We start from the raw sequence: 54355 nt of genomic DNA, 5'->3' as shown, positions 1-54355 counted from the left end.
TCGCTGACCAGTGCGAAGCGGAAGCCCTGCTTGGCGCAGAAGTTGTCGTGCGACTTCACCGAGTCGCGCGACACGCCGAGCACAGTGGCGCCGGCCTGTTCGAACTGCGGCAGCAGTGCGTTGAACTCGACGCCTTCGGTGGTGCAGCCGGGCGTGCTGTCCTTCGGGTAGAAATACAGCACCAGCCAGCGGCCGGCGTAATCGCCGAGCGTGGCGCTGGCGCCGCCGGACAGCGCCAGCGGCAAGGCCAGCGTGCTGCGGTCCAGGGTGTCGCCGTCCTTCATGGGGTGTCCTCCGCGTGCATCGCCATCATCTGCGTTCGATTGCGTCGGTGTCCAGCGCGGCGCACTCAGAACTTCATCGGGTCCATGATCGCGTCCAGGTTGAGGTGGTCGCAGAATTCGAGGAAGTCGTCGCGCAGGGCGGCGATGTGCATGTTCGCCGGCACCCCGATCGTCACCTGCGCCGAGAACATCTCCGCGCCGGTCTGCATGGCGCGGTAGCGCGTGCTCTGCAGGTTCTCGATGGTGATGCCCTGGCGGTCGAAGAAGTCGGCCAACTGGAACAGGATGCCGGGTTTGTCGGCGGCGATGACTTCGACGATGTACGGCAGCAGGTTGGACTGCGCCTGCTTGGCGCCGGTGCGGTACCACACCAGCTTCATGCCTTCCTCGCGGTCGAGGCGGGTGAGCATGGCTTCGAGCTTGGCCACCGAGTCCCACGAGCCGGTCGCCAGTGCGGTCACCGACACGTCGCGGCCGACTGTGGCCAGGCGCGCATCGACGAGATTGCAGCCGCTGTCGGCGATGCGACGCGTCACCGGCAACAAGGGCGACTCCGGATGCGTCGTGTAGGCGTTGATCAGGAGGTGGTTTTCGGTCGGCGCGGGCCGGGGCGTGGTGTCGGTCAAAGGGGCTTCCGGCATTGCGTAAGGCTGAACGGCATCCGGGCGGTCGCCCGGCATGGTGTGCAGCATACTTGCCCGCGCTTTCGGGCCGCAAGTAACATGCGGGGCGACCCTGCCCCGCGTGCGGGGCCGACCCGTCCGCGCAGCCTGCGCGGCCCTCTTCTCCCAGCGAGCACCCGGCATCTTGTCCCTCTCCGGCATCATCACCGCCCTGGCCACGCCCTTCCAGGGCAATGGCGACCTCGACCTCGACGCCTGGCAGCGGCTGCTCAAACGCCAGCTCGACGGCGGCGTGCAGGGGCTGGTGGTGGCGGGATCGACCGGCGAGGCGGCCACGCTGCTGGACGAGGAGTACGACCGGATCCTGCGCGAGGCGGTGCAGTCGATCGGCGGGCGCGTACCGGTGCTGGCCGGGACCGGCCTGTCCGGCACCGCCAAGACCGTGGCGCTGACCCAGCGCGCCGCCGCCGGTGGCGCGCAGTACGCGCTGGTGGTGACGCCGCCGTACGTGCGCCCGACCCAGGCCGGGCTGGTCGCGCATTACACCGCGGTCGCCGAGCAGGGCGGCCTGCCGGTGGTGCTGTACAACGTGCCCGGCCGCACCGGTTGCGACCTGCTGCCGGAGACCGTGGCGCACCTGGCGCAGCACCCGAACATCGTCGGCATCAAGGATGCCAGCAGCGACCCGCAGCGCATCGCCGCGCTCGCCGCCCTGCGCAGCGATCGCTTTGCCGTGTTCAGCGGCGACGACGGCAGCGCCGCGCAGGCGATGCTGGCCGGCTATGACGGGCTGATCTCGGTCGCCTCCAATGCCTTGCCGCGCGCTTACCGGCGCCTTTGCGACCTGGCGCGTGCGCGCCAGGCCGAGCCGGCGCAGGCCTGGGACGCGCGGTTGCAGCCGTTCCATGCGTTCTGCGGCATCGAATCCAACCCGATTCCGGTCAAAGCGCTGCTGCAGCGCGCCGGGATCGGCCACGGCCTGCGGCTGCCGCTGCTGCCGCTGTCCGCGGCGCACCATGCCACGGCCGACCGACTTGCCGCCGACGCTGCCGCGTTGGAAGACCTATCCAGCCGCGAAACGCTCGCGGCCTGACTCCAGGAGATTGATTGATGCGTGCTTCCGTTCCCTACGTCCGCGTGCTGTCGGCCGCCGTGCTGGCGACCACCCTGGTCGCGGCCACCAGCGGTTGCAGCTGGTTCCACAAGGGCAAGCCGCGCGGCGACTACGCGCTGGCGCCCGACATGCGTCCGCTGGAAGTGCCGCCGGATCTGACCTCGCCCGATACCTCGGCGGCGATGAAGGTGCCGGCGCTGGCTTCGGCGCAGCGTCCTGCGGCCCCGGCCGGCCAGGCCCCGGCGGCGTCGAACAGCGGCTTCGTGGTGCCGGGGACGCGCGACCAGGTGTTCGGCCAGGTCGGCGACGCGCTGGGCGGCATCGAAGGCGTCACCATCGCCAGCCGCGCGCAGCTGCTGGGCTCCTACGACGTGGCCTACGAAGGCAGCAACTTCCTGGTGCGCGTGGTGGCGGTGGATGCCGGCGTGTACGTCTCGGCGGTGGATCCGCGCGGCCTGCCGGCCACCGGCGAGGCGCCGGTCAAGCTGATCGCCGCGCTGAAGGCCAAGCTGGGTCACTGAGCCGACGGCGGGTCCGGCGTATGCGCCGGGCTGCCATGCGGTTAGCATGCGAAACGGGCGCCTTGTGCGCCCGTTTTGTTTTCCGTAGGAGCCAACTGCCACGCGGCCGAGATACATGACGCCCGCTAGGTATCCAACCTCAAGGCGTCGGGACTGAAGTCCCTCCCACAGTGCACCCAGCCAACGTGTCGCAAGTCCCGTGCGGGGCCGTTTCGCCGTGTGTGAGCTGCGCCTGCAGCAGCTGCTGCGGAAACCAGTCTTCTTGCGTGCCCTCGACGAACAACAGGCGACGTAGGTGATCACGAGTAGTGTGCTCATTGGCAGCCATTGCAATGACGCAGGCGTGCGCTGCTGTCGCAGTCGCTTTTGATGTGGCTTTGGCTTTTGACTTACCGGGTTCCCTTCCGCAGCGGCGGCCGTCGCGGGGAAACACCCGGAGGGCGGCGTACATGGATGTACGCCGTCCGCGGCAGGGGCAGGATGCCCCTTCCGCGGATCCCCGGGATGGACGCGGACCCGGAGCGCGCAGCGCGGAGGGCGCGAGGCAGGGCGCGCTTTCTTTTGGTTACTTTTCTTTGCGCGAGCAAAGAAAAGTAACTCGCCCGTAAGGGCGAAAGCCTTTGCTTTCGCTTGAGATTTGCGTGTCGGACGAAAAAGAACCGTAGGAGCGGCTGTCGCAGCGCCCATCTGCTTCATGACGCGGGACGATCGCCTGGCGCCTGGCGCCCTCGACCACACCCCAGCATCGACGCCCGCGAGTACAGCCACTACCATCGGACGCATCGCCGCCGCCGCCGCTTCCATGTCCGAGTCCCCGCGTCCCCCTCGCGCACGCCGCACCGCGCGCGCCGCCACCGCCCCCACCCCGCCCGAGCGCGGCCTGGCCGCGGAACTGATGCGGCGCATCGGCGAGTGCGAAGGCGACCCGAACTTCATGACCTCGCTGGCACGCGGTTTGGCCGTGCTCAGCGCCTTCGGCCAGCACAGCCGCGACGTCAGCATGGCCCAGCTCAGCGCCGACACCGGCATCCCGCGCGCGGCGGTGCGGCGCGTGCTGTACACGCTGGAGAAGCTGGGCTACGCCGGCACCCACGGCCGCGGCTACGTGCTGTTGCCGCGCGCGCTGGGCATCGGCAGCGGCTACCTGTCCACCGCCGCGCTGTCGGTGGCGGCGCAGCCGGTGCTGGATGCGCTGCGCGACGACCTGCACGAGTCCTGCTCGCTGGGCGTGCTCGACGGCGACGACCTGCTGTACGTGGCGCGTGCGGAAACCGTGCGGATCATGTCGATCGGCCTGCGCGCCGGCAGCCGCCTGCCGGCGTACTGTACCTCGATGGGCCGGGTGCTGCTGGCGGCGCAGCCGGGCGACACCTTGAACAGCTACCTGGAGCGCAATCCGCTGCGCCCGCGCACCGAACGCACCGTCACCGACCGCGCGCAGTTCCAGGCCCTGCTCGAGCGCGTGCAGCGCGACGGCTATGCGGTGGTGGACCAGGAACTGGAAATCGGCCTGCGCTCGGTGGCGGTGCCGGTGCGCAACCGCCAGGACCGCGTGGTCGCCGCGCTCAACGTCGGCAGCTCGGTGGCGCGGATGACCCTGGGCAGCCTGCAGAGCACGGTGTTGCCGGCACTTCGGCAGGCGGCGCAGCGCCTGAGCCGGGTGCTGGACTGAGCGCCGCGGGCGCCGCGCCGAGCCGCCGCGTCGCCCACCAGAACAGCAGCGCCAGCAGGCTGACCGCCGCCCCCAGGCGGCACACGCCCACCCAGCCGGCCTGCGCGTAAGTCGCGGTCGTGCCGATCGCGCCCAGTCCGCTGCCCACCGCGTAGAACAGCATGTACAGGCCGATCAGCCGGCCGTGCGCGTGCGGCCGGCCGCGCAGGATCATGCTCTGGCTGGTGACGTGCAAGGCCTGCCCGGCCAGGTCGAGCAGGACGATGCCAAGCAGCAGCGCGGCCAGCGAGTGCGGCAGCCACGACAGCGGCCACCAGGCCAGCACCAACACCACCAGCGCCGCGGCGCTGGTGCGCTGGGCATGGCCGCGGTCGGCCCAGTGCCCGGCCCGCGCGGCCGCCAGCGCACCGACCGCGCCGACCAGACCGAAGGCGCCGATGGCGGTGTGCGAGAACGCGTACGGCGGTGCGCGCAATGGCAGCACCAACGCGCTCCAGAAGATGTTGAACGCCGCGAACATCAACAGCGCCAGCACACCGCGCACCTGCAACACACGCTCCTGCCGCAGCAGCGTCAGCATGGACGCGATCAGGCGCAGATAGCGCAGTGGCTGCGGCGGCACCGAGAGCGCCGGCAACCAGCGCCACAGCGGCAGCGCGAGCGCCAGCATCAGCGCCGCGGCCCCGCCATAGACCGCGCGCCAGCCGGCCAGGTCGCTGACGCCGCCGGCGAACACCCGCGCCAGCAACAGGCCGATGAACACACCGCCCTGCGCCGCACCGACCACCCGCCCCTGCTCCTGCGGCGCCGCGGCGCTGGCGGCATAGGCGATCAAGCCCTGGGTCATCGCCGTGCCCAGCATGCCGACGGCGAGCATGCCGGCCAGCAACACCGACGCCGACCGCGCCACGCTCACCGCGACCAGCGCCGCGACCAGTCCCAGCGCCTGCGCTGCCATCAGACGCCGACGCTCCACCAGGTCGCCCAGCGGCACCAGCAACAGCAGGGCCAGCGCGCAGCCGACCTGGGCGGCGCTGACCACGCCGCCCACCGCTGCCGGGCCGATGCGGAAATCCGCTGCAAGCGCATCCAGCAGCGGCTGCGCGTAATAGACGTTGGCCACGCTCAGGCCGCTGGCGATGGCGAACAGCCAGACCAGACGACGCGGCATGGAGGGGACCGCGGTGACGGAGTGCATGATCGAAGACTCGCCCATTGAAGTTTCAAAACGAAACTTGTTTCAGGCTAGGCCGATAGGTTTTAAAATGCAACCACTGCCGCCGAGCGCCGACCGGAAACGCCGATGCCGTCCCGCCCTGCCCTGCCCGCGTCGCCCTGCCCGGTGGCGCGCAGCGCCGACCTGATCGGCGACCGCTGGTCGCTGCTGATCGTGCGCGATGCCTTCGATGGGGTGCGCCGCTTCGGCGACTTCCAGCGCAGCCTGGGCATGGCCCGCAACATCCTGGCCGACCGGCTGCGCAAGCTGGTCGAGGCCGGCATCCTGGAGACGCGCGAGGCGTCCGACGGCAGCGCCTACCGCGAGTACGCGCTGAGCGCCAAGGGCGAGGATCTGTTCGCGGTGGTGCTGGCGCTGCGACAGTGGGGCGAACGGCATCTGTTCGACCACGGCGAGCGCCACTCGGTGCTGATCGACACGCGCACCGGCAAGCCGGTCGCGCGCATGCAGCCGCGCGCCGCCGATGGCACGCGGCTGAGCCCGGCGGTCACCGAAGTGCGCAAGGTGCGCTGAGCGCGCGCGGCGCGCGCTATGCGCCGCCTTCGGCGGCCTGCTCGGCCAGGATCGGCGCGGCCAGGGCGAAGGCGTGGTTGGCCGCGGGCACGCCGCAATAGATCGCCGCCTGCAGCAGCACTTCCTTGATTTCGTCGGCGCTGACACCGTTGTTGCGCGCGGCGCGCACGTGCAGCTTGAACTCTTCGTCGTGGCCGCGCGCCACCATCATCGCCAGGGTCAGCAGCGAGCGCGTGTGCCGCGGCAGGCCCTCGCGGGTCCACACCGTGCCCCAGGCGGTGCGGGTGATGAACTCCTGGAATTCCTCGGTGAACGGCGTGCGCGCGGCCAGCGAGCGGTCGACGTGGGCATCGCCGAGCACCGCGCAGCGCACCTGCAGGCCGGCGGCGTAGCGTTCGTTCTCGTCCATCGGGGCGACTCCTGAAACGTGGGGAAAAGCGGGCGTTGGCTACTGCAGCAGGAAGCGCAGCAGCGCGTCGTTGAAGGCGTGCGGTGACTCGACATTGCACAGGTGGCGACCATGCACCTCGGCGTCCTCGCCCTGCGCCACCTGCGCGGCGATGGCCTGCAGATCGGTCGGCGGACACACCGGATCGTCGTGCCCGGCCACGGCCAGCACCGGCACGCGGATCTCGCCCAGGCGCGCACGGAAGTCGGCCCCGGCCAGCGCCTGGCAGCAGCCGATGTAGGCCTGCGCATCGGTGGCGCGGAAACTCTCCAGGATCGCCTCCACGGTCGCCGGCTGCGCCTCGGCGAAGGCCGGGGTGAACCAGCGCGTGCGGGTGCCGTCGCACAGCGGCGCCAGGCCCTCGGCGCGCACTTGCTCGATGCGCGCCTGCCAGCTCTCGGCGCTGCCGATTTTGGCCGCGGTGGCGCACAGGGTGAGGCTGAGCAGGCGCTCGCCCGCGTGCAGGCCCAGCCACTGCCCGGTCAGCCCGCCGATCGACAGGCCGCAGAAATGACTGCGCTCGATCGACAGCGCATCCCAGAGCGCCACCACGTCGCCGCCGAGGTCGGCGATGGCATAGGGCGCCGGCGGGGTGGTGGACGCGCCATGGCCGCGACGGTCGTAGCGCAGCACGCGGAAGTGCGGCGCCAGCGCGGCAATCTGCGCGTCCCACATGTGCAGGTCGGTGCCGAGCGAGTTGCACAGGGTCAGCCACGGACGGCCTTCGCTGCCGTCGATGCGGTAATGCAGACGATGCGTGGGCAGGTCGAGGATCGGCATGGGCGGCGCTCGCAGGGAAAGTGGAAGGGGCCGTCGCGGCATGGAACCGCGCGGCACCGGCAAGTCTAGAACGTGGCGCCGACGCTGCGGCAGACAGGCACGGCGCGACGGCTCACGCGCGCGCCTGCGCGGCGAGCACGCGCTCGATCCACACCGTCGCCATGCCGCGCCAGCTGTCGCTGGCGAACAGCGCATCCAGATCCGCCGGCGCCAGCACCGCGGTCACCTGCGGTTCCTCGGCCAGCACCGCGCGCAGGTGCTGCTGCGTGGCCAGCGCGCGGCGCACCGCGGTTTCCACCAGCGCGTGCGCGGCAGCCTTGCCCAGATGCGCAGCCAGGGTCACCGCCACCGCCTCGGCGTAGAGCAGGCCGCCATGGCTGTCCAGATGCGCGGCCATGCGCGCGCGGTCCAGCTCCAGGCCCTCGGCCAGCACCCGCACCTGGGCCAGGCTGCCGGCGCTCAGGCGCACCAGTTCCGGCAAGGTTTCCCATTCGGCATGCCAGCCGCCGACCGCGCGCTCGTGTTCCTGCGGCAGCGCCGCGAACAAGGTCGCCAGCAGGCCGGGCGCGCGCGTGGCCGCGGCGATCGCGACCACGCAGCCGACCGGATTGCGCTTGTGCGGCATCGCCGAGGAGCCGCCCTTGCCCGCCGCCGCCGGTTCGAACGCCTCGGCCACTTCCGACTGCATCAGCAAGGCGACGTCGCGGCCAATCTTGCCGAGGCTGCCAGCCAGCAGCGCGAACGCCGCGCCGATCTCACCGATCCGGTCGCGCGCCGCGTGCCAGGGCAGCGCCGGCAACGGCAGGCGCAACTCCGCCGCCAGCACCTCGGCCACGGCCAGGCCCTGCGACTGCAGCGCGGCCAGGGTGCCGGCGGCGCCGCCGAACTGCAGCACCAGCGCATCTTCGCGCAGCGCCTGCAGGCGTCGGCGGCTGCGCTGCAGCGCGTCCAGCCAGCCTGCGGCCTTCAGCCCGAAGGTCACCGGCACCGCCTGCTGCAACAGGGTGCGCCCGGGCAGCCCGGTGTCGCGCTCGCGCTGCGCCAACGCCGCCAGCGCCGTGCACAGCGCGTCCAGTTGCGCTTCCACGTGGTCGAGCGCGGCGCGCAGTTGCAGCACCGCGCCGCTGTCGATGATGTCCTGGCTGGTCGCGCCCCAGTGCACCCAGCGCGCGGCGTCTTCATCGGCGGCGGCGACCTGCGCGGTGAGCGCCTTGACCAGCGGGATCGCTGGATTGCCGGCCAGCGCGGTGGCGACGGCCAGCGCGGCCATGTCGTAGCGCGCGGCATCGCAGGCGGCGGCGATCGGTGCCGCCGCGCTGGCCGGGATCACCCCGCAGCGTGCCTGCGTGCGCGCCAGCGCCGCTTCCACGTCGAGCATGGCCTGCAGGCGCGCGCGGTCGTCGAACAGCGCATCGACGGCCGGATCGCCGAACAGCGGACGCAACAGGGACTCGGAGACGCTCATCGGTTCGTAGGCGGTGGAGAGATCATGCAGCGTAACCGCTGCAGCCTGTGCGGGATGTCGCTGCGCTCAGTAGCGGAAGAACACGGTCTCGTGCTCGCCCTGCATGCGCACGTCCCACTGGTAGCGGTTGGGCGCCAGCGGTTGCGCGATCAGGGTCGAGCGGCGCTCGGCCGGCACCTGCGCCAGGATCGCGTCGCCCTCCAGGTCGTCGTCGCCGAAATACAGCCGGGTCGGTGCGGCGCGCAGCAGGCCACGCATGAACACCAACACCACCAGGTGCGGCGCCTGCAGGCCCTTGGGCCCGGCGACGCGCCCGGGCTTGACCGTGCGGAAGGCGAAGCGGCCCTGCGCGTCGGTCGGTACCCGGCCCCAGCCGTGGAAGGCGGGATCGTGTTCGCCGCGGCGCGGATCGGCGGCATGGTCGTAGATGCCGGCGGCATCGGCCTGCCAGATCTCCAGCAGCGCATCGCCGACCGGTGCGCCGTTGCCGTCGAATACGCTGCCGGCGATCTCCACGTGGGTGCCCTGCGCCTGCGCCGGCGCGATCTCGGTGCGGTACAGCGGCTCCAGCCCGATCCGGTAATAGGGGCCCACCGTCTGCGAAGGGGTTGCCTGGAAACTCATCGCCTCACTCCCAAGGGGTCTGCTTGCGTCCGCGCAGGACGATGTCGAAACGGTAGCCCAGCGCGAACTCGTTGGCGGTGGTCTCCCAGTCGAACGCGGAGACCATGCGCTCGCGCGCCTTGGGATCCTCCACGCAGTTGAAGATCGGGTCGAACGCCAGCAGCGGGTCGCCGGGGAAATACATCTGGGTGACCAGGCGCTGGCCGATGCCGTCGCCGTGCAGCGAGAAATGGATGTGCGCCGGGCGCCAGGCGTTGTAGTGGTTGCGCCACGGATACGCGCCGGGCTTGATGGTGGTGAAGCGGTAGCGGCCGTGGTCGTCGGTCAGCACCTGGCCGGTGCCGGTGAAGTTGGGATCCAGCGGCGCGTCGTGCTGGTCGCCCGCGTGCAGGTAGCGGCCGGCGGCGTTGCACTGCCACACCTCGACCACGCTGTTGCGCACCGGCTTGCCGTTCTCGTCGAGCAGGCGCCCGCTGACGATGATGCGCTCACCCAGCGGCGCGCCGGGGAAGCCGGCGGTGAGATCGGCGGCGTGTTCGCCCAGGGTGGTGCGGTCCAGGGTCGGGCCGGTCGCTTCGGACAGGGTCAGCGGGATCGCGATCGGATCGCGGCTCGGACCGCGCGCGCCGGTGGAGGCGTAGGGCGGGTGCAGGTAGGCCGGCTGCGTCCCGGGGTACGGGCGGCGATAGCCGAGCAGGGGATCGATGGGGGTGTCGTCGCGCATCGTGCGGTCTCGCTGGCTCCACGCGGAGCCGGTTGGCTGGAAGGATGATGCAGGCGTGCGGGGCACAGCGTCGATGGGGCGAGCGGCTACAGCCGCTCGATCGCCAGCGCCACGCCCTGGCCGACGCCGATGCACATGGTCGCCAGACCGCGGCGACCACCGCTGGCCTCGAGCTGGCGCAGCAGGGTCAGGGCGAGGCGCGCGCCGCTCATGCCCAGCGGATGACCGAGCGCGATCGCGCCGCCGTTGGCGTTGACGTGGGCGGCATCGTCGGCGACGCCGAGTTCGCGCAGGCAGGCCAGGCCCTGCGCGGCAAACGCCTCGTTGAGTTCGATCGCATCGAAGTCGCCGATGGACAGCCCCAGCCGCGCCAGCAGCTTGCGCGTGGCCGGCACCGGGCCGATGCCCATGTAGGCCGGCTCCACGCCGGCACTGGCGAAGCCCAGCACGCGTGCGCGCGGGGTCAGGCCCAGCGCCTGCACCTGCGCGGCGCTGGCCAGCAGCAGCGCGGCGGCGCCGTCGTTGATGCCCGAGGCGTTGCCGGCGGTGACCGTGCCGGGCTGGCGGAAGATCGGCTTGAGCCTGGCCAGCGCCTCGGGCGTGGTGTCGGCGCGCGGATGCTCGTCGACGCCGACCTCGATGGTCTCGCCGCGCTTCTTGCCCGGCGCGGTCACCGGCACGATCTCGCCGTCGAAGAAACCGGCGGCCTGCGCGGCCGCGGTGCGCTGCTGGCTGCGCAGGGCGAAGGCGTCCTGGTCCTCGCGCGAGATGCCGTAGCGTGCGGCCACGTTCTCGGCGGTCTCGCCCATCAGCTCCACGCCATACAGTTGCTGCAGCTTCGGATTGACGAAGCGCCAGCCCATGGTGGTGTCTTCGAGCTGCTGGTTGCGGGCGAAGGCGCTGTCGGCCTTGCCCATCACCCACGGCGCACGCGACATCGACTCGACGCCGCCGGCGATGGCCAGGCCCAGCTCGCCGGCGCGGATGCCGCGCGCGACGGTGCCGATGGCATCCAGGCCGGAACCGCACAGGCGGTTGACCGTGCTGCCCGGCACGCCGAACGGCAGGCCCGCCAGCAGCAGGCTCATGCGCGCGACGTTGCGGTTGTCCTCGCCGGCCTGGTTGGCACAGCCCAGGTAGACGTCGTCGAGTTGCGCCGGATCCAGCTGCGGCTGCCGCGCCAGCAGCGCCTGCAGCGGCACCGCACCGAGATCGTCCGCACGCACCCCGGCCAGGGCGCCGCCGTAGCGGCCGATCGGCGTGCGGATGCCGTCGATGATGTAGGCCTCGTTCATGCCGCCTCCGTGGAATCGGCCAGGGTCAGCGCCAGCCCGGTGGCCTGGCGCAGGTCGTCCAGGCTCACGCCTTCGACCAGTTCGAGCACGCGCGCGCCGTCCCGCCCCAGCGCGAACACGCCCAGGTCGGTGTATACCCGCGAGACGCAGCGCAGTCCGGTCAACGGATAGCTGCAGGCGTTCACCAGCTTGGGCTCGCCGCGCTTGGTCAGCAGCTCCATCATCACGTAGACCTGCTTGGCGCCGATCGCCAGATCCATCGCGCCGCCGACCGCGGGGATGGCATCGGCCGCGCCGGTGCTCCAGTTGGCCAGGTCGCCATGCACCGACACCTGGAACGCGCCGAGCACGCACACGTCCAAGCGCCCGCTGCGCATCATCGCGAACGAGTCGGCGTGGTGGAAATAGCAGCCGCCGGTCAGCAGCGTCACCGGCTGCTTGCCGGCGTTGATCAGGTCCAGGTCCTCCTGCCCCGGCGGCGGCGCCGGCCCCATGCCGAGCAGGCCGTTCTCGCTGTGCAGGAAGATCTCCTTGTCCGCCGGCAGGAAGTTGGCCACCGCGGTCGGCAGGCCGATGCCCAGGTTGACGTAGGCGCCCTCGGGGATGTCGCGCGCCACCCGCGCGGCCAGCGCGTTGCGGTCGATGCCGCGCCCGTTCAATGCGTGCATGCGCCCTCCTGTGCGGTGGCCACCGCCACCACGCGTTGCACGAAGATGCCCGGCGTCACCACCGCTTCCGGATCCAGCGCACCGAGTTCCACCACTTTCTCCACCTGCACGATCGCGCAGGTCGCGGCCATCGCCATCAGCGGGCCGAAGTTGCGCGCGGTCTTGCGGTACACCAGGTTGCCCCAGCGGTCGCCGTGGTGCGCCTTGATCAGCGCGAAATTGGCGCGGATCGGATACTCCAGCACGTAGTGGCGGCCGTCGATCTCGCGGGTCTCCTTGCCGGCGGCCAGCTCGGTGCCGTAGCCGGTCGGGGTGAAGATCGCACCCAGGCCGTTGCCGGCCGCGTGGATGCGCGCGGCCAGGTTGCCCTGCGGCACCAGCTCCAGTTCCAGCTCGCCGGCGCGGTAGGCCGCGTCGAAGTGCTGCGAGTCGCTCTGCCGCGGGAACGAGCACACGATCTTGCGCACGCGCTTGTGCTTGATCAGCGCGGCCAGCCCGGTCTCGCCGTTGCCGGCGTTGTTGTTGACGATGGTCAGCTCGCGCGCGCCCTGCGCGATCAACGCATCGATCAGCGCATCGGGCATGCCCGCAGTACCGAAGCCGCCGATCATCACCGTGGCGCCATCGTGGATGTCGGCCACTGCGTCGGCGCACGAAGCCAGGGTCTTGTCGATCATCGGCGCCGCTCCACCGTCGCCGGCCGCGGGCGCAGCGCGCGTGGGCGCAAGCGCATTACAAGGTCTGCCACGACATCCTCCTCCAGGTCGCTCCGGGAGGCCACGTTAGGCCGGCGCTGGCGGGCGGTCAATCCGATTATCGGATGCATAGTTCGATAAACGAACAATTTAACGCCATGGCAACGGCGTGCCGGTCCCGCCCTGTTGTATACATTCCGCCGTCGCCCCGCATCGGGCGACGGCGCGATGGCAGTGCGCATTCGCCATCGGCCCGCAACACGCAAGGATCTTCCCCAGCCTGTTGTATACACAATCGAGGTCGCCGCCATGCAGTCGTCCGCTCCGGCATTTCCGCTCAATGCCTGGTACGCCATCGCCTGGGATCACGAGGTCAAGCACGCGCTGCTGCCACGCAAGGTGTGCAACCTGGACATCGTGCTGTACCGCACCAGCAGCGGCCGCGTGGCCGCGCTCGAAGACGCCTGCTGGCATCGGCTGGTGCCGCTGTCGATGGGCCGGCTGCGCGGCGACGACGTGGTCTGCGGCTACCACGGCCTGGTCTACGACGCGAACGGGCGCTGCGTGCACATGCCTTCGCAAGACACGATCAATCCGTCCGCCTGCGTGCGCCGCTTTCCCACCGTGGAACGGCACCGCTACGTCTGGGTGTGGCCGGGCGACGCGGCGCTGGCCGACCCCGCACTGGTGCCGGACCTGCACTGGAACGACGACCCGGCCTGGGCCGGCGACGGCCGCACCATCCACGTCAAGTGCGACTACCGGCTGGTGCTGGACAACCTGATGGACCTGACCCACGAGACCTTCGTGCATGGCTCCAGCATCGGCCAGGACGAGGTCGCCGAGGCTCCGTTCGACGTGGTCCATGGCGAACGCAGCACGGTGGTCTCGCGCTGGATGCTGGACATCGACCCGCCGCCGTTCTGGGCCTGGCAGATCGAGCACGCGCGCGGCTACCGCGGCAAGGTCGACCGCTGGCAGATCATCCGCTTCGAGGCGCCCTGCACCATCGCCATCGATGTGGGCGTGGCGGTGGCCGGCAGCGGCGCGCCGCAGGGCGATCGCTCGCGCGGGGTCAACGGCTACGTGCTCAACACCATCACCCCGGAAACCGATCGCACGTGCCACTACTTCTGGGCATTCGCGCGCAACCATTCGTTGCACGAGCAGTCGATCACCACGCGCCTGCGCGACGGCGTCAGCGGTGTGTTCGGCGAGGACGAGCTGATCCTGGAAGCGCAGCAGCGCGCCATCGACGCGCATCCGGACCACGTGTTCTACAACCTCAACGTCGATGCCGGCGGCATGTGGGCGCGGCGGCTGATCGAGCGCATGGTCGCCGCCGAGCAGCGCAACCAGGACCTGCAGCTGCGCATGGTCGGATGAACCGCCGCCAGGATCCCGGAGCCACCGCCATGTCCGCCGCGCATCCGTTCCGCTCCAGTGCCGCGCAGACCACCCGCGCCCTGCTGGAAGTGCGCGAGCTGATCCTGGCCGGCGCCCTGCCCGCCGGCGAGCGCCTGTCCGAGGTCGCGCTGGTGGAGCGCCTGGGCGTCTCGCGCACGCCGGTGCGCGCCGCCCTGCAGCGACTGGCCGAGGAAGGCCTGGTGCAGCCGCTGCGTGGCGGCGGCTACGCGGTGCAGGCGTTCGACGAGGCCGATGTGGACGACGCCATCGAACTGCGCGGCACCCTGGAAGGGCTGGCCGCGCGCCGCGCGGCCGAGCGCGGTGCCGAGCCGGCCTTGCTGGCGCGGGCGCAGGCGTTGCTGGCGCAGATCGACGCCGTGCTGGCGGCGCGACCGCTGAGCGAGGAGGCCTTCGCCCGCTATGTCGATTGCAACGCGCAATGGCATGCCCTGTTGTTCGAGATGGCCGGCAGTGCGCTACTCTCACGCGAGTTCGCTCGCGTCGCGCAGTTGCCGTTCGCCTCGCCGAGCAGCTTCGTGCTCGAACGCGGCCAGGCCGCCACCGTGCTGTCGATCGCGCAGGACCAGCACCGTCAGGTGCTGGACGCGATCGTGCGCCGCGAAGGCGCGCGCGCCGAAGCGCTGATGCGCGAACACGCGCGGCTGGCGCAACGCAACGCCCACCACGCCCTGCACGACCAGAACGCGCTGGGCCAGATCCCCGGCAGCCGCCTGCTGCGGCGCCGCCCACCCACCTGATCGCGGCGCACAGACGCCCGTCTCCCCTTCCCGCCTGCCGGACCCCGCCATGCGCAAAGACACCCAGTGGACCACCGCCCGCGTCGTCGCCGTCGCCACGCCGTGCCAGGACGTGCGCGAGATCGTCCTCGATCCCGGTCGCGCCAGCCGCTCCTTTAGCGTGGGCAGCCACCTCGACGTGCGCGTGCGCATCGGCGAGGCCTGGCACGAGCGCTCCTACTCGCTGGTCGGCGAACCCGCCGCAGACGGCCACTACCGCATCGCGGTGCGCGCGGTGCCAGGCAGCCGCGGCGGGTCGCGCGCGATGTGGACGCTGGCGCCAGGCGACCAACTGGAGATTTCCTCTCCCAACAACCACTTCGCGCTGGACGAGACCGCCGAGCACATCGTGCTGGTCGCCGGCGGCATCGGCATCACCCCGATCCTGGGCATGGCGCAACGGCTGGCGCGCGGGCGCATCCCGTTCCAGGTGCTCTACGCCGGCCGCAGCCGCGCCAGCATGGCCTACCTGGAGCATCTGCAGGAGCTGCTTGGCGAGCGTTTGCAGTTGTTCTGCCCGGAGCACCTGGGTCAGCTCGAGCTGGCCGCGCAGATCGCGCAGTGGCCGCGCAACGCCGACGTCTACGCCTGCGGCCCGCTGCCACTGCTGGACGAACTGCGGCAACGCTGGCGCGACGACGGCCGCGCGCGTGCACGCCTGCATTTCGAGACCTTCGGCAACAGCGGCAACGCACCGGCGCAGCCGTTCGTGGTGCAGGTACCGGCGCTGGGCAAGACCGTGCAGGTCGCCGAGAACGAGTCGCTGCTGGATGCGCTGAGCGCGGCCGGCGTGGAAGTCATGGCCGACTGCCGCCGCGGCGAATGCGGCCTGTGCGTGGTCGAGGTGCTGGACGCGGCCGCGCCGCTGGACCACCGCGACGTGTTCCTCAGCGACGAACAGCGCCACAGCAACCGCAAGCTGTGCGCCTGCGTCTCGCGCGCGCTCGGCGGCAGCGTCAGCATCGACACCGGCTACCGCGCCGACGCGTTCTGACGCCTGCGCGCATTCCCCTCGCAGCGCGCAGGCGCCGTCCACGCGGGTGGACGGCGCCTGCCAGCGATCAACGCGCGCGACGCGACCTCACTTGGTCGCCGCGTCCCAATGCTCCTGGATCTTGCCGTTCTGGATGCGGAACATGTCGAACCAGGTGGTGGTGTAGGTCTTGCTGGCGTCCTTGGGATCGGGCAGCGTGCGCACCGACACCAGGGTCACGTAGTCGCCCTCGGCCAGGATCGCCACCAGCGGCAACTGCACGCGCGGCCGGATCGGCGTCGGCTTGACGAAGGAGGTCAGGAACGCCAGGAACGCATCGCGGCCGTTGGCCACGTTCGGGTTGTGCTGGATGTAATCCTTGGCCATGTACATCGGCGCATATTCGGCGTGCCCAGCTTCGAACACGATGCGCCAGAAGTCGTAGACCAGGCGCTTGTTGGAGGTGGTGCGCCAGTCCTCGCCGTGCAGCAGCTGCGCGTGGTTGGGATTGGCGGTGACCGCGGTCTGCGCGAACGCGGACGCGACCGGGAGCGCAAGCAGCAGCGCCAGCAGACAGGCCTGAAAACGGATCTTCATGGAAGACTCTCCGATGGGGGAACAGGGGGAATGCGCAGTGCCGCTGCGCTACCGCGATGCGCGGCAACGTCGGCACCGGCGCGGCTGCAGCGTAGCAACGCGCCGTGCCTGCGCGAGGCAGTAAATCGCGAAAAGCACGCGGATTTACCGGCTTTTTTTCCTGGTCTGGGAGAATCGCCACAGTTACCTCGATATCAGAAATGGCGCGGTAACACGCACCTGAAGGTGCGCATGCAGTGCATGGCGCCGCGATGTGTTGGCGCTCTGCACCCTCATCCATCGGCGCGCCTGATCGCCGTCATCGATCGCAATGACCGACGGCTCTTCTGTCGAGAGTGGGAATTCGGAATTCGGGATTGAAAGAAAGCGGAGAAAGGACACCATCGACGTGCGCAGGGGAACCGGGACGCGGCTTTACGAATCCCCAATCCCGACTCCCCAATCCCCCCGCTAAACCGCCAACGGCAATCCCGCGTAATTCTCGGCAATGGTCGCGCGTCCGGCGGCACTGCCGAGCAGGTAGTCCAGTTCTGCATCGTGCAGGCGCCGGCTGAACGCGTCCTCGTCTGGGAAGCGATGCAGCATCGTGGTCATCCACCAGGAAAAGCGCTCGGCCTTCCACACGCGCTGCAGGGCCAGTTCCGAGTAGCGCTGCAGCGGCGCGTCGCTGCGCTCCTGCTGCGCCTGCGCGAACAGGTGCGCGAGCAGGCCGACGTCGCCGGCAGCGAGGTTCAGGCCCTTTGCGCCGGTCGGCGGCACGATGTGCGCGGCATCCCCTGCCAGGAACAGGCGGCCGTACTGCATCGGTTCGGCGACGTAACTGCGCAGCGGCGCGATGCTCTTCTCCAGCGAGGGACCGGTGACCAGCGCCTGCGCCACGTCGTCGGGCAGACGCCGACGCAGTTCGTCCCAGAAGCGATCGTCCGACCAGTCCTCCACCCGCTCGTCCGCCGGCACCTGCACGTAGTAGCGGGTGCGGGTGGGAGAACGCATGCTGCACAGCGCGAAACCACGCGCATTGCGCGCATAGATCAGTTCGTCGGCCACCGGCGGAGTGTCGGCCAGCACGCCCAGCCAGCCGAACGGATAGACCCGTTCGTACACACGCAGCACCTCGGCCGGGATCGCGCGGCGGCTGACCCCGTGGAAGCCGTCGCAGCCGACCACGTAGTCGCAATCCAGGCGCTGCGTGACGCCATCCTGCAGGAAGCTCAGCCACGGCTGCAGCCCGGCGATGTCGTGCAACTGCACATCCTCGACGGAATAGAGGGTGGCGGCGCCGGCGGCGCGGCGTGCGTCCATCAGGTCGCGGGTCACTTCGGTCTGGCCGTAGACGGTGACCGCGCGGCCACCGGTCGCCGCACTCAGTTCGATGCGTTCGCGGCGCTGCTCCAGCGCCAGTTCGAAGCCGTGGTGGACGATGCCTTCGCGCCGCATGCGCGCGCCGGCACCGGCGGCGCACAGCAGGTCGGCGGTGCCCTGCTCCAGCACGCCGGCACGGATCCGCGACAGCACGTGTTCCGGCGTCTGCCGCTCGACGATGACGGTGTCGATGCCGTGGCCGTGCAGCAACTGCCCGAGCAGCAGCCCGGCCGGGCCGGCGCCGACGATGGCGACCTGGGTACGCATACGTCCTCCGAAGAATGGGACAGACCCACAGTGTTCCGGTTGCGGCGTGCCGAGGACATGGATCATCGCGACCGATTCCGGTACTTTTCGCCGATGCCCCGCACTGCCTCCGCCGCTGTCGCATCGCCCGCCGTGGTCCCGGCCTTCCGCCTGTACGGCGAGACCGGCGACAGAGGAACATCGGACCTGTTGCACTGGGAATCCATCGCCGCGCGCAGCCGCCTGCACGACTGGCACATCCGCCCGCACCGCCACGGCGATCTGCTGCAACTGCTGTATCTGCAACGCGGCAGTGCCGGCCTGCACTTGGACGGAACGCAGCAGCGCCTGCGCGGGCCATGCCTGCTGCTGTTGCCGGCGCTGTGCGTGCACGGCTTCCGTTTCCAGCGCAACGTGCGCGGCCATGTCGTGACCGTGTCGGCGCCGCTGCGGCAGCGCCTGGCGGCGCAATGGCCGAATCTGGACGAAGCGCTGGCGCGGCCGCTGTGCCTGCCTGCCGGCGATCAGCAAGCGATGCTGGACGCCTGCTTCGCCGCCATCGCCGCCGAACACACACAGCACCGCCCCGGCCGCGAGCCGATGCTGCAGGCGCTGGTCACGCAGGCCTTGCTGTGGGCGGCGCGCGGCGCGCTGGCGGATGCCCATCGCGATCCGCACGATGCCGACCGCGGCGCGCGCCACGTGCGCGCCTACACCGCGCTGATCGACGCGCATTACCGCGAGCATTGGCCGCTGGCCCGCTATGCCGACCGGCTCGGGCTGAGCCGCAGTCATCTCAACGCGCTGTGCCGGCGCCTGGCCGGCGCCTCGGCGCTGGAACTGTTGCAACGCCGGATCATGCTCGAGGCACGGCGCAGCCTGGTCTACACCACCTTGACCGTGCAGCAGCTGGCCGAAGTCCTGGGTTATGCCGATGCGGCGTACTTCAGTCGCTGCTTCCGGCGGCATGCGGGGTGTTCGCCGATCCAGTTCCGGCAGCGTGCGCAAGGGTGACACGACCCGCAGCCAGTACGGAGATCGCGGTGCGGTCGCTTTACTGTGGGAGGGACTTCAGTCCCGACGCGTGATCGATGATCGACCAGTCCCGCTTCGTTCGTCGCAGCTGAAATGGCGAGTCACCGCAGAAGCGTCGGGACTGAAGTCCCTCCCACAATGCAGTGTCGGCGCCGGTGCCGGTGTCAGGGCCCTATTGGCCGCGCGTAGCTCAACACGCACGCAACGGAACAATCATCTCTCCCGCAATCAATGCATCCACGCGCACAACCGGGCGCCACATCGACGCCCGGCGACTTGTCCTCAGAACGGATACTGCGGCGCGCTGTCCTGGATCGTCACCCACTGCCAGTGCGTGTACTGGCCCCAGTCGGCCGGGCCGCCCATGCTGGTGCCGTTGCCGGAGGCGCCGGTACCGCCGAACGGATTGGTGACTTCGTCGGCCACGGTCTGGTCGTTGATGTGCAGCAGGCCGGTGTGCAGGCGCTCGCCCAATGCCATCGCGCGACCGACCGACGCCGACAGGATGCCGGCGGACAGGCCGTACTCGGTCTGGTTGGCCAGCGCCACCGCCTCGTCGTCACTGTCGAAGGCGATGACGTTGGCGACCGGGCCGAACACTTCCTCCTCGAACGCCGGCATGCCCGGCTGCACGTTCGACAGAACCGTGGCCGCATAGAACAGGCCCTCGTGGGTGCCGCCGGCCTCGACCACGGCGCCCGCCGCCACCGAGGCATCGACCACGTCCTTGACGTGCTGCAGCTGGCGCTGGTCGATGATCGGACCGAGTGCCACGTGGGCGGTGGCCGGGTCGCCGACCGGCAGGTGCCGTGCCTTCTCGGCCAGGCGTCGGGTCAGTTCGGCGGCGATGCTGCGCTGGACCAGCACGCGACCGGTGGCCATGCAGATCTGGCCCTGGTGGAAGTACGCGCCGAAGGCGATCGCCGACACCGCCTTGTCCAGGTCGGCATCCTCGAGCACGATCAACGAGTTCTTGCCGCCCAGTTCCAGCGCGGTCTTCTTCAGGTGCTTGCCGGCCAGTTCGCCGATGCGGCGGCCGGCGGCGGTGGAACCGGTGAACGCGATCATCGGCACGCCCGGCGCTTCGACCAGCGCCTGGCCGGCATCCGCGCCGCCTGGCAGCACGTGCAGCAGGCCCTTCGGCAGGCCGGCCTGCTGCAGCACCTCGGCGATGACGAAACCGCCAGCGTACGGCGTGCGCGGATCGGGCTTGAGCACCACCGCATTGCCCACCGCCAGCGCCGGCGCCACCGAACGCAACGACAGCACCAGCGGGAAATTGAACGGCGAGATCACCCCGACCACGCCCAGCGGCAAGCGTCGCGCCAGGCTCAGCCGGCCCGGCGCGGTCGGCAGCACCTGGCCCTGCGCCTGCAGCGGCATCGCCGCGGCCTGCTGCAGCAGCACGATCGCCTCGCGCACCTCGTGCTCGCCCTTGGGCAGGATGCCGCCGGTCTCGCGGGCAATCAGCGCGGCGGCCGCGGCCGCATGCTGCTGCAATACCTGCGCGGCGCGATGGAACACGGCCGCGCGCTCGCGCGGCGGCGTGGCCGCCCAGGCGCGTTGCGCGTCGCGCGCCTGGGCTACCGCCGCGGCCACGTCGGCGGCATTGGCCTGGCCGACGCGGTGCAGCGGCGTGCCGCTGCCCGGTTCGATCACCTCGAGGACGCCGCCCTGGGCGGCGACCCACTCGCCGTTGAAGATGCGCTCGCTCCAGGTGGATGCGGCGGCCAGGGGTTCGGTGCTGTGCATGCTGTGTGCTCTCGTGGAAAAAAGAGGAAGAAAGAGTCGTTCAGAGGGCGGTGGCGGCCAGTCCGCCATCCACCGGCAGGTTGACGCCGTTGATCCAGCGCGCCGCATCGGAGGCGAGGAACACCACCGCTTCGGCGACCTCGTCGGCATAGGCAGGACGCTTCATCTTTCCGGCATCGGCCTGGACCCGCTCGGGCCCGAGCATGGTGACGAAATCGCCCAGGATCGGCGTGAACACCGGACCGGGCGCGACGCTGTTGACCCGCACCGAATGCGCGGCGAACCAGTCGCGCGAGCGCAGCAGCGTCCACACGATCAGCGCTTCCTTGAAGTACTGGTAGCAGGTCGCCTGCGGCACCGGATGCGCCGCCAGCCAGTCGCTGCCGGCGGCGTAGCTGTCGGCGGCGGCCAGCTGCTTGTGCAGATCCAGCCGCTGCGGCCACTCGGCGCCGAGGATGGAGGCGATGTTGATGATGCTGCCGCCGGGCACGATACGCGGCAGCAACGCCTGGCTGAGGTGGCGCAGGCCCAGATAGTTGACCTTCGCCACCACGTCCACCGGCGCGGTGCCGGGCACGCCGGCGATGTTGGCCAGCGCATCGATGCGCTCGGGCAGCTGCGCCACCAGCGCGTCGATCGAGGCCGGGTCGCCCAGATCGGCCTGGTGGAAGCCGTGCAGGGTCATGTTGACTGGCTGGCGGTCGATGCCGATCACGGTGGCGCCGTGGAAGCGCGCCAGGCGTGCGACCTCGGCGCCGATGCCGGAGGCCACGCCGGTAACGAGGATTGTCTTGTTGTGCAGGTTCATGGCAGCGCGTGTCCGTTGCGAAGTTGGTCAGAAGACGTGGATGTACTGGACGTTGACGTTGTGGCCGGAGGGCGCGTTCTTGACCTCCACCGGCATGTAGAAGTTGGCGTTGAAGATGTTCTTCTGGTCGATCCGCCAGGACAGGCCGGGGCCCAGGTAGAACTGGGTCTGCTTGCTGTCGGCGACGCGTTCGCCATTGGTGCGGTTGTCGCGCAACTGCTTGAGGTAGTAGCCGTTGATGCCCAGGTGCAGGTCCTTGACCACTTCCAGCGAACTGGCGAAGTTGAGCCAGGCGGCGTCGCCGGCCTGGCCGTTGTGGAACACGAAGCCGTCGCCCTGCGGCACGTTGGAGGCCTTGTCGGCGCGGAAGTTGTAAATGTAGTTAAGCCGTCCGCTGATTTCCCAGCGCGGCGTGGGCAGGATGCTGAAGGCCCAGCTCGGCAGCACCGACCAGTAGCCCGCGCCCTGGTTGACGTCGCGGTTGCGGTCGAACTTGCCGATCGGCGCCAGCACATCCAGTTCGAAGCGTTGCGAGAACACCGGGCGGCCATTGCGGATCACCGGTGCCATCTGCAGGTAGGGGCCGATGGTCAGGTCGCCCAGGCCGGCGCCGTTGTCGCGCAGCGCCACCGGGCTGTCGTACGCGAACGACGTATCCAGATCGACCAGCGCCGCCAGTGCGGTGATGCCGAGGGAGCCGCCGAACAGCTTGTAGTCGCTGAGGTAGGCGACCTGGGTGACCCACACCGAGGAGCCGATGTGCGGATCGCGGAACACCGGCACGTCGTCGCCGTGCGCGTCCTTGATCGCGTCGAAGTCGTAGCGCCTCAGGTACTGGATCGCCGTCCAGCCCGGGTTGGGCTTGCTGAAACCGTCGAAGAAACTGGTGCCGCCGGTATTGATACCGGTCGGCAGGGTGGCGCTCTGCGGCACCGATTGCGCGGCCGCAGGTGCGACCCAGGCGATGGCCAGCACGGCGAGCAGAGACAGGCGCGCACGGGTACGCGGCGACGAGGGGACACGGTAGCGGACACGCTTCACGGGCAGGCACTCCAAGCGAAAGGGGAACGGCGGGGTGCGTGGGGGCAGGAACGCGAACACGCAGCGCGCGCAGGGCGCGACCACGCGGCGACGCACGCCGTCAGCGGGACGCTGGCGGCGGGTCGGGAATCAGCGAGAAAGAAGGGCGGGAGGCAAGAACCAGCCGCGCCGCAGGGGGCCGCTACAGGCGGTCGAGCGCGTCCAGCCGGTCCAGCGCCTGCAGCAGCGCGCGTGCCGAGGTCGCGCCGAGCGCGGTGCCGAGCTGCTGCTCCATGCGCACCACTTCGGCTTCGGCCTGCGCCAGCAGCGCCGTGCCGGCGGTGGTCAGATGCAGATGCTGCATGCGCCGGTCCTGGCGCCCGCGCACCTGCCGCAGCAGTTTGCGCTTGACCAGGCGCGCGACCACGATCGCCAGGTTCGGCGGCGACACGCTCAACACCTCGCCCAGCTGCCGCTGGTTGATGCCGGGATTGGCGTCCACCAGCACCAGCAGCGAATACTCCACCGGCTTCAGCTCGAAGGCGCGCACGCAGTCCTGGAACAGCCGCCGCACCTGCAGTTCGGTGCGGGTGATGCGGTAGCCGATCAGGCTGGTCAGGCGCCGCTGGTCCACGCTGTCCGCCGTGTGCGGATCGGCGGGCAACGCGCTGTTGGACATCTCGGGACTCGGTTTCGAACTCACTGCGCTTCCTGCATGGGGCGTCCTGCGGCCAGGTCACGGCGGCTGCGCACGCATCCGTCGGCGCCGGCCGGCGGTGCCGTCGCCATTGCATTGTAGGGGCATGGCCGCGCATGGTCACAACGCCGCGTCCACGCGCCGCAGCAGCGCCCGGTAAGGCGCGGCGGCGGTCCACAGGCACAGCGCGCCGAGCAGCGCCGCACCCATGCACACCACGCCCAGCGACAGCCCGACCTGGCGCTCGTCGGCGAGTACGTGGTCGGTGCCCAGCGCCACCAGGTACGGCCCCAGGCCCAGCCCGATCAGGTTGACCAGCAGCAGGTAGATCGAGGTGACCTGGCCGCGCAGGCGATTGGGGGTGACCGCCTGCAGGATCGCCGGTGCCAGCGCCACCGGCATGCCCAGCACGAACGTGGTCAGCGCGATCGCCGCCAGCGCCGGCCACGGCCCTGGTGCCACCGCGAACAGCGCACTGCTGATCACCAGCAGCACGGCGCCGACCAGCGAGATCTTCAGTGCCGCGTCGCGGCTGCCGCGTGCGGCCAGGCGGTCGGCCAGAAAGCCGCTGAACAGCATGCCGGCGATGCCGAAGGTGAGGATGATGATGCCGTAGGCCGGGCCGATCTCGCCCGGGGTCCACTGCCAGCGGCGGATGAAGGTGGCCGGCAGCCAGGCGGTGATGCCGAAGGTGATCATCGCGATCACGCCGTTGGCCAGGAACAGCGCCACGTACACCCGCGCGTTGTCGCGCAGGTGGCTCAGGTCCGGGCGCACGCTCGGCACCGCCGCGGCCTGCTCGTGCCGCGCCGGCTCGCGCACCGTGGCCATCAGCGCGATCACCGCCAGGCCAGGCAGCGCGACCAGGATGAAGGCCGCCTGCCAGGGCCGGAAGCTGCCCAGTAGCGGCAGCATCACCGTGCTCTCCTTGCTGGTCGCCGCGATCACCAGGCCGCCGACGATGAAGGCCGCCGCCGAGCCGATGTAGACCCCGGAGGTGTACACGCTCATCGCCCGCGCGCGTTTTTCCGGCGGGAAGTAGTCGGCCAGCATCGAGTACGCCGCCGGCGACAGCGAGGCCTCGCCGACGCCGACGAACACCCGCGCCAGGAACAGGGTGAAGAAGCTGGTGACGTAGGCACCGGCGGCGGTCGCCGCGATCCACACCACCACGCCGAGCACGATCAGGTTGCGGCGGTTGCGGCGGTCGGCGACGCGGCCGAGCATCACCCCGATCAGCGTGTAGAACACTGCGAAGGCGAAGCCGTGGACCAGGCTGAAGGCCGAGTCGGACAGCTGCAGGTCGCGCTTGATCGGCTGCACCAGCAATCCGAGGATCTGCCGGTCGACGAAGGACAGCGTGTAGGCCAGCAACAGCACGATGGTGACGTACCACGCATACAGCGGGCGGTACGGCGCAGACGATGGCAGCGGATCGCGCATGGAAAGGCTCCGGCTCAGAAGCGCAGGGTCAGGAAGGGGGCGATGTAGAAGTAGTCGCGGCCGCGCACCGGTCCCTCGCGCAGGAACGGCCCGGCCTGGGTGTAGTGGGCGTACACGTCCAGGCTGGCGAAGGCGTTGAAGCGATACTTCACCCACAGCACCGAACGCGTGCCGATGTCGCGCGCATCGTTGGCGTCGCCCGGCTGCAGCACCCGCCAGCCGGCCGCGTACACGCCGTCGTGCAGGCTCTGCCGCTGCAGCTTGAGCACGTACATGTCGATCCACAGCCGCTCGCTGGGACGCAGCACCAGTTCCGGGCCGATGGCGCGCACGTTGCTGCTGATCATGCTGCCGTCGAACACCGAGGCGCGCGCGTACAGGCCGTTGAAGGTGTTCAGTTCGCCGTCGCGCGGATCGCGGTCGCCGGACGAGACCTCCATGCGCCAGCCCAGGCGCGGCGTCCATGTCGTCGTGGCGAAGGTGTAGCCGCCGAACAGCGTGCCCTGCCAGGCGCGCACGCGCTGGCCTGCGAAATGGCCGCGCTGGCCGATCAGCTCCAGGTCATAGTCCCAGCCCTGCACGGCGCCGCTCAGGCGCGTGGACAAGGTGTGCCGATGCTCCTCGCCGACCACCCCGCCATAGCGACGCCCGTCCTGCACGGTGTCCAGGTACAGCGTCTCCAGCAGCGCCGCCTTCGGCTGGCTGGGCGACAGCGGCACTTCGGCATGTGCGCCCCACAGGCGCTGGTCGCGGTTGGTGCGGTCGTCGAAACTGCCGGTACGGGTCAGCACCGGGCGCCCCCACAGCAGGCCGCCGCTCCAGCGCGGCTGCCGGGTCAGCAGGCGTACCGCGTCGAACGGCATGCGCGAATTGGCCGGGTCGCGCGGATCGAGCAGGCGCTGCCAGGCGTAGGCGATCTGCTGGCGGCCGGCGCGCAGGCGCCAGGCCGGCGCCTTCTGCCCGTCGGACAGTTCGACGAAACCCTGCGCCAGGTCCAGCGGGTTGCGGTCGGTGGCCTGCACCGGCCGTGTCTGCAGGCCGGCCACGCGGCTGTCGGCCAGTTCGCCGAACAAACGCACATACGCCGACGGCCGGTAGTCGGCCCACAAGCGCAGGCGCTGCTGCGCATAGCCGTGCGGATCGGTGGCGAAGCGGCCGAAGCCGGCGTGCTCGCGATAGTCGTACAGCGTGCGGCTCTCGCCGCCGAGGCTGAGCCAGCCATCGCCGACGGGGATGTATTTCCATTTCTCCCAGCCCTGGCGCGGACGCGCCGCCAGCGCCGAATAGTCTTCCTGATCGGCCAGCAGCTTGCCCTGCGGGCCGTTGTTTTCGGCATCGGCCTGGGCGCAGCCGACGCTGCACAACATTGCCAGGCACACGGTACGGGGCGCACGGCGTGCGCGCGCATGAGGCACAGTCATCGATTCCCTCCCAAGTCTCGAAGCCAGTGATGCGAAGGAGCGCGGTCCGCTATCCGGTCGCGCGGCCGAGTGGTGCGGTCATGACGGCGGCGCCGCCACCGCGCCCGGTGCCGTGCCGGCGTAGAGCTGTTCGACCAGCGCCGCCCGCGCGCGCAGCACGTTGCGCTGGTTGATCGAACCCTTGTCGGTGATTTCGCCGGCCTCCAGGTTCGGCGGCTGCTCCAGCCACGCCGCGCGCGCGACGTGGCTGGCGCTGCCGGTGGCGCTGCGGTTGAGCGTGTCGAGCAGGCGCTGCAGCCAGGCGCGCACCGGCGGCGCCTGCAGCACCTGCGCCGTCTCGGCCTGCGCCGGCAGCCCGGACAGCGCCTGCAGCGCGTCCAGCCGCGGGAACAGCAGCAGGCCGATGGCGTCGCGGTCGGCACCGGTGACCACCACGTCCTGCACGTACGCAGCACCTTCCATCAGCACCCGCGTGCGCAACGGGCCGACGCTGACGAACACGCCGGAAGACAGCTTGAAGTCCTCGGCCAGGCGGCCGTCGAACAACAGGCCGCGCTCGGGATGCTGCGGATCGATCGGCTTGAGCGCGTCGCCGGAGCGGTAGAAGCCTTCCTCGTCGAAGGCCTCGGCGGTCTGCTGCGGCGCGTTCCAGTAGCCGGGCATCACGTGCGGCCCGCGGAAGCGCGCTTCCAGCTTGTCGCCGACCGGCACCAGCTTGACCTCGCAGCCCGGTGCCGGCACGCCGACATCGCCGGGGGTATTGCTGGTGCCGTGGGTGAAGGTGCACGACGGCGCGCATTCGGTCATGCCCAGGCCGGCGAGCATGCGGATGCGTTCGCCGCAATGCGCCTCGGCGATGCGCTCCAGGCGGTCCCAGACTTCCTGCGACAGCGCCGCGGCGGCGAAGAAGAACATGCGCATGCGCGACAGGAACGTCTGGCGCAGCGCCGCATCCTGTTCCAGCGCCTGCGCCAGTTGTTCCCAGCCGCGCGGCACGCTCAGGTATACGGTGGGCGCGATCTCGCGCAGGTTGCGCAAGGTCTGCTCGAACAGCGCCGGGGTCGGCTTGCCGTCGTCGAGGTAGAAGCTGCCGCCGTTGTACAGGGCGATGCCGATGTTGTGGCTGCCGCCGAAGGTGTGGTTCCACGGCAGCCAGTCGACCAGCACCGGCGTCTGCCCGAGCACCGGGAAGGTCTGCAGCAGCATTTGTTGGTTCGCGCACAGCATGCGCTGGGTGGTGATCACCGCCTTGGGCAGCAGGGTGGAGCCGGAGGTGAACAGGAACTTGGCGATGCTGTCCGGGCCGCAGGCGGCGAAGGCGGCATCGGCGGCGTCCAGCGCACGTGGCGCCAGCAGATCCTCGAAACGCAGGCAGGCACGATCGCCCACGGCACCACGCACGCACACTGCCGGGACATCGGTGGGGAACACCGCCGCGATCGCCGGGGCGAACGCAGCGCCGTCGCTGGCGAACAGCAGGCCTGGACGCAGCACCTCGGCCACATGCCGCAGCTTGGCGAAATCGCGCGACAGCAACGCATAGCCCGGCGACACCGGGCAGTACGGGATGCCGGCGTACATCGCCGCGAACGCCAGTTGCAGGTGCTCCAGGTCGTTGCCGGACAGGATCGCCAGCGGCCGTTGTGCCGACAGGCCCATGTCCAGCAGATGCGCGGCGATGCGGCGGGTGCGCTCGAGCATCTGCGCGTAGCTCAGGCGCCGCCACTGCCCGGCGTCGTCGCGCTGCGCCACGAAGGTGGCATCGGGGGTGTGCAGCGCCCAGTGCTGCAGGCGCTGCAGCAGGTGCCTGGGCAGCGGCGCCAGCGGTTCGCGCGCGCGCAGGCGCAGCACGCCGTCGGTATCGCGGTGGACCTCGGTATCCGCGTGGCTCAGTCCGACAGGACGGTAGCGCGCGGCGGTGGCAACGGACTCAGCGGCATTCATCGGAACCATCCGGGGGAGAGAGACGGCACGGCGTGCGGCAACGCCGCCGCGGCCCCGCGGGGCCGCAGGCGACGCGACGGGTCAGCGCTTGTAGGTCTGCAGACCGGGCTTGATGGTTTTGTCGTCCAGGAATTGCTTCAGGCCCTGTTGCCGGCCCTTCTCGGGATCGCGGTGATTGGACTGGTCGACCTTGGCGTACAGGTAGTCCTCGTTCTGCTCCCAGGTCAGCTCGCGGCAGCGCTTGAAGCCGTGCTTGGCGAAGCGCAGCACCACCGGGTTCTTCTGCTGCAGTTCCTGCGCCAGCTTGGTCACTTCCTCACGCAGCTGCGCGCGCGGCACGCTGGCGTTGACAAGGCCCATCTGCGCCGCCTCGGTGCCGGTGAAGGTGCGTCCGGTCATGATGTAGAGCATGGCGTTGCGGTGGCCCATGGTGTCGGCGACGGCCTTGCTGACCAAGTTGCCCGGGGGAATGCCCCAGTTGATCTCCGACAACCCGAACACCGCTTCGTCCGCGGCGATGGCCAGGTCGCAGGCGACCAGCGGCGAGAACGCGCCACCGAAGCACCAACCGTTGACCGCGGCGATGGTCGGCTTGCTGTAGAAACGCAGCAGGCGCCACTGCCACTGCGAGCAGTCGCGACGCATGCGCTCCTGCACGATCTCTTCCTTGCCGTCGGTCTCGCGGAAGTATTCCTTCAGGTCCATGCCGGCCGACCAGGATTCGCCGGCGCCGGTCAGCACCAGCACCTCGGCGCTGCTGTCCAGCTCCAGCGTCTCCAGCACGTCGATCATTTCGCGATTGAGGGTGGGACTCATCGCGTTGCGCTTGTCCGGCCGGTTCAGGGTGACCCAGGCGATGCCTGCGTCGATCTCGACCTGGACGGTCTGCCAGCGGTCTTGGTAGCTGCTCATGGATAGGCCTGCATGGGGAGGGGGAGAGAGCGGATCACTTAGGACTGATAATAGTTATAGATCATCATTATTTCGGCGCAAGCTGCAGTGCAGCATGGCGGGCGGCGCTGTGGCGGGAGCATGGCGGCCCGCCCATGGGCGGGGTGACAGCAACCGCGATACGGATTCCTTGGACTCGCGAAGGGAGCGAGCCATCCCAGGACCTTGGATCCGCCACCGCATCACCGCGAGCCTTCACGCCCAGCGAACGCAATGCTCACAGGGGACGTTCAGTCCCGGGTTAGCATCCAGCCCACAGGGGTTCCGTCGACACCGGGGTGATGTGATGCACACCGTCTCCGCGCTTGACCAACCGACTCACGCTCGCGTCAGCATCGATCTGGACGCCGAGATGGCGTACTGGCAGCAGGCCCATGCCGAGGGCCGTCTCGGCCGCCAGGGCTTCGCCGACTACGCGCAGCTGCTGAAGATCGGCTATGACGTGTACCTGGCCTACCCGCGCGCCAACGAGGCGCAGCTGTACCGCGTGCTGCAGGACGCTTATCACCAGTGCGCGCCGATGCTGTCGGTGCCATGGGACGAGGCGCGCTGGCTGGTGCGGCATGCCTGGCAGCACCTGGCGCATTCGGGACGGCGGCACTGAACAGCGCCCAGCGCAGCCCGGCATATCGTCGTTGCCAGGGCAGGAGCGGCGTCAGCCGCGACGGGCGTTACCGAGAATGCCTGTCGCGGCCCACGCCGCTGCTACGCTGCGTCTTCGGTCGCGATGGAAGGCGCCCCCGAGGCGCCGTCTCCCGGCGCCGCGGCGACAACCGGATAGCAGCCCATCGCGCGCACGGCACACCGCGGCGTGCGCCGCGTGTTGCTGTTGCACGCATCCGGCACCGCATGCGCCTCAACGCGACGAAGCGGGTGGCGAGGCGCTGTGCTCCTTCGCTTCCAGGCGCCCATGGAACGCGTTCGATCCCTTACCGGGCGCCGTCGCCGCCTCGCCCTCGCTGCGCTTGAGGCGCTGCTTGCGCTGTTCGACCACGCGGCTGGCAAGGGCCACACGGCGCCCGATCACCATGTCGGTCAGCCAGTCGATCAGGTGGTGCGTGTAGGCGGCCTGGTGCGCTTTTTCGGTCAGCGCATGATCGGCGCCGGCGATCGTGCGCGTGGTCAGCGAACGCGCGTTGGAGAACGCTGCCGCGTAGTTGCGCAGCACCTGCCCGGGCACGATCACGTCGCGCTCGGCCTCCACCAGCAGCACATCGCCACGATAGCGCTGGCAGGCCGCCAGCGCGCGGTTGTCCGCCGGCGTCACCACGCGGTTGCGGTACGGCATCAGGTCCGGATCGCGGTTCAGCGCGACCTTCGGCCCGTCCCAGTGCGCGTCCTTGTACAGCGCCGGCGAGCGCAGGGCCAGCCACTCCACCGGCCGTTCCAGGGTCAGCAACGCGGCCAGGTAGCCGCCGTAGCTCAGCCCCACCACCGCGATCGCCTCCGGATCCACCTGCGGCGACGCCGCCAGGCAATCGTAGGCGGCCTTGATGTCGTCCAGGTTCTGCGCGCGCGTCACCGTCTCGCGCATCGCGGCCAGGCCTTCGTGGCCACGCAGGTCGAAGGTCAGGCACACGCAACCCAGCCCCGCCGCCTCGCGCGCGCGCACCAGATTGTGATGCTGATTGCCGCCCCAGCCGTGCACGAACAGCACGCCGGGCAGGCGGCTGGTCGGGGTCAGCAAGGTGCCGCTGAGCGCCGCGCCGTCGACCGGGATGTCGATGCTGGAAAGTTCGGCTTCCATGGTCAGGTCACGCTGCGCATGTAGCGGTACTTGGTCAGCAGACCGGTGCGCGGCTCTTCGCCCACGTAGTACACCTGCGCCCCGGCCGGCGGCGGCGGATGCGCGCCATAGCGCTCGACGGTGGCGGCGACCACGCGTTGCAGCGTCGGCGACTGCTGGAACGCAGCGACCGCGGCCAGTTCCGCCGGCGTGGCGCCGCCGACGCGCCAGGACTGCTCGAGGACGCCGCAGGCGATGCTGCCATCGGCAAGCAGCCCCTCGATCACGTCGTAGTTGCGCCGCGACGCATAGAAGCCCGGATAGGCCGCAGCCACCAGCCGATCGTAGTCGCGCGCCTTCAGCACCGCGGTGCGCTGACGTGGCGGCAACGGCTGCGCCAGCAGCGTGTCGAAGGTGCCACGGATCACGTGCAACTCCGAACCGCCGTACGCCTCACGGCCGCTGCAATCGCGGGTGACCGACTGCGTGCCGCAATAGGCGATGGTGATGCCGGCGCAGTGCGTTTCGCCGACGCTGAAAGTGGTCGGCTGCTGCAGGTGCCGTTCCAGCACCACGCCATGCCGGTGCAATTCATGGACGGACAAGGCCGACAGCGCCGCGTCCAGCGCCGCCGCATCGTGCGGCAGGACCTGCCCCAGCCCGCCCACGCCGTGGCACGGCTTCAGGCGCACCTGGCCGCCGTCGCACAGGCGCGCGAACGCGCGCCGGGCATCTGCGGCGCTGAAGGCGGTGTAGCCCGGCAGCGTCGCGGCCGCCAGGGCCACGCCGAGGTCCGGCTGCCATCCTTCCGGCGCCTGCGCATCGCCATCGACCAGCGGATGGCTGATCGCCTTGCTGGCGACGAAGGCATGTGGCACCACGCCGCCCAGCAGATCGGCCGCGCCATGCACGCCGAGTTGCGCGGCCTGCGCTTCCGTCAGGGTTTCATCGGGCACGTAGAACGCACCCGACTCGAACGCATCCGACCCGGCGGCAAGCCGTGCGTCGTGCAACGGCAGGCGCATCAATCGCGCGACCTCGGCGACCACCCAGGCATGCGTGGCGGCCTCGTGGCCCCCGGACGCCGTATCGCGTACGCGGTAGGCGCGGACATTGGCGTGCGCAGCGAACCGGGACATGTCGGGCGCTCCGTGCGAATGGAGAAGACGCGACGTCTCAGCCATGGCCGTACCCGCGCAGCAGCACGGCCACGGCAAGGGCGATCACCAGGAGCGACACGACCATGCGCAGCCAGCGGCTGGCGCACAGTTGCTTCCACCAGGCCGAGACCTCGGGCGTGCCGCTGGCATCCCGGGCGCGCTGTGGCGGCGGCGCGGACGCTGGAGGGGAAGCCGCAGAGTGGCGGTCGTCGTGGCGCATGGCCCAAGGCTGTCGCGCGGGCTGTCGCACGCGGGTGAACGCGATGTGGTGCGTGTGTCATCGCGCGAGTACACGCATCGGCTGCACCCGGGCAACCGCATCGCCACTCGGCGATGCGCCTGGCGTTTGCAACAAAGCAGACGCAGCGCGCGCAGCACGTCAGTGCAAACAGAAAACGGGCCGCGTCATCGGGATCGCCAGAACGCGCGGCAGCGCGTGCAGGCTGCGCCCGGCGCCGCGCTCAGGCGGCAGCCGTCGCCGCCGCGTGGTGCGCGGGCAACCGCGCATCGATCCGGTGCTTGCCGGCCAGCGCCTGCATGCCCTGCAAGGTGGCCTGCACCGCGCTGGCATAGCCGCTGCGCCACAAGTCGGCGCGCGACTGACGCGATGCCGCCGCATTCAGCGCCAGTGCGAAGGCCTGCACGCGCGGATCGGCCAGCGCGGCGCGCTCCAGGAAGGGCTGCTCCGGGGCGATGACGTCGACCGGGGCCAGCCAGGCGTCGGCGACCAGTTCGGCCACGCCGGCGCGGTGCGAGAGCTGGTGCATGGCAGTGAGCGTCTCGTGCAGCATTTCCAGGCACGCCCATTGCCACAGCGCGGCCTTGTACTGCGGGTCGGCCTGGTCCAGGGCGGACAAGGCGCCATCGACATGATCGATGCGAAGATCCTGCATGGCCGACTCCACGATACGGCATTGCGATCCGCACATTCTGCGCGGCGAAAGTGAGCGCAACGTGAGTCGTGCGGCGGCAGCGGCAGCGTACAGGCGGTCACAGCGGGCGCGGCGGCAGCCATCGCGTATACTGGCCGCGCGCCTGCTCGCGCCGCTCTCTCACTACGCGCTTCCCATGACGCCACCCTGACACCCGCAGCTTGCATCGGCCCGCCTCGACGGCAGGCCGCAGGTTGTTGGTTTTCCATTGCATACAGCGAGCGCTGCCCTGCGACAGGGCGGTGTCGGGAGCGTTTACCTTGAAGTTTTCCTCTTCCCTGCGCCAGTCCTGGTGCGGCAATCTCCGTGGCGACGTGCTCGCCGGCCTGGTCGTGGCATTGGCGCTGATTCCCGAGGCGATCGCGTTCTCGATCATCGCCGGCGTCGATCCCAAGATCGGCCTCTATGCCGCCTTCTGCATCTGCGTGACCATCGCCTTCGCCGGCGGGCGCCCCGGCATGATTTCCGCCGCCACCGGCGCGATGGCGCTGCTGATGATCGGCCTGGTCAAAGAGCACGGCGTGCCCTATCTGCTCGCGGCCACGCTGCTGACCGGCGTGCTGCAGATCCTGGCCGGGCTGTTCAAGCTCGGCGCGCTGATGCGCTTCGTCTCGCGCTCGGTGATCACCGGCTTCGTCAATGCGCTGGCGATCCTGATCTTCATGGCACAACTGCCCGAACTGATCGGCGTGCCCGTCCCGGTCTACCCGCTGGTCGCGCTGGGTCTGCTGCTGATCTACGGCCTGCCCTGGCTGTCGCGGCGCAGCTTTCCCGGCATCGGCCTGTGGTTGCTGGTGCTGGGCGCCGCCTTGACCGCAGGCAGCATGGCGCCGTGGATGCTGCTGCCGGTCGCCGTGGGTGGCGCCGCGGCGCTGCTGTTCGGGCACCGCTGGACGCGCGGCCTGGCCGTGCCGCCGCCGTTGGTGGCGATCGTGCTGCTGACCGGGCTGGCACTGTACTTCGGCATCCACGTGCCCACCGTCGGCGACAAGGGACAACTGCCCGATCGCCTCCCCAGCCTGCTGCTGCCGGCCGTGCCGTGGACGCTGGAAACGCTGTGGATCGTGTTCCCGGTATCGGCGACGATGGCCGTGGTCGGCCTGCTCGAGTCGATGATGACCGCACAGATCGTCGACGACATGACCGACACGCCCAGCGACAAGAACCGCGAATGCGTGGGCCAGGGCATGGCCAACATCGTCAGCGGCCTGTTCGGCGGCATGGCCGGCTGCGCGATGATCGGGCAATCGGTGATCAACGTGAAGTCCGGCGGGCGCGGCCGCCTGTCCGCGCTGGTCGCCGGCAGCGTGCTGTTGCTGCTGGTGGTGTTCGCCGGCGCCTGGGTGCGGCAGATCCCGATGGCCGCACTGGTGGCGGTGATGATCATGGTCTCGGTGGGCACGTTCAGCTGGCGCTCGCTGGCGCAGTTGCGCACCCATCCGACCAGCTCCAGCGTGGTGATGCTCGGCACCGTCGCGGTGACCGTGGCCACCCACGACCTGGCGCGCGGCGTGCTCACCGGCGTGCTGCTGTCGGCGCTGTTCTTCGCGCGCAAGGTCGGGCGCATGCTGCACATCGCGCGCAGCGAGGACGCCGATGGCGGCCACACCTACCGCATCCGCGGCCAACTGTTCTTCGCCTCGGCCGGCGGCTTCGCCGGTGCCTTCGACTTCGCCCACGCGCCGGCACGGGTCACCCTGGATCTGAGCGACGCGCACGTCTGGGACATCAGCGCCATCGGCGCGCTGGACCAGGTGGTGATGAAATTCCGCCGCCACGGCGCGCAGGTCCAGGTGCTGGGACTGAACCCGGACAGTGCGGCGATGGTCGGGCGCCTGGGCAGGCACCAGCGCGACGATGTGGAAAGCGTTCCGCTGCATTGAGGCCCGGCCGGGACGATCGTGTCGGCACGGCGGCACGGCGCAGCGCGCGGTCACGCCGCGCGCCGTCCCGCGTGCCGACATGGCGACGACATCGGCCGATTAGCATCGAACTGCTAACGGCCATGCAGGAGATCCGCCGATGTCACTGGACCACTGGCAACTGCCGCCACACGACTGGGTGCCCAACCATCCGTTCCTGCCGGTGCTGCACTACCGGCAGTGCGTGGGCACCATCGACGCCGACGGCTTCGAACGCCGCTTCGCCGCGCACGGCTGGCCGCCGCAATGGCGCGACGGCATCTACGACTATCACCACTACCATTCCACCGCGCACGAAGTGCTCGGCGTCGCCCGCGGCAGCGCCCGCGTGCTGCTCGGCGGCCCCGGCGGCATCGAGGTCGCGCTCGCGGCCGGCGACGCCCTGCTGCTGCCGGCCGGCACCGGCCATTGCCGGCTGTCGGCCAGCGCCGACTTCATGGTCGTCGGCGCCTATCCCGACGGGCAGGATTGGGATATCTGCCGGGAAGCGCCTACAGCCGAGATGCTGCAACGGATCGCCAATGTGCCTTTTCCAAGCAGCGATCCATTGCTCGGGGCGGAGGGGCCGTTGCTGAAGCATTGGAAGAGACCAGTCGACGTCGACTGACTGCGTCGTCGCACGGGATCATGCTTGCCTCGAAGTCGGCCCCGCCGCCCAGACATCGCACGCCGGATCGAACTCGGTCGTCGCTGCGTGCTCGGAGCGCCAGCCGAAGCCGCAGATCGCCATGACGCTCTGGCGCATCGGATCCAGGTCCAGCGCCTTGCCGAGATCGACATCATTGATGGCGGAGGTGACGAACGCGCCCAACCCCAGATCGGTCGCCGAGAAGTACAGCGCCTGCGAGATGTGGCCGACGTCCAGGGTCAGTGCGCGATAAGCCTTGGCGTGCTGGCGATACTTCCAGAACGTCCGGTTGAATCGCGGCGCCAGCAGCACCAGCACGTGGGCATCGGCGAACCAGTGCTGCCCGGCCAGCGCCAGCCGTGCGAACGCGTCGATGTCCGGCCCCGGGCACGATAACGGCGCCAACGCGTGGTCCACAGGGTGGTAGTGATAAAGACCCGGTTCGACTCCCTCCACCCGGCGCACCAGCAGATAGGCTTCGGTCGGATGCAGTCCGCCGGCGGACGGCACGTTCTTCTTCAGGAAGACCGTGTCGTCCTGGACACGCAGCGTCGCCCGCGCCATCAGCACGCGCTGCAACATCCGCAGGAACAGCGCATTCGGCAGCATGCGCGCAACGTCGTAGTTGCGGCAGGTGACGCGACGCGCAAGCATGGCTTCGAACGCGCCGTCGTCCAGCCGCGGCAGCGGAATCCTGGCGAGACTGGAATCGACCTCCTGCACTTCGGGCGGTGGCGCCCCCAGCTTGCGGCGCAGATCGGGGGCGGACACCATGCCGTTGCGCTCCATCGCGGTCACCCCATCGATGCCCTGCCAACGGCTCGCCCAGTGCGCCACTGCGGCGGCCGGCCACCAATGCGCGGACCGCAATGCCTCGTCGCGTTCGCGAAACGCCGCAGAACCTGCGTCGTCGCCGATCAGCAGGCCGCGCTCGAGCGCCCGCTCGATCGCATCATCGGCATGGTCAACCAGTTGTGCGCGCTCGACCCATTCCGTTGGACTGACCTGGCCGAGCAACGGCAGGTCGGCCGCGTCCAGTTCGAGCTCGCCGTCCAGGTGCGGCGCCAGGGCGACCCAGGCCCGCCGGCGACGCAGGCCCGCACCGCCCCGCAGCAGGCTGGCCAGGTCGAACGCCACGCTTTCCCTCGCTTCGACGAACAGCACGGCGCAGCGCCTCAGGCGCATGAATCCCTCGTTTCCGCTGTGTGTGAGCGCTGCATCGATTGGCCACATTGGAGAGATGCTGGACTGCTAGGATACCGTCGCGGCCCCGGTCGTTCCTGCGAGCACCCGTGGCAACCGCACCTCCACCATGCGTGCATCGCATGTCCACCGCTATCGCAACAGGGGACCACATCATGACCGATCAGCCGCAGGGGCATCCGCCCTTCGATCTCGCCACCGCCCAGCAATTGCTCACGCTTCTGTCCACCGACGACGACTTCCGCGCGCTGTTCGCGCAGGATCCGGGCGCGGCGCTGCGTAGTTTGGGCCTTTCCGAGCAACGCGTCGCCGCCGCGCTGGAGGAGCCGACCTGCCTGTGCACGTCGGACCTGGCGAGCAAGGAAGAAATCCAAGAAGCCCTGGAGTTGCTGCTGGCCTACCTCACCGCCGAGGGTACGCACACGGTCGTTCACTGTTTCGAGGCGGGTTCCGTCGTCGCCAGCCTGACCGCCAGATAGTTCGGTAGCGCTTGTCCCGCCCAGGCGCGTCGGAAGGTTTCCGCCTTCTGCCGCGCCTGGTCGGTCTGGCCAAGGCTGGCCAGGATTTCCGTGGTACTCACCACCGCCAGGTTCGCGTCGGCGACATTCATCGCTTGCAGCACCAGCCCACCGATCGGTTCGATGTACGCCAGCCCACGACGCGCGACCAACCAGTCGTTTTCGGCCATGGCCTGCTTCTTCTCGCCGGCCGCGAGCAAGGCATCGCGCAGGCTGACGTGAAGCTGGTACGGCTCCCTGCCATCGATCTGCTCGCGTAACAGAGCGACCGCACGCGCGGGAGTTCCGCTGTCGACGAGCTGTTGCGCCTGCAGCAAGGACAGCAGCTTGGTCATCGGCGGAAAGCCCGACTCCGCGACCAGGGACGCGAGCTGCGCGGCGTGCGCGTCGTACAGCGTTCGGTCGCCGCTGCGCTGCGCCAGGCGGATCGCCGACATCGCCACGATGATCAGGTCGTCGCGATCGCCGGCGTCACCGTGGACCGCGCGCTCCAGCGCTTCGCCGGCAATTCGCGCCAACAAGGCCCTGTCCACCGTCCGCGGATCGGTAACGAAGGCGACCGCCTGCTGCGCGATCTGCAAGGGATAGCGGATCACCGGCTCCGCATCCGCCGACGCCGCTACGGCGGCCCGCGCGGCGGCGGCGGCATCGCCCAAGCGGCCCTGGTCCAGCGGAATGGAAATCTGTTCGAAGCGGTCGGTCAATGCCGAGCCCGATGCCGCCAGCGCCGCCATGATCCTGCCAGCCGCCGGATAGTCTTTCATCGCCGCGAACGCCGCAGCATGGCGCCGGGTCGCCGGATAGCCGCCAAGTTCCTCGGCCTGCTTGAAGGCGTTCAGCGCGTCGCCATACCGGCCCTGCGCCAGGTAGATGCGACCCTGCAGTTCCACCGCCACGTCGCGCAGCGGATTCTGCGGCACCGCGAACTTCTGCACGCTATGCTCGGCTGAAGCGTAATTGCCCTCGGTGAACTCGTCCCACGCGAACTGCGCCGCGCCGGCGTAGTAGTCCGGATACAGTTCCGACAGCATCTTCCACTTCTGCTTGGCCTGCCGCCACGGATGTGGGCCGAGTTCGCTCGCCCACGCGTCCAGGTACAGTGCATCGCGCTCGGACAGGTGGTCGCGCAGGGCCATGGCCTTGGCCAGATACTGCAACGCCGCGCGATTGTTGGCGGTGGAGATCTCGACCCGCATCGATCCCATGTAGGCCAGCGCGAAGTCCTTGTCGATCTCCGCCGCCTTGACGAAGTACTGATCGGCGGATCGGAAATCGCGCCGGGTGAAGTACTTCATCGCGATCGCATACGCCTTCAAAGCGTCCAGGCTGCTGGTGGTGACGCTGGGCAGCGGAGGCGAATTCTTCCTGATGACCTCCTCGCCTTCGCCCAACTGCTCGCGCAGCGATGCGGTCACCGCGTCGATGGACGCCAGCACCGAGCCAGCGCCGCGGCCGTCGCGGGACTCGGCATAGACGGTCGCCTGCGTCCGCGGATCGACCACCTCCGCGCTCACCCGCACCCGCCCGCCGACCTCTGACACCGTGGCCAGCAGCACGGCGCGCGCGCCGTCGCGCTGCGCGATCTCCGAGGCCGTGGCGCGATCGAGCGGCGTGTGCTCCGGATCGCGGCGCATCCGCGTGAGCGTGTCGCGCACCTTCAGATCACTGAGCACATTGACGTAGCGCGACTGCTCCAGGCTGATGCGGAAGGCCTGCTGCAGGGAGTCGTCCAGTGCGACGTCGCCGGTCAGATTGCGCAAATCCCCCACCACCACCCAGTCGCGTTCGGCGAAGGCGATGGCCGGCTGCGGGCGGGTGACGAACCAGGCGCCGACCGCGAACGCGGCGATCAGCGCCGCTTCCGCCGCCAGCGCCGCCGGCCGCCGCCACAACGGGATGTCGCGCCAGGCCTTGGGCGTGGGCTTGGGCGCGCGCAGCGGGGTGTGGCCGATCTCGCCGACTTCGTAGATCTCCAGCGGGGTCGGCACGCCCTTGAAGCGCCAGCGGCCGTGCGATTTCCACAGCAGGCGCTCGCCGCGTTCGCCCAGCTCGCGCGCGGCGCGGTGGGTCAGCGACTCGGCCACCGCCGACAGCAGAATCTGCCCGGGCCGGGCCAGGGTCATCAGCCGCGCCGCGGTCGGCTTGGCCAGGCCTTCCACTTCCAACGGCTTGGCGCCCACCTGCACGGCGGCGTCGCTGTTGCGCCAGGTCAGCACTTCGCCCACATGCAGGCCGGCGCGCACCTTCAGGTCCAGCGCGCGCGACGCGCCCAGCGCATGCAGGCCGCGGCTGTAGTCCAGGGCGAAACCAAGGCCGTCGATGGGTCGTTCGAACAGCAACAGCAGGCCATCGGAGCGGTCGATCAGGCGGCCACGCCAACGCTGCTGCAACTCCAGCACCAGCGAATCGTGCCGCTTGAACAGGTCGGCCGCATTGGCGTCGCCGAGCTTTTCCACCAGCGCCACCGAATCGCACAGGTCGGTCAGCAGCAGGGTACGAAGCTGCGGGACCTCGGGTTGCGGTGCGGTGGCATCGGTCATGGCGGCGGCTCGGCGGGACGCGGTGACTCAGCAGGGGGCGGAGGCGAGGTCGTGCCAGTACAGGCGGTTGCCGCCCTGGCGCTTGGCTTCGTACAGCGCCGCGTCGGCGTTGGCGTACCAGTCGTTCCAGTCCGAATGCGGATCCACCCGGCTGATGCCGATGCTGACCGGGCAGATGTGCGGCGCAGGGTGCGGCACGCCCAGCAGGTTCTGCACGGTGGCGAGCACGAACTCGCCGATGCGGCGCAGGTCCTCGACCGTGCCGGCGGCCACCAGCAGGCAGAACTCGTCGCCGCCCAGGCGGCACGCCGTGTCGTCCGGCCCGGCCACCGAGCGCAGGATGTTGGCGACGTTCTGCAGCACGCGATCGCCGACCAGGTGGCCGTGGGCATCGTTGATGTGCTTGAAGCGGTCGCAGTCGATCAGCAGCAGGCCCGGGCCGGGCGAGCGGCCATCGCGGCGACACTCCTGCAGGCGCAGGATCAGTCCGCGGCGGTTGTGCAGGCCGGTCAGTTCGTCGGTCCGCACCAGTTCCTCGGTCTGGCTGAGCTGGTGGGTGGTGGCGTAGAGGTTGTCCAGCGCCGCTTCCAGGTCGCGGTTGCGCCGACGCAGCTGACGGATCAGGGTCTGCTCGTTCATCACCACGCGCATGATCGTGCGGCGCAGGAAGTAGGCGACCACGCCCGGGTCGCGCTCGACCAGGCGCTGGAAGTCGTCGTGGTCCAGTTCCACCAGGGCGCCGTCGCTGGCGGCGAGCGCGTCGGCGCTACGCATGTGGTTGCCGATCAGCAGGCCCAGCTCGCCGAAGAACTCGCCATGGCCCAGATGCTTGACCACCAGGTCCTCGCCGAAATCCAGATCGATCACGCCGCTGGTGATCACGAACATCGCGCTGCCGCCGTCGCCGCGGCGGAACAGCACGTCGCCGGCGCGCACCGTCCGGGCGCGACCGAACTCGGAAAACAGACGCAATTCTGCGGCGGTCAGCACCGCCAGCTCGTTCGGCTTCGGAGCGACCGCAGCGTTGGAAATTGTGCCGCGTGCGGTGGATGCGGCGCTGTCGCAGCTCATCCGGCCCCCTAATGTGACGTCGCTGGCCCTGTCCGCGGAGCATAGCACCTACACGCCGCGCTCACGATACGTTTCACAGGCAATCTCGCCCCTGCAAGAGACACCGCAAGCCGCCGCTGCGGCGATCTGTCGCACGCGGTAGACAGCGCCGTTCCGCCGACGGCAGCGCAAAAAAAAGCCCGGGCGAACCCGGGCTTCCCACCTCCTGCCAGGGAGGGGCGATCGATCGGCGCGCCTGGCTGCAGGTCAGGCCGCTTTCTCGCCATGGAACTGCTCTTCCTCGGTCGAGCCCTTCAGCGCGGTGGTCGAGGACTGGCCCTGCTGGATCGCCTGGGTCACCGCATCGAAGTAGCCGGTGCCGACCTCGCGCTGGTGCTTGACCGCGGTGAAGCCGCGGTCGGCGGCGGCGAACTCGGCCTCCTGCAGTTCGACGAAGGCGCTCATCTGCCGGCGCGCGTAGCCGTGCGCCAGGTTGAACATCGAGTAGTTCAGCGCATGGAAGCCGGCCAGGGTGATGAACTGGAACTTGTAGCCGTAGCTGGCGATCTCGCGCTGGAACTTCGCGATGGTGGCGTCGTCCAGGTTCTTCTTCCAGTTGAAGCTGGGCGAGCAGTTGTAGGCCAGCAGCTTGCCGGGGAACTTGGCGTGGATGGCCTCGGCGAACTTGCGCGCGAACTCCAGGTCCGGCTTGCCGGTCTCGCACCAGATCAGGTCGGCGTAGGGCGCGTACGCCAGGCCGCGGCTGATCGCCTGGTCCAGGCCCTTGTGGGTGCGGAAGAAGCCCTCGACCGTGCGCTCGCCGGTGGTGAACGGGCGATCGTTGGGGTCGATGTCGCTGGTCACCAGGTCGGCGGCCTCGGCGTCGGTACGCGCCACCAGCAGCGTCGGCACGCCCATCACGTCGGCGGCCAGGCGCGCGGCGTTCAACTTCTCGATCGCCTCGCGGGTCGGCACCAGCACCTTGCCGCCCATGTGCCCGCACTTCTTCACCGAGGCCAGCTGGTCCTCGAAGTGCACGCCGGCCGCGCCGGCCTCGATCATCGCCTTCATCAACTCGAAGGCATTGAGCACGCCGCCGAAGCCGGCCTCGGCATCGGCCACGATCGGCTGCAGGAAGTCGATCTCGTCCTTGCCCTCGGCGTGGTGCAACTGGTCGGCGCGCAGCAGGGTGTTGTTGATGCGCTTGACCACCGCCGGCACCGAGTCGGCCGGGTACAGCGACTGGTCCGGGTACATCTGCCCTGCCAGGTTGGCGTCGGCGGCGACCTGCCAGCCGGACAGGTAGATGGCGTTGAGCCCGGCCTTGACCTGCTGCATCGCCTGGTTGCCGGTCAGCGCGCCCAGCGCGTTGACGAAGTCCTTTTCGTGCAGGTACTTCCACAGCTTCTCGGCGCCGAGCCGGGCCAGCGAGTGCTCCACATGCACCGTGCCGCGCAGGCGCACCACGTCGGCGGCGGTGTAGTTGCGGGTGATCCCGGCCCAGCGCGGATCGGTGTCCCAGTCGCGCTGGATCTGTTCGGCGGTCTGCAGCGTGGTGCTCATCTGGCGTTCTCCTCGAAATGGATGCAGCGATGAAACGGTGGGGGTGTGGTCGGATAGACAGCGTTGGCAGCCACGGAAGGAATCCGATGCAGGGAGACCGCTTTCACGATTCCCCATGCCCGAATCCCCATTCCCGGCTTCCCATCAATCGATCAACTGATAGGCCGGCAAGGTGAGGAAGTCGGCCAACGCCTCGTCGCGCGTCAGCCGATCCAGCAGCGCGATGGCCTCGTCCACGCGCGCCCCGCCTGGCAGCAGCGCGCGCTCGCCCAGCCGTGCCGGCAACTGCCGCAGGCAGGCGTCGAACAGGGCGAAGTCGATGGCGGTGCCGTCGTCCAGGTGCAGGCCGCCCACGTGCAGCCACTGCCACAACTGGCTGCGGCTGATCTCGGCGGTGGCGGCGTCCTCCATCAGGTGGTGGATCGGCACGCAGCCGTTGCCGTCCAGCCACGCCGCCAGGTAGCGCACGCACACTTCGATGTTGCCCTCGAAGCCGGCGCGGGTGATGGTGCCGGTGGACGGGGCGATCAACGTGTCGCGGTCGGCCTGCACGTCCTCGCGGCGCACCGCGTGCTGGTTCGGCGTGCGCATGTGCTCGTCGAACACGGCGCGGGCGATCGGGATCAGCGCCGGGTGCGCCACCCAGGTGCCGTCGTGGCCGGCGGTGACCTCGCGCAGCTTGTCCGCGCGCACCCGCGCCATCGCCTGCTCGTTGGCCGCCTCGTCGTGGCCGATCGGGATCTGCGCGGCCATGCCGCCCATCGCATGCGCGCCACGGCGGTGGCAGGTGCGGATCAGCAGTTCCGAGTAGGCCTTCAGGAACGGCTGGGTCATGGTCACCTGGCCGCGCTCGGGCAGCACCCGGTCCGGATGCCGGCGGAAGGTCTTCAGGTAGGAAAAGATGTAGTCCCAGCGGCCGCAGTTCAGGCCGACGATGCGTCCGCGCAGCGCATGCAGGATCTCGTCCATCTCGAACACCGCCGGCAGCGTCTCGATCAGCACGGTGACCTTGATCTGGCCCTGCGGCAGGCCGAGCATGTCCTCGATGTGGGCCAGCGCGGTCTCCCACAGCGCCGCTTCCTCCATCGACTGCAGTTTGGGCAGGTACAGATAAGGACCGCGGTCCTTGGCCTGCAGCGCGCGACCGTTGTGGAAGGCGAACAGCGCCGCATCGAACAGGCCGCCGGCCAGCGGCTGGCCATCGACCAGCACGTGCTTCTCGTCCAGGTGCCAGCCGCGCGGGCGCACGATCAGCACCGCCTGCTCCTCGTAGGGCCGCAACGTATAGCGCTTGCCCGGGCTGCCGTCGCGCGCGGCCGGCGCGGTGAAGGTCAGGGTCCCGGCCACCGCCTCGGCCAGCGCGCGCTGGCCGGCGACCAGGTTGCGCCAGGTCGGCGCGGTCGAATCCTCGAAGTCGGCCATGTACACCTTGGCGCCGGAGTTCAGCGCATTGATGACCATCTTCGGATCGGTCGGGCCGGTGATCTCGACCCGGCGGTCCTGCAGCGCCTCGGGCAGCGGCGCCACCTGCCAGTCGCCGTCGCGGATCGCGCGGGTGTCGTCGCGGAAGTCCGGCAGGCCGCCGGCGTCGAAGAACGCCTGGCGCTCGCGCCGCGCGGCCAGCCGCGCCTGCCGCTCCGGCTCGATCGCCCGGTGCAGTGACACCAGCAGGGCCAGCAGCGGCGGCGGCAGCAAGGCGTCCTGGCCGGCCAGCGAGGCGGTCAGGGCGATCCCCGGCGTGGAGCGCGTGGACGGGTCGGGAGCGGCAGCGAAAGCGGGGGCGGACATGTGGGGATTCCTCGATGTTTCCGGGGCTCCACCGTGCTGCCGACGCATGTATTTGACAAAGCAGTTTTGTCAATGCTTTATATAAGTAAGCCTTATATCTATCACGTCATGGCCACGGGCAGCGCCGCAACCCCGCGATTTCCTTACAAATCCGACCGGCTCAAGCCGTTGCGCGCGTTTTGCCAGACGGTGCGGCTGGGGGCGGTGTCGCGGGCCGCGGAGGCCTTGTTCGTCAGCCAGCCGGCGGTGACCCTGCAGTTGCAGGCGCTGGAACGCGAACTGGGCGTGGTGCTGTTCGAGCGCAGCGGCCGGCGCCTGGTGCCCAGCCGCGAGGGCCAGTTGCTGTACGAGATGGCGCAGCCGCTGGTGGAGAGCCTGGACCGGCTGGAGGCGGATTTCCGCGAGAAGGCGCGCGGACTGGACGCCGGCGAGCTCAATGTCGCCGCCAACAGCTCCACCATCCTCTACCTGCTGCCGAAGATCGTGGAGGCCTTCCGTGCACGCCACCCGCAGGTGCGGCTGACCCTGCACAACGCGATCAGCGCCGACGGCACCGACCTGCTGCGCGAGGACGCGGTGGACCTGGCGGTCGGCTCCATGCTCGACGTCCCCGCCGACCTCAGCTACGCCCCGGTGTACCGCTTCGAACAGTTGCTGATCGCCCCGCCCGACCACCCGCTGGCACGCAAGCCGAGGCTGACCCTGGAGGACCTGTCGCCGTACCCACTGATCCTGCCGCCGCGGCGCCAGGTCACCTACCGCCTGGTCGACCTGGTGTTCCAGCAGGCGCGCGTGCCCTACACCGTGGCGCTGGAGGTCGGCGGCTGGGAAGTGATCAAGCAGTACGTGGCGATGGGCATGGGCGTGTCCATCGTCAGTTCGATCTGCCTCACCGACGCCGACCGCGCGCGCCTGGCCACCCGCGCCCTGGGCGATTACTTCCCGGCGCGCAGCTACGGCGTGGTGGTGCGCAAGGGCAAGTACCTGTCGCCGCAGGCGCGCGCCTTCATCGAGCTGATCCAGCCGGACCTGTTCACCCCGCGCGGCTACGACGAGAGCGGGCCGTCGGAGCGGTAGAAACGCCACACCCGCGCTCCGCAGCGGCACCACCGGGCTCTGCTACCGTGGCGGCACGCCCGCTGCACACCACCGACCGCCCGTGTCCCTGCCCTCCCGCTACGCCGAAGCCGACGCACCACCGGCGTTGCGCGATCGCCTGCGCTGCAGTTGGCGTTTCCGCCAGGGTCAGGCCGACACCGCCGCGACACAGGTGCTGCCCGATGGCTGCGTCGACCTGATCTGGGACGGCCGCGCGTTGTTCGTCGCCGGACCGGATCGCCGCGCCACTGACGCCACGTTGGCGCCTGGCAGTGTGCTCAGCGGCGTGCGCCTGGCGGCAGGGGCCGGCGCCAGCCTGCTCGGTGTACCGCTGCAGGCCATCGCCGACCAGCGCGTGCCGCTGGACGCGCTGTGGGGCGTCCGCGGCCGCGACTGGCAGGCATGGCTGGAGGATGCCGCCGATCCGCTGGCGGCCTTGCACGCGCTGTGCGCCAGCCGCCCGCTGCAGGCCGACAGCGCGATGGCCTGGCTGTTCGCGCAACTCGCCGGCGCGACGCCGCCGCGGCTGGCCGCATTGACAGCCGCGCTGGGCGTCAGCGAACGCACGCTGCGCCGGCGCAGCCACGAGGCGTTCGGCTACGGCGCCAAGACCCTGGAGCGCATCCTGCGCCTGCAGCGCTTCCTGGGTCTGGCGCGCCAGCATCCCAGCCTGACCGCGGCGGCGCTGGAGGCCGGCTACGGCGACGCCCCGCACCTGGTGCGCGACAGCCGGCAACTGACCGGCCTGAGCCCGCGCGAGCTGGTGCAGCGGCACGCGCGCTGACTTGGCCTGCGACGTCGCCACGCAGCGCGACGGCGCCGCCACGGCATCGTCCCTGAAGCCTCGTGTGGCACCGTTTGTTACCGTGCCGACAGACGCGGACCCGAGGTGATACATGGCCAGAGATCCAGGCTTGGAACACATGCTGCGCGACGTGCTCCAAGCGCGGCCGGGCCTGACCGAGAAAGCGATGTTCGGCGGCTGGGCCTGGCTGGTGCACGGCCACCTGCTGTGCGGCGCACGCGACGACGGCGTGCTAGTGCGGCTCGGCAAGGGTAACGACGGATGGGCGTTGGCGATCCCCGGCATCGTGCCGATGCTGTCGCGCGGCCGGGCCATGGCGGGCTGGATCAGGGTCGCGCCAGAGACCTTCGCCGACGACGCGCTCGCCGCGCGCCTGCTGCGCGAGGCAACCGCCTTCGTGCGCACGCTGCCGCCGAAGTGAGCGCAGTGCCGGCCTTCCCAGGCCGGCCGCGCGCGGCGTCGGCGCGACGTCGCTGCAGGAAACCGGCGTGTCGCTCGACCGAAGCAGGACGCCGCCGCTCGCCAACGGCGGCACGCATGCTGGCCGTTTTCGCCAAGCCGGCGCCGCCCCGGCGATGGATACTGGCGGCTCTTCCACAGGAGCCGCCCATGTCCCGCGCCGAGCAGCATCACCGCATCGACTATCTGGAATTCGCCGTCGCCTCGATCGCCGCGGCAAAGGCCTTCTACTGCCAGGCCTTCGACTGGACCTTCCAGGACTACGGCCCGGACTACTGCGAATTCCGCGACGGCCGCCTGAGCGGCGGCTTCTTCCACGGCACGCCGCAACCCGGCGGCGCCCTGGTGGTGCTGTACTCCCACGATCTCGCCGCGACCCAGGCCCGCATCGAAGCCGCCGGGGGCCGCATCGTGCGCCCGGTGTTCGACTTCCCAGGCGGGCGCCGCTTCCACTTCGCCGACCGCGACGGCTACGAACTGGCGGTGTGGTGCGAGGGCTTCTGACGGCACCGCGGCACCAGCAGGTTGCCTCCGCAGGAGCGGCTTCAGTCGTGACGGGCACTCCCGGTAACGCCTGTCGCGGCTGAAGCCGTTCCTACGGATCAGGTCGCGTCATTGCGCGCGGTGCCCTACAGCCGCGCCCACTCGAATCCCTCGCCGCGGCGGTAGAACACCGCCAGCGCCTTGCCGTAGACGCTGTCGGCATCGACGAAGCCGAAATAGCGGCCATCGAAACTGTCGCCGCGATGATCGCCCATGACCAGCAGTTCGCCGGGCGGCACCCGCACGTCGTGCAGATCCGGGCCGCCGCCCGCGTCCAGATCCAGCCGCGCGATGCGCGCGCCGAAGCGCTCGGCATCGCCCGCCGCGCCCACCTGCAGCGGCTGGCCGTTGATGGCGAGATGGCCGTCGCGCACGTCGACGCGATCGCCCGCCACCGCCACCACGCGCTTGATCAGGCGGGTGCCGTCGTGCGGCGAATCGAACACCGCCACATCGCCGCGCTGCGGCCGGCCGCGTTCGAACACGCGGTACTCGGTGAACGGCACGCGCAGCCCGTAAGCGCTCATGTCCACGGCGACGCGATCGCCGGGCTGCAGCGTCGGCTGCATCGAGCCGGAGGGCACCACATAGTGATTGGCGAAGGACGACCGCGCGGCGGTGAGCAGCAACAGCATCACCACCATCGGCAGCAGTTCCTTGCGGCTCCAGCGCGCGGCGCGCTGCAGGCGGGTGGCGTGCGGATCGGCGTGGGTCATGGGGCACCTGTGGCGAGCGAGGGCGGCACGGGTCGTGCCATCGCGACAGTGCGCGCTTGGCGGCTCGCGGGGCCAGTGACGAAAGGCATGGCGCCGCCCGGCACAGACGCCTGCCGACACCATGCAGACGGCAACTCATTTGCAGTCTGGAAACTCACCCACTGTGACGACGGGAGGCAGACGTTCCTCGTTTCCGCCATCCCTCCCTTGTTCGCCATTGAGATACGTGATCCGCGCGCCTTTCCCGTCGCGACGCACTGCATAAAGCGGCTCGTTCCGCTCCGAATACACCACGAGCGTTTCGTCTTCGGCATGCGTCGAGAACAAGGACGGGGTCAACGGCCCGCCCTCGTAGCGCTGGATCAACAGCCGAGTGCCATCGACGGCAGGCAGGATCCATAGCGTCGTCCCCAGCAACTCCCCCTCTTCCTCGATGCGACAGACGTTGGAGAAGCTTTGCGGCCGCGATGCGCTGAAATGCGCCGGCCCCGTCGCCGCGCCCACCAGGAGCGCCATGGCAAACATCATGCTTCGATACTCCCATGCGTCAGATGGATAAATCAGCAGCGATCATGCCGCCCTGTCGAGACACGTTACCAGGGCGCCCTTCCCCCGGCCGCAGCGCGCGTCAGCGTGCAAGCAAAATGAACGGCGGTCACGCCGTCGGCCGATGCCTACGGCATGACCTCGATGCGGTTGGACGTAGCGGCCTTGAGGGAACCCACCTGATCGGAAACATTCGCGGCGGTGGTCGCCGGAAGTTCGCGGTACCGCAACAACGGCTGCACAGCCACCAAATAGCGGCGTCCAGGGACGATCCCGTAGTTCCGGGACAGATCCACCGTCGCAGATTTCGACTCGCCCGGACCCAGGATCACGTCGGGCCTCGAACCCGGCAGCTGGCTCACGTAGATGCCGCGGTAGGCCACAGCGCTTCCGTCCTCCTGCAGCACTCGTAACACATTCGCTTGCAGTCGCCCGTCGCGGTTCACCTCGGGGATATCGGCATCCGGCACCGCGATCGGCTGATCGCCCGCATTGACCAGGGTGATCGTGATGACCGCTGCGCCCGCGCGCTTGCTGCCTGCTTGCGCGTGTTCCAGTCGGATGTCCAACCGCCCTGCGGCAGACACCGCAAAACAGGCGCCCAGCAGCGCCATACCGACAATCCAGCTTCCCTTCATGAGCATCTCCTTGTGGTGGATGGAGTATCCGGACACCCCAACAAAAAACGGGATGGCCGCAAGGCCATCCCGTTCTCGACACACCCGATCGGCGCAGCGCCGATCAGTTCTTCAGACCGCGGTTTTCCAGCAGCGGCTCGACGCTGGGGTCCTTGCCGCGGAAGTCGCGGTACAGGGTGGCCAGGTCGACGGTGTTGCCGCGCGAGAGGATCTTGGCGCGGAAGATGTCGCCGTTGGCGCGGGTCAGGCCGCCGTGCTCCTTGAACCACTGGAACGCGTCGTCGTCGAGCACTTCCGACCAGAAGTAGGCGTAGTAGCCGGCCGAGTAGCCGCCGCCCCAGATGTGGTCGAAATAGGTGGTGCGGTAGCGCGGCGGCACTTCGGCCAGGTCCACCTTGTACTTCTTCAGCGAGTCGGCCTCGTACTTGTCCACGTCCTGCAGCGGCGCGTCGGCCGGCAGGGTGTGCCAGGACAGGTCGAGCAGCGCCGCCGACAGGTACTCGGTGGTGGCGTAGCCCTGGTTGAAGGTGCGCGACTTCTTGATCTTCTCCACCAGGTCGGCCGGCATCGCTTCGCCGGTCTGGTAGTGCTTGGCGTAGTGCGCGAACACCTTCGGATCCGACGCCCAGTGCTCGTTGAACTGCGACGGGAACTCGACGAAGTCGCGCGAGGTGGCGGTGCCGGCCAGGGTCGGGTACTTCACGTTGGAGAACATGCCATGCAGCGCATGGCCGAACTCGTGGAACATGGTGGTGACGTCGTCGAAGCTCAACAGCGCCGGCTGGCCCGGGGCGGGCTTGGTGAAGTTGCAGACGTTGTAGACCACCGGCTTGGTGCCGGTCAGGCCGTTCTGGCCGACGAACTCGTCCATCCAGGCGCCGCCGGACTTGCTGTCGCGCTTGAAGTAGTCGGTGTAGAACAGCGCCAGCGACTTGCCGTCCTTGTCGAACACTTCATAGACCTTCATCCCGTCGTGGTAGGTGGGGATGTCGGTGCGTTCCTTGAAGGTGAGGCCGTACAGCTGGTTGGCGGCGTAGAAGACGCCGTTCTGCAGCACGTTGTCCAGTTCGAAGTACGGCTTGATCTGCGCTTCGTCGAGGTCGTACTTGGCCTTGCGCACCTGCTCGGCGTAGAAGTCCCAATCGGCGGCGGTGAGCTTGAAGCCGCCCTTCTGCGCGTCGATCACCTTCTGCATTTCCGCGGCCTCGCTGCGCGCCTTGGCGGTGGCGGCGGGCACGGTGTCGGTGAGCAGCTTCAGCGCCGCGGCCGGGGTCTTGGCCATCTGGTCGCTGAGGCTGTAGGCGGCGTAGCTGTCGAAGCCGAGCAGCTTGGCCTTCTGCGCGCGCAGCTGGGCCAGGCGCTGCACGGTCTGGCGGGTGTCGTTGGCATCGCCCTTCTCGGCGCGCGACTGCGAGGCGGCCATCACCTGCTGACGCAGGTCGCGGTCCTTCAGCGAGGCCAGCACCGGCTGCTGGGTGGTGTTCTGCAGGGCCAGCAGGTACTTGCCGTCGAGCTTGCGCGCGGTGGCGTCCTGCGCGGCCGAGGCGATGTCGCCGTCGGACAGGCCGTCGAGCTTGGCCTTGTCGTCCACCACCACCGCACCGGCGGCGGTGGCCGCGACCAGCTTGGTGTGGAACTGCGTGGCCAGGGTGGTCTCTTCGACGTTGAGCTTGCGCAGGGTGGCCTTGTCGGCGTCGGACAGCTGCGCGCCGGCACGCACGAACTCCTGGTATTCGTACTCGACCAGGCGCTTCTGCTCCGGGTCCAGGTTCAGCGTGTCGCGCTGGTCGTACAGGCTCTTGATGCGCGCGAACAGCTTCGGGTCCAGGCTGATCTCGTCCTGGTGCGCGGCCAGCTTGGGCGCGATCTCTTCCTGGATCTTCTGGCGGGCATCGTTGGTGTCGGCCTGGACCAGACCGAAGAAGATGCGCGACACGCGGGTCAGGGTCTCGCCGCTGCGCTCCATCGCTTCCAGGGTGTTGGCGAAGGTGGCCGGTTCCGGGTTGTCGGCGATCTTGCGGATCTCGGCCAGGTGCTGCTTCATGCCCTCTTCGAAGGCCGGCAGGTAGTCGCTGTCCTTGATCTTGTCGAACGGCGGCGCCTGGAACGGCAGCGTGCTGGGGGTCAGCAGCGGGTTGGCGGCGGCGGCAGGCTGCGCGGCGGCCGGAGCAGCGGGGGCGGCGGGCACGGGGGTGGACTCCTTACCGGAACAGGCAGCCAGCGCCAGGCTGATGGCGGCGGCCAGAACGACGTTACGCGACATGAGGTGGAACTCCTGGGAGGACCTTGGGGCCAAGACAGCCGCCCACGTTACCGGGTTTGCATGGCAGCGGCATGTGCCATTGGCTCGGCCCGGCGCGGCAGCCAGCCGGCGTACAGATGGCCGGGCGCAGGCATGGCGCCAGCGCCCCGATCACGGTGCCGGCCACGCGACGCGTTGCACGGCCGGCGCCCCGCAGGGAGCGCCGGCGCGCGAGGCTCACTGCCCGCCGGGCAGCGGCAACGCCTCGTCCTTGAAGATGGCCACGTGCGGCACGCCGTCGGCGCCGATCCAGCCGCGGTACATGCCCTCGGTGTTGAACGGGAAGGCCACGCTGCCGTCGGCGCCCAGCGCGATCGCACCGCCGTCGCCGCCGGCCTTGGGGATCTGCTTGTCGATCACCGCGTCGGCGGCCTGTGCCAGGCTCTGTCCGGCGTACTTCACCCGCGCGCAGATGTCGTAGGCGGCCACCGCGCGGATGTAGAACTCGCCCCAGCCGGTGCCGGACACCGCGCAGCGGCTGTCGGCGAAGGTGCCGGCGCCGATGATCGGCGAGTCGCCGACGCGGCCGTAGCGCTTGTTGGTCATGCCGCCGGTGGAGGTGCCGGCGGCCAGGTTGCCCTGCAGGTCCAGCGCCAGCGCACCGACCGTGCCGAAGTGCTTGGCGGTCTCCAGATCGGCGTGCGCCTGCTTGTTGGCCTCTTCCTTCAGCGCCTGCTGCAGTTGCTGCCAGCGCTTCTCGGTGCGGAAGTAGGACGGCGCGACCAGGGTGATCCCGTGCTGCTTTGCGAAGACCTCGGCGCCATCGCCGACCAGCATCACGTGCTCGGACTGGTCCATCACCGCACGCGCCAGTTCGATCGGGTTCTTGACCCGGTGCACGCCGGCCACCGCGCCGGCCTTGCCGGTGCGGCCGTCCATAATCGCCGCGTCCAGTTCGTTGCGGCCGTCGTGGGTGAACACCGCGCCCTTGCCGGCGTTGAACTGCGGCGAGTCCTCCAGCACGGTGATCGCCGCGGCGACCGCATCCACCGCCGGCTTGCCCTGCGCCAGCAGCGCCTGCCCGGTGCGCAGCGCCTTCTCCATGGCCGCGCGCGCCTCGGCCAGGTCGGCCGGGCTGCTGCTGGCGCGCTCGACGCCGGCGCCGCCATGGATCACCAGGGTGGTGGCGGGAATTTCGCGCATGCGCCCGTCCTGCACCGCGTAGTAGCGGTGGAACACCGGCGCCTCGACGCGGCCGTCGGGCAGGTGCAGGGTGGAACCGGGGCCGACCCCGACGGTCTCGATGCGGGCGGCCTGCAGCGGCTGCCCGGCCGGGGTGGGCGGTTGCAGCGGCCCGGCGACCACGGTGGCCACGGCCTGCGGATCGGTGGCATAGACGCGCGCGGTACCGTCGCCCTCCACCGCCAGCGCGGCGCTCTCGTCCACGCCCAGGCCGATCAGCGGTTCCCCCTTGGGCGCCAGCGTGGCGGCCTTGGCGCGGAACGCGAACAGGCGGCCGAGGCGGTCGCGCTCGCGGAAGTGGGTATCGGTGATGACCCGCTTGAGCAGGTCCAGGTGCAGGAAGTCGGTCTCGATGGTGACCGCCGGCCCCAGCGGATCGGCCAGCGCCGCCGGGCTGGTGATGCTGCCGCCGTCCATCGAGCCGTACAGGTACTCGCCCAGCATCGCCAGGCCGGCGCTGGTGCCGCCCAGCGGCTTGCCGGCGCGCACGTGCGCGTCCAGCGCGTCGGCCACCGGGGTGTTCTTCCAGTAGCGCACGTAGCGCGACTGGTCGCCGCCGGCGATGAAGATGCCGTCGGCGCGGGCCAGCGCGCGCAGCAGCGCCGGATCGCTGGAGGCGCCGCGGCCGCTGAACACGAACGTCTCGACCGAGGCCACGCCGCCGACCTTGCGGTAGAACTCCTCGCCCACCTCGTTGGCCTGCGAGGCGCGCAGCACCACCACGTGGCCGTGCCCGGCCTTGGCCATGAACCAGCGCAGCGCGTCGTAGTTGCGGTCGCCGCCCCCCATCAGCAGCAGGCCGGGCGACACCGGGCCGGGTGTGGGCGCGGCCGGATCGCCGACCAGGTACTGGCGGTAATCGCGCGCGACGGCGGGCGTGGCCAGGCACAGGCCCAGCAGCAGCGACATCCAGGGCCGGAACATGCCGACGGAACGGGTCATGCGGATCTCCTCGGGAACGGGGCGGGCAGGCGAGCGTGCGGCTCGTTGCTGAGAGGGGACGAACGGCGGCACGGTTTCCCCCCGCCGCCTTCACCCTCCCACGTCGGCGCGCGCGGCACTTGCCCGCACGCACCGGCGATCGGCTAATGTGGGATCCATGTCCGCTTCCCTCGACGATTGGTTCGTCCAAGAAATCCTCGTCCACGAGCAGGCGCTCAGCGGCTACCTGCGGCGCTGCTGGCCGCATCGCGAGGAGTGGCACGACCTGCGCCAGGAGATCTACGTGCGCGTCTACGAGGCCGCCGGCAAGGCCCGGCCGAGCCTGCCCAAGTCGTTCCTGTTCGCCACCGCGCGGCACCTGATGACCGACCGGTTGCGCCGCAACCGGGTGGTGTCGATCGAGGCAGTGGGGGATCTGGAGTCGATGCACGTCCTGATAGACGAGCTGTCGCCGGAACGCTGGTGCGGCGGACGGCAGGTGCTGGGCCGGCTGGCGGCGGCCTTCGACCGGTTGCCGGACCGCTGCCGCAGCGTGGTCTGGCTGCGGCGGGTCGAGGAACTGCCGCAGAAGGAGGTGGCCGTGCGCCTGGGAATCAGCGAGAAGAGCGTGGAGAAGCACGTGGCCCGGGGCATGCGCCTGCTGGCCGATCATTTCCATGGCGACGAGGGCGCGGCGGCGCCGGCGAAGCCGATGCAGGCGCGGGCACGCGATGGACAGCAGGTGGATTGAGGCGCGTGCGGCGGCCTGGCTGGCGCGGCGCGACCGCGACGACTGGTCCGACGCACGGCAGGCGCGCCTGGATGCCTGGCTGGCCGCGGCCACCGCGCACCGGGTGGCGTTCCTGCGCCTGCAGGCCGCCTGGCAGGAGAGTGGGCGCCTGCAGGCACTCGGCGCCGGCCAGCGCGATGGGCAGGTGCCCGAACGCGGCCGCTGGCAGGGCCTGGGCGGCCGCAGCACGCTGGCGCCGGCCGCCACCG

The 54355-nt window shown here is 69.9% G+C and carries 53 protein-coding genes and 1 pseudogene (2 of these 54 running past the window's edge); 18 read left to right on the top strand and 36 right to left on the bottom strand.

Translation table 11 applies throughout. The annotated features are described in order from the left end of the window. Together ACHWVH_RS13490 and ACHWVH_RS13485 are read right to left on the bottom strand one after the other, a co-directional pair. Positions 1–284: the 5' portion of a peroxiredoxin gene (locus tag ACHWVH_RS13490; protein WP_152245538.1), read on the bottom strand. It extends 196 nt beyond the left edge of the window; 284 of the gene's 480 nt are visible here — the first part of the coding sequence; the start codon lies at positions 282–284; its stop codon lies off the left edge, out of view. Between the two features lie 65 nt (positions 285–349). Continuing rightward, the gene (locus ACHWVH_RS13485; protein ID WP_087943489.1) at positions 350–925 is read right to left on the bottom strand and encodes a glycine cleavage system protein R; all 576 of its coding nucleotides are present in this window, start codon (positions 923–925) and stop codon (positions 350–352) included. A gap of 166 nt (positions 926–1091) precedes the next feature. Here ACHWVH_RS13485 and dapA point away from each other — a divergent pair, with 166 nt between their 5' ends. The 3 genes from dapA (at position 1092) to ACHWVH_RS13470 (ending at position 4214) form a co-directional block, all read left to right on the top strand. Next, the gene (gene dapA, locus ACHWVH_RS13480) at positions 1092–2000 is read left to right on the top strand and encodes a 4-hydroxy-tetrahydrodipicolinate synthase (RefSeq protein WP_394687351.1); all 909 of its coding nucleotides are present in this window, start codon (positions 1092–1094) and stop codon (positions 1998–2000) included. Positions 2001–2017: 17 nt separating this feature from the next. Next, positions 2018–2542 carry a hypothetical protein gene (locus ACHWVH_RS13475; protein WP_010343910.1) on the top strand — a complete coding sequence of 175 codons (525 nt, stop codon included), beginning with the start codon at positions 2018–2020 and terminating at the stop codon, positions 2540–2542. Positions 2543–3344: 802 nt separating this feature from the next. Beyond that, positions 3345–4214: an IclR family transcriptional regulator C-terminal domain-containing protein gene (locus tag ACHWVH_RS13470; RefSeq protein ID WP_295917990.1), complete on the top strand. Its 870-nt coding sequence runs from the start codon at positions 3345–3347 to the stop codon at positions 4212–4214. On the opposite strand, the gene ACHWVH_RS13465 is transcribed toward ACHWVH_RS13470, so the two are convergent. Beyond that, positions 4108–5385 carry an MFS transporter gene (locus ACHWVH_RS13465; protein ID WP_394687350.1) on the bottom strand — a complete coding sequence of 426 codons (1278 nt, stop codon included), beginning with the start codon at positions 5383–5385 and terminating at the stop codon, positions 4108–4110. The two genes, ACHWVH_RS13470 and ACHWVH_RS13465, sit on opposite strands and share 107 nt — an antisense overlap. Before the next feature lie 132 nt (positions 5386–5517). Between ACHWVH_RS13465 and ACHWVH_RS13460 the strand changes: the two genes are divergently transcribed. Next, positions 5518–5964 (top strand): winged helix-turn-helix transcriptional regulator, encoded by a 447-nt coding sequence (locus ACHWVH_RS13460; RefSeq protein ID WP_394687349.1) that lies wholly within the window; start codon positions 5518–5520, stop codon positions 5962–5964. A gap of 16 nt (positions 5965–5980) precedes the next feature. Here the strand turns inward: ACHWVH_RS13460 and pcaC are convergent, their stop codons facing one another. The 8 genes from pcaC to ACHWVH_RS13420 all read right to left on the bottom strand — a co-directional run bounded on the left by pcaC (position 5981) and on the right by ACHWVH_RS13420 (position 12645). Then, the gene (pcaC, locus tag ACHWVH_RS13455) at positions 5981–6373 is read right to left on the bottom strand and encodes a 4-carboxymuconolactone decarboxylase (protein WP_394687348.1); all 393 of its coding nucleotides are present in this window, start codon (positions 6371–6373) and stop codon (positions 5981–5983) included. A 39-nt stretch (positions 6374–6412) separates the two neighbouring features. After that, complete coding sequence (gene pcaD, locus ACHWVH_RS13450; protein WP_394687347.1) at positions 6413–7192, bottom strand: 3-oxoadipate enol-lactonase; 780 nt, start codon at positions 7190–7192, stop codon at positions 6413–6415. 112 nt (positions 7193–7304) lie between these two features. Beyond that, entirely contained in the window at positions 7305–8657 is a 1353-nt protein-coding gene (locus tag ACHWVH_RS13445) for a 3-carboxy-cis,cis-muconate cycloisomerase (RefSeq protein ID WP_394687346.1), read from the bottom strand. A 66-nt stretch (positions 8658–8723) separates the two neighbouring features. Continuing rightward, on the bottom strand, positions 8724–9281 hold the full coding sequence (pcaG, locus tag ACHWVH_RS13440; protein WP_320739853.1) for a protocatechuate 3,4-dioxygenase subunit alpha: 558 nt from the start codon (positions 9279–9281) through the stop codon (positions 8724–8726). 4 nt (positions 9282–9285) lie between these two features. After that, positions 9286–10005 carry a protocatechuate 3,4-dioxygenase subunit beta gene (gene pcaH, locus ACHWVH_RS13435; protein ID WP_267085487.1) on the bottom strand — a complete coding sequence of 240 codons (720 nt, stop codon included), beginning with the start codon at positions 10003–10005 and terminating at the stop codon, positions 9286–9288. A gap of 86 nt (positions 10006–10091) precedes the next feature. After that, on the bottom strand, positions 10092–11300 hold the full coding sequence (gene pcaF, locus ACHWVH_RS13430) for a 3-oxoadipyl-CoA thiolase (RefSeq protein ID WP_267121758.1): 1209 nt from the start codon (positions 11298–11300) through the stop codon (positions 10092–10094). Then, the gene (locus ACHWVH_RS13425; RefSeq protein ID WP_295928766.1) at positions 11297–11968 is read right to left on the bottom strand and encodes a 3-oxoacid CoA-transferase subunit B; all 672 of its coding nucleotides are present in this window, start codon (positions 11966–11968) and stop codon (positions 11297–11299) included. Before ACHWVH_RS13425 ends, pcaF begins: the two co-directional genes overlap by 4 nt. Then, complete coding sequence (locus ACHWVH_RS13420; RefSeq protein ID WP_394687345.1) at positions 11956–12645, bottom strand: 3-oxoacid CoA-transferase subunit A; 690 nt, start codon at positions 12643–12645, stop codon at positions 11956–11958. The genes ACHWVH_RS13425 and ACHWVH_RS13420 overlap by 13 nt, the downstream gene beginning before the upstream one ends. Before the next feature lie 327 nt (positions 12646–12972). Between ACHWVH_RS13420 and ACHWVH_RS13415 the strand changes: the two genes are divergently transcribed. Genes ACHWVH_RS13415 through ACHWVH_RS13405 form a run of 3 tightly spaced genes read left to right on the top strand, consistent with a single transcriptional unit; the run spans position 12973 to position 15861 of the window. Continuing rightward, positions 12973–14049: an aromatic ring-hydroxylating dioxygenase subunit alpha gene (locus ACHWVH_RS13415; protein ID WP_295928764.1), complete on the top strand. Its 1077-nt coding sequence runs from the start codon at positions 12973–12975 to the stop codon at positions 14047–14049. A gap of 29 nt (positions 14050–14078) precedes the next feature. Continuing rightward, positions 14079–14828, top strand: a complete 750-nt coding sequence (locus tag ACHWVH_RS13410; RefSeq protein ID WP_267093318.1) for a GntR family transcriptional regulator — start codon at positions 14079–14081, stop codon at positions 14826–14828. Positions 14829–14877: 49 nt separating this feature from the next. Further along, positions 14878–15861, top strand: coding sequence for a PDR/VanB family oxidoreductase (locus ACHWVH_RS13405; RefSeq protein ID WP_148828151.1), 984 nt, complete (start codon positions 14878–14880; stop codon positions 15859–15861). A gap of 87 nt (positions 15862–15948) precedes the next feature. On the opposite strand, the gene ACHWVH_RS13400 is transcribed toward ACHWVH_RS13405, so the two are convergent. Together ACHWVH_RS13400 and pobA are read right to left on the bottom strand one after the other, a co-directional pair. Then, positions 15949–16437 carry a nuclear transport factor 2 family protein gene (locus ACHWVH_RS13400; RefSeq protein ID WP_295928759.1) on the bottom strand — a complete coding sequence of 163 codons (489 nt, stop codon included), beginning with the start codon at positions 16435–16437 and terminating at the stop codon, positions 15949–15951. A 450-nt stretch (positions 16438–16887) separates the two neighbouring features. Continuing rightward, positions 16888–18066, bottom strand: coding sequence for a 4-hydroxybenzoate 3-monooxygenase (gene pobA, locus ACHWVH_RS13395; protein ID WP_394687344.1), 1179 nt, complete (start codon positions 18064–18066; stop codon positions 16888–16890). Positions 18067–18159: 93 nt separating this feature from the next. On the opposite strand from pobA, the gene ACHWVH_RS13390 reads away from it, so the two are divergent. Then, the gene (locus ACHWVH_RS13390; protein WP_295928757.1) at positions 18160–19059 is read left to right on the top strand and encodes a helix-turn-helix domain-containing protein; all 900 of its coding nucleotides are present in this window, start codon (positions 18160–18162) and stop codon (positions 19057–19059) included. Between the two features lie 303 nt (positions 19060–19362). On the opposite strand, the gene ACHWVH_RS13385 is transcribed toward ACHWVH_RS13390, so the two are convergent. The 8 genes from ACHWVH_RS13385 to ACHWVH_RS13350 form a co-directional block, all read right to left on the bottom strand. Continuing rightward, complete coding sequence (locus ACHWVH_RS13385; protein ID WP_267112278.1) at positions 19363–20832, bottom strand: benzaldehyde dehydrogenase; 1470 nt, start codon at positions 20830–20832, stop codon at positions 19363–19365. A gap of 40 nt (positions 20833–20872) precedes the next feature. Further along, a complete protein-coding gene (locus tag ACHWVH_RS13380) occupies positions 20873–21640 on the bottom strand; it encodes a coniferyl-alcohol dehydrogenase (RefSeq protein WP_152235708.1) in 768 nt (255 codons plus the stop codon). Between the two features lie 27 nt (positions 21641–21667). Continuing rightward, positions 21668–22681, bottom strand: a complete 1014-nt coding sequence (locus tag ACHWVH_RS13375) for a transporter (protein WP_394687343.1) — start codon at positions 22679–22681, stop codon at positions 21668–21670. Positions 22682–22862: 181 nt separating this feature from the next. Continuing rightward, entirely contained in the window at positions 22863–23339 is a 477-nt protein-coding gene (locus tag ACHWVH_RS13370) for a MarR family winged helix-turn-helix transcriptional regulator (RefSeq protein ID WP_148828161.1), read from the bottom strand. A 138-nt stretch (positions 23340–23477) separates the two neighbouring features. Beyond that, positions 23478–24800 (bottom strand): MFS transporter, encoded by a 1323-nt coding sequence (locus ACHWVH_RS13365; RefSeq protein ID WP_295928756.1) that lies wholly within the window; start codon positions 24798–24800, stop codon positions 23478–23480. A 14-nt stretch (positions 24801–24814) separates the two neighbouring features. After that, positions 24815–26167 carry an alginate export family protein gene (locus ACHWVH_RS13360; protein ID WP_295928754.1) on the bottom strand — a complete coding sequence of 451 codons (1353 nt, stop codon included), beginning with the start codon at positions 26165–26167 and terminating at the stop codon, positions 24815–24817. A gap of 132 nt (positions 26168–26299) precedes the next feature. Then, entirely contained in the window at positions 26300–28165 is a 1866-nt protein-coding gene (locus ACHWVH_RS13355) for a feruloyl-CoA synthase (protein WP_295928752.1), read from the bottom strand. An 81-nt stretch (positions 28166–28246) separates the two neighbouring features. Then, positions 28247–29077 carry a p-hydroxycinnamoyl CoA hydratase/lyase gene (locus ACHWVH_RS13350; RefSeq protein ID WP_017908079.1) on the bottom strand — a complete coding sequence of 277 codons (831 nt, stop codon included), beginning with the start codon at positions 29075–29077 and terminating at the stop codon, positions 28247–28249. A 325-nt stretch (positions 29078–29402) separates the two neighbouring features. Between ACHWVH_RS13350 and ACHWVH_RS13345 the strand changes: the two genes are divergently transcribed. After that, complete coding sequence (locus tag ACHWVH_RS13345; RefSeq protein WP_152182349.1) at positions 29403–29720, top strand: hypothetical protein; 318 nt, start codon at positions 29403–29405, stop codon at positions 29718–29720. Between the two features lie 252 nt (positions 29721–29972). Here ACHWVH_RS13345 and ACHWVH_RS13340 read toward each other — a convergent pair whose 3' ends face one another. The 4 genes from ACHWVH_RS13340 to ACHWVH_RS13325 form a co-directional block, all read right to left on the bottom strand. Next, positions 29973–30863, bottom strand: coding sequence for an alpha/beta hydrolase family protein (locus ACHWVH_RS13340; protein WP_394687342.1), 891 nt, complete (start codon positions 30861–30863; stop codon positions 29973–29975). A gap of 2 nt (positions 30864–30865) precedes the next feature. Then, positions 30866–31981: a DUF3182 family protein gene (locus tag ACHWVH_RS13335; RefSeq protein ID WP_394687341.1), complete on the bottom strand. Its 1116-nt coding sequence runs from the start codon at positions 31979–31981 to the stop codon at positions 30866–30868. Positions 31982–32018: 37 nt separating this feature from the next. Further along, the gene (locus ACHWVH_RS13330; protein WP_295969286.1) at positions 32019–32222 is read right to left on the bottom strand and encodes a hypothetical protein; all 204 of its coding nucleotides are present in this window, start codon (positions 32220–32222) and stop codon (positions 32019–32021) included. 241 nt (positions 32223–32463) lie between these two features. Then, positions 32464–32895 (bottom strand): hypothetical protein, encoded by a 432-nt coding sequence (locus tag ACHWVH_RS13325; protein ID WP_017911874.1) that lies wholly within the window; start codon positions 32893–32895, stop codon positions 32464–32466. A gap of 299 nt (positions 32896–33194) precedes the next feature. Here ACHWVH_RS13325 and ACHWVH_RS13320 point away from each other — a divergent pair, with 299 nt between their 5' ends. Then, positions 33195–34817 carry a SulP family inorganic anion transporter gene (locus tag ACHWVH_RS13320; RefSeq protein WP_394687340.1) on the top strand — a complete coding sequence of 541 codons (1623 nt, stop codon included), beginning with the start codon at positions 33195–33197 and terminating at the stop codon, positions 34815–34817. A gap of 139 nt (positions 34818–34956) precedes the next feature. Then, positions 34957–35463 carry a cupin gene (locus ACHWVH_RS13315; protein WP_394687339.1) on the top strand — a complete coding sequence of 169 codons (507 nt, stop codon included), beginning with the start codon at positions 34957–34959 and terminating at the stop codon, positions 35461–35463. An 18-nt stretch (positions 35464–35481) separates the two neighbouring features. Here ACHWVH_RS13315 and ACHWVH_RS13310 read toward each other — a convergent pair whose 3' ends face one another. Continuing rightward, positions 35482–36669, bottom strand: coding sequence for a putative peptide maturation dehydrogenase (locus ACHWVH_RS13310; protein WP_394687338.1), 1188 nt, complete (start codon positions 36667–36669; stop codon positions 35482–35484). A 173-nt stretch (positions 36670–36842) separates the two neighbouring features. On the opposite strand from ACHWVH_RS13310, the gene ACHWVH_RS13305 reads away from it, so the two are divergent. Next, positions 36843–37166 (top strand): NHLP-related RiPP peptide, encoded by a 324-nt coding sequence (locus ACHWVH_RS13305; RefSeq protein WP_026144210.1) that lies wholly within the window; start codon positions 36843–36845, stop codon positions 37164–37166. On the opposite strand, the gene ACHWVH_RS13300 is transcribed toward ACHWVH_RS13305, so the two are convergent. The 4 genes from ACHWVH_RS13300 to aceB all read right to left on the bottom strand — a co-directional run bounded on the left by ACHWVH_RS13300 (position 37118) and on the right by aceB (position 44146). Beyond that, a complete protein-coding gene (locus ACHWVH_RS13300; protein WP_394687337.1) occupies positions 37118–39745 on the bottom strand; it encodes a putative peptide modification system cyclase in 2628 nt (875 codons plus the stop codon). The two genes, ACHWVH_RS13305 and ACHWVH_RS13300, sit on opposite strands and share 49 nt — an antisense overlap. Positions 39746–39772: 27 nt before the next feature. After that, positions 39773–40816: a diguanylate cyclase gene (locus ACHWVH_RS13295; protein ID WP_017908068.1), complete on the bottom strand. Its 1044-nt coding sequence runs from the start codon at positions 40814–40816 to the stop codon at positions 39773–39775. 246 nt (positions 40817–41062) lie between these two features. Then, complete coding sequence (aceA, locus tag ACHWVH_RS13290) at positions 41063–42358, bottom strand: isocitrate lyase (protein WP_017908067.1); 1296 nt, start codon at positions 42356–42358, stop codon at positions 41063–41065. A gap of 144 nt (positions 42359–42502) precedes the next feature. Continuing rightward, positions 42503–44146, bottom strand: coding sequence for a malate synthase A (gene aceB, locus ACHWVH_RS13285; protein ID WP_394687336.1), 1644 nt, complete (start codon positions 44144–44146; stop codon positions 42503–42505). 108 nt (positions 44147–44254) lie between these two features. Between aceB and ACHWVH_RS13280 the strand changes: the two genes are divergently transcribed. The 4 genes from ACHWVH_RS13280 (at position 44255) to ACHWVH_RS13265 (ending at position 47012) form a co-directional block, all read left to right on the top strand. Beyond that, entirely contained in the window at positions 44255–45223 is a 969-nt protein-coding gene (locus ACHWVH_RS13280; RefSeq protein ID WP_152182339.1) for a LysR family transcriptional regulator, read from the top strand. An 82-nt stretch (positions 45224–45305) separates the two neighbouring features. After that, the gene (locus tag ACHWVH_RS13275; RefSeq protein WP_394687335.1) at positions 45306–46028 is read left to right on the top strand and encodes a helix-turn-helix domain-containing protein; all 723 of its coding nucleotides are present in this window, start codon (positions 45306–45308) and stop codon (positions 46026–46028) included. A 139-nt stretch (positions 46029–46167) separates the two neighbouring features. After that, positions 46168–46470, top strand: a complete 303-nt coding sequence (locus tag ACHWVH_RS13270) for a TfoX/Sxy family protein (RefSeq protein ID WP_226978459.1) — start codon at positions 46168–46170, stop codon at positions 46468–46470. A gap of 188 nt (positions 46471–46658) precedes the next feature. Next, positions 46659–47012: a VOC family protein gene (locus ACHWVH_RS13265; RefSeq protein ID WP_295928728.1), complete on the top strand. Its 354-nt coding sequence runs from the start codon at positions 46659–46661 to the stop codon at positions 47010–47012. A 125-nt stretch (positions 47013–47137) separates the two neighbouring features. Here ACHWVH_RS13265 and lepB read toward each other — a convergent pair whose 3' ends face one another. The 6 genes and pseudogenes from lepB to ACHWVH_RS13235 all read right to left on the bottom strand — a co-directional run. Next, positions 47138–47767: a signal peptidase I gene (gene lepB, locus ACHWVH_RS13260; RefSeq protein ID WP_295928726.1), complete on the bottom strand. Its 630-nt coding sequence runs from the start codon at positions 47765–47767 to the stop codon at positions 47138–47140. A gap of 135 nt (positions 47768–47902) precedes the next feature. After that, the gene (locus ACHWVH_RS13255; protein WP_295917947.1) at positions 47903–48295 is read right to left on the bottom strand and encodes a hypothetical protein; all 393 of its coding nucleotides are present in this window, start codon (positions 48293–48295) and stop codon (positions 47903–47905) included. Between the two features lie 146 nt (positions 48296–48441). Further along, entirely contained in the window at positions 48442–48951 is a 510-nt protein-coding gene (locus tag ACHWVH_RS13250; RefSeq protein WP_295946364.1) for a hypothetical protein, read from the bottom strand. Between the two features lie 103 nt (positions 48952–49054). Further along, positions 49055–51214: a peptidyl-dipeptidase Dcp gene (gene dcp, locus ACHWVH_RS13245; protein ID WP_267110837.1), complete on the bottom strand. Its 2160-nt coding sequence runs from the start codon at positions 51212–51214 to the stop codon at positions 49055–49057. 216 nt (positions 51215–51430) lie between these two features. Continuing rightward, entirely contained in the window at positions 51431–52396 is a 966-nt protein-coding gene (locus ACHWVH_RS13240; protein WP_232764268.1) for an isoaspartyl peptidase/L-asparaginase family protein, read from the bottom strand. 216 nt (positions 52397–52612) lie between these two features. Then, positions 52613–53182, bottom strand: a pseudogene (locus ACHWVH_RS13235) (cyanophycinase); the annotation flags it as partial. A 352-nt stretch (positions 53183–53534) separates the two neighbouring features. On the opposite strand from ACHWVH_RS13235, the gene ACHWVH_RS13230 reads away from it, so the two are divergent. Together ACHWVH_RS13230 and ACHWVH_RS13225 are read left to right on the top strand one after the other, a co-directional pair. Continuing rightward, the gene (locus tag ACHWVH_RS13230) at positions 53535–54107 is read left to right on the top strand and encodes an RNA polymerase sigma factor (RefSeq protein WP_017911627.1); all 573 of its coding nucleotides are present in this window, start codon (positions 53535–53537) and stop codon (positions 54105–54107) included. Continuing rightward, on the top strand, positions 54088–54355 hold the 5' end (the start) of the coding sequence (locus ACHWVH_RS13225) for a FecR family protein (protein ID WP_295928720.1). Its footprint extends 791 nt past the window's final position; the window shows 268 of its 1059 coding nt (coding positions 1–268); it begins with the start codon at positions 54088–54090; its stop codon lies off the right edge, out of view. The genes ACHWVH_RS13230 and ACHWVH_RS13225 overlap by 20 nt, the downstream gene beginning before the upstream one ends.

Origin of the sequence: uncultured Xanthomonas sp. (genome assembly GCF_964278005.1) — a bacterium.
Classification (GTDB): domain Bacteria; phylum Pseudomonadota; class Gammaproteobacteria; order Xanthomonadales; family Xanthomonadaceae; genus Xanthomonas_A; species Xanthomonas_A sontii.
Note: the sequence above shows the minus strand (reverse complement) of the source record. Positions and strands in the feature narration are given on the sequence as shown.

What these genes read in the sequence shown, in the direction of transcription:
- ACHWVH_RS13485 (WP_087943489.1), bottom strand. Translation starts at nt 925, where the DNA reads ATGCCGGAAGCCCCTTTGACCGACACCACGCCCCGGCCCGCGCCGACC.
- ACHWVH_RS13475 (WP_010343910.1), top strand. Translation starts at nt 2,018, where the DNA reads ATGCGTGCTTCCGTTCCCTACGTCCGCGTGCTGTCGGCCGCCGTGCTG.
- ACHWVH_RS13470 (WP_295917990.1), top strand. Translation starts at nt 3,345, where the DNA reads ATGTCCGAGTCCCCGCGTCCCCCTCGCGCACGCCGCACCGCGCGCGCC.
- ACHWVH_RS13465 (WP_394687350.1), bottom strand. Translation starts at nt 5,385, where the DNA reads ATGCCGCGTCGTCTGGTCTGGCTGTTCGCCATCGCCAGCGGCCTGAGC.
- ACHWVH_RS13460 (WP_394687349.1), top strand. Translation starts at nt 5,518, where the DNA reads ATGCCGTCCCGCCCTGCCCTGCCCGCGTCGCCCTGCCCGGTGGCGCGC.
- pcaC (WP_394687348.1), bottom strand. Translation starts at nt 6,373, where the DNA reads ATGGACGAGAACGAACGCTACGCCGCCGGCCTGCAGGTGCGCTGCGCG.
- pcaD (WP_394687347.1), bottom strand. Translation starts at nt 7,192, where the DNA reads ATGCCGATCCTCGACCTGCCCACGCATCGTCTGCATTACCGCATCGAC.
- ACHWVH_RS13445 (WP_394687346.1), bottom strand. Translation starts at nt 8,657, where the DNA reads ATGAGCGTCTCCGAGTCCCTGTTGCGTCCGCTGTTCGGCGATCCGGCC.
- pcaG (WP_320739853.1), bottom strand. Translation starts at nt 9,281, where the DNA reads ATGAGTTTCCAGGCAACCCCTTCGCAGACGGTGGGCCCCTATTACCGG.
- pcaH (WP_267085487.1), bottom strand. Translation starts at nt 10,005, where the DNA reads ATGCGCGACGACACCCCCATCGATCCCCTGCTCGGCTATCGCCGCCCG.
- pcaF (WP_267121758.1), bottom strand. Translation starts at nt 11,300, where the DNA reads ATGAACGAGGCCTACATCATCGACGGCATCCGCACGCCGATCGGCCGC.
- ACHWVH_RS13425 (WP_295928766.1), bottom strand. Translation starts at nt 11,968, where the DNA reads ATGCACGCATTGAACGGGCGCGGCATCGACCGCAACGCGCTGGCCGCG.
- ACHWVH_RS13420 (WP_394687345.1), bottom strand. Translation starts at nt 12,645, where the DNA reads ATGATCGACAAGACCCTGGCTTCGTGCGCCGACGCAGTGGCCGACATC.
- ACHWVH_RS13415 (WP_295928764.1), top strand. Translation starts at nt 12,973, where the DNA reads ATGCAGTCGTCCGCTCCGGCATTTCCGCTCAATGCCTGGTACGCCATC.
- ACHWVH_RS13410 (WP_267093318.1), top strand. Translation starts at nt 14,079, where the DNA reads ATGTCCGCCGCGCATCCGTTCCGCTCCAGTGCCGCGCAGACCACCCGC.
- ACHWVH_RS13405 (WP_148828151.1), top strand. Translation starts at nt 14,878, where the DNA reads ATGCGCAAAGACACCCAGTGGACCACCGCCCGCGTCGTCGCCGTCGCC.
- ACHWVH_RS13400 (WP_295928759.1), bottom strand. Translation starts at nt 16,437, where the DNA reads ATGAAGATCCGTTTTCAGGCCTGTCTGCTGGCGCTGCTGCTTGCGCTC.
- pobA (WP_394687344.1), bottom strand. Translation starts at nt 18,066, where the DNA reads ATGCGTACCCAGGTCGCCATCGTCGGCGCCGGCCCGGCCGGGCTGCTG.
- ACHWVH_RS13390 (WP_295928757.1), top strand. Translation starts at nt 18,160, where the DNA reads ATGCCCCGCACTGCCTCCGCCGCTGTCGCATCGCCCGCCGTGGTCCCG.
- ACHWVH_RS13385 (WP_267112278.1), bottom strand. Translation starts at nt 20,832, where the DNA reads ATGCACAGCACCGAACCCCTGGCCGCCGCATCCACCTGGAGCGAGCGC.
- ACHWVH_RS13380 (WP_152235708.1), bottom strand. Translation starts at nt 21,640, where the DNA reads ATGAACCTGCACAACAAGACAATCCTCGTTACCGGCGTGGCCTCCGGC.
- ACHWVH_RS13370 (WP_148828161.1), bottom strand. Translation starts at nt 23,339, where the DNA reads ATGTCCAACAGCGCGTTGCCCGCCGATCCGCACACGGCGGACAGCGTG.
- ACHWVH_RS13365 (WP_295928756.1), bottom strand. Translation starts at nt 24,800, where the DNA reads ATGCGCGATCCGCTGCCATCGTCTGCGCCGTACCGCCCGCTGTATGCG.
- ACHWVH_RS13360 (WP_295928754.1), bottom strand. Translation starts at nt 26,167, where the DNA reads ATGTTGTGCAGCGTCGGCTGCGCCCAGGCCGATGCCGAAAACAACGGC.
- ACHWVH_RS13355 (WP_295928752.1), bottom strand. Translation starts at nt 28,165, where the DNA reads ATGAATGCCGCTGAGTCCGTTGCCACCGCCGCGCGCTACCGTCCTGTC.
- ACHWVH_RS13350 (WP_017908079.1), bottom strand. Translation starts at nt 29,077, where the DNA reads ATGAGCAGCTACCAAGACCGCTGGCAGACCGTCCAGGTCGAGATCGAC.
- ACHWVH_RS13345 (WP_152182349.1), top strand. Translation starts at nt 29,403, where the DNA reads ATGCACACCGTCTCCGCGCTTGACCAACCGACTCACGCTCGCGTCAGC.
- ACHWVH_RS13340 (WP_394687342.1), bottom strand. Translation starts at nt 30,863, where the DNA reads ATGGAAGCCGAACTTTCCAGCATCGACATCCCGGTCGACGGCGCGGCG.
- ACHWVH_RS13335 (WP_394687341.1), bottom strand. Translation starts at nt 31,981, where the DNA reads ATGTCCCGGTTCGCTGCGCACGCCAATGTCCGCGCCTACCGCGTACGC.
- ACHWVH_RS13330 (WP_295969286.1), bottom strand. Translation starts at nt 32,222, where the DNA reads ATGCGCCACGACGACCGCCACTCTGCGGCTTCCCCTCCAGCGTCCGCG.
- ACHWVH_RS13325 (WP_017911874.1), bottom strand. Translation starts at nt 32,895, where the DNA reads ATGCAGGATCTTCGCATCGATCATGTCGATGGCGCCTTGTCCGCCCTG.
- ACHWVH_RS13315 (WP_394687339.1), top strand. Translation starts at nt 34,957, where the DNA reads ATGTCACTGGACCACTGGCAACTGCCGCCACACGACTGGGTGCCCAAC.
- ACHWVH_RS13310 (WP_394687338.1), bottom strand. Translation starts at nt 36,669, where the DNA reads ATGCGCCTGAGGCGCTGCGCCGTGCTGTTCGTCGAAGCGAGGGAAAGC.
- ACHWVH_RS13305 (WP_026144210.1), top strand. Translation starts at nt 36,843, where the DNA reads ATGACCGATCAGCCGCAGGGGCATCCGCCCTTCGATCTCGCCACCGCC.
- ACHWVH_RS13300 (WP_394687337.1), bottom strand. Translation starts at nt 39,745, where the DNA reads ATGACCGATGCCACCGCACCGCAACCCGAGGTCCCGCAGCTTCGTACC.
- ACHWVH_RS13295 (WP_017908068.1), bottom strand. Translation starts at nt 40,816, where the DNA reads ATGAGCTGCGACAGCGCCGCATCCACCGCACGCGGCACAATTTCCAAC.
- aceA (WP_017908067.1), bottom strand. Translation starts at nt 42,358, where the DNA reads ATGAGCACCACGCTGCAGACCGCCGAACAGATCCAGCGCGACTGGGAC.
- aceB (WP_394687336.1), bottom strand. Translation starts at nt 44,146, where the DNA reads ATGTCCGCCCCCGCTTTCGCTGCCGCTCCCGACCCGTCCACGCGCTCC.
- ACHWVH_RS13280 (WP_152182339.1), top strand. Translation starts at nt 44,255, where the DNA reads ATGGCCACGGGCAGCGCCGCAACCCCGCGATTTCCTTACAAATCCGAC.
- ACHWVH_RS13270 (WP_226978459.1), top strand. Translation starts at nt 46,168, where the DNA reads ATGCTGCGCGACGTGCTCCAAGCGCGGCCGGGCCTGACCGAGAAAGCG.
- ACHWVH_RS13265 (WP_295928728.1), top strand. Translation starts at nt 46,659, where the DNA reads ATGTCCCGCGCCGAGCAGCATCACCGCATCGACTATCTGGAATTCGCC.
- lepB (WP_295928726.1), bottom strand. Translation starts at nt 47,767, where the DNA reads ATGACCCACGCCGATCCGCACGCCACCCGCCTGCAGCGCGCCGCGCGC.
- ACHWVH_RS13255 (WP_295917947.1), bottom strand. Translation starts at nt 48,295, where the DNA reads ATGATGTTTGCCATGGCGCTCCTGGTGGGCGCGGCGACGGGGCCGGCG.
- ACHWVH_RS13250 (WP_295946364.1), bottom strand. Translation starts at nt 48,951, where the DNA reads ATGAAGGGAAGCTGGATTGTCGGTATGGCGCTGCTGGGCGCCTGTTTT.
- dcp (WP_267110837.1), bottom strand. Translation starts at nt 51,214, where the DNA reads ATGTCGCGTAACGTCGTTCTGGCCGCCGCCATCAGCCTGGCGCTGGCT.
- ACHWVH_RS13240 (WP_232764268.1), bottom strand. Translation starts at nt 52,396, where the DNA reads ATGCGCGAAATTCCCGCCACCACCCTGGTGATCCATGGCGGCGCCGGC.
- ACHWVH_RS13230 (WP_017911627.1), top strand. Translation starts at nt 53,535, where the DNA reads ATGTCCGCTTCCCTCGACGATTGGTTCGTCCAAGAAATCCTCGTCCAC.